This is a genomic window from Nitratireductor aestuarii, from assembly GCF_014641695.1.
GTDB classification, from domain to species: domain Bacteria; phylum Pseudomonadota; class Alphaproteobacteria; order Rhizobiales; family Rhizobiaceae; genus Chelativorans; species Chelativorans aestuarii.
This window is the reverse complement of the sequence record NZ_BMIF01000005.1, coordinates 115,344-171,458: the sequence shown is the minus strand read 5'-3', so window position 1 is coordinate 171,458 and position 56,115 is coordinate 115,344. Positions and strand designations below refer to the sequence as shown.

Here is a 56,115-nt window from a genome sequence, read left to right as displayed (position 1 = left end):
TCCTCGGCGGTGAGCGTACGGCCAATGTTGATCGTGTTCGTCGCCCATTCCGGCCACTCAATCCTTGGCACGGGCAGGAGGTAACGCGTCCCTTCGGAAGCCTGCCGGCCATCGGCCCAGACCTTCTCGATGCGGAAGGACTGCAGATCCGAAAGCAGCACGACGTCGGCGTAACGGCCCGGCGCAATGCTGCCCACCCATGGCGTCAGCCGCATGTGACGGGCGGGATTGATGGTGACGGCCTGGATGGCGATCTCTGGCGCAAGGCCATTCTCGATCGCAAGCCGCACGTTGTGGTCGGTCGCGCCAAGGCGCAGCGTGTCAGAGGCGCTGCGATCATCCGTGGCGAAGGCGATCTGCGACCAGTCCTGCAGGCCGCGCTCGAGCAGGCCCTTGATCACGTCCGGCATGGAGTGGACGCGCAGTTCCATGAAGAGACCGTGGGCCAGTTTCTCCCAGAACTCCTCGGGCGTCCAGGCCTCGTGGTCGGAGGCAAGGCCCGCTGCCGCAAAGGCGTTGATCGAGTCCATGTCGCGCAGGCCCGCCGCATGGCCTTCGACCACGCCGCGACGCTCGAAGGTGGCCTGGATCATGCCCCAAAGACGGTGGTAGGAAGGATTTTCCGGGTTCCAGACGGCAGGCCAATCCATGACCTCGTCCAGCCCCGGCACCATCAGCGTCTGCTTCAAGAACGCCGCTTGCTCGTCATAGCCATACCAGCCACCACCATGCTCATAGGCTGTGGGAGGAACGGCGGAGCCGGGCAGGGGGAAGATCTTCATCGGTGAGCCGCGACGGCGGGCTTCCAGCCAGAATTCGAGATTACGTGCACCATTGACGTTGGAAAACTCGTGGCTTGCTTCGCAGGTCCACGTGTTTCCGCGGGGAACCACGAGAGCGGCTTCCCATTCCGGCGTTATGTGCGAGCTTTCGATGTGCTTATGCACCTCGCCAAGGCCGGGGATGGCCATCAGGTCCGGTTCGTGAAAGCGCTCGCGAACTTCTCCGGGAAATGTCCCAGCCGGCCCGACCCATGCGATGCGGCGGCCGTGGATGACAATTTCCTGATCTTCGCGCCAGGTGCGGCTATGGACGTCGAGAAGGCGGCCCACACGGAGCGAGCGATCGGCCGGACGCTTGCCGAGCGCCACCAGCGTCAGCTCCTGACGAATGCGGATCTCGCGGTCCCCAGCGATCTCGATGTCGTCGCTGTCGTTCAGAGCTTCAGCCTTCATCCGTTTCTCCTGTCGTCTCCGCCTGTTCGGCATGGTCTGATCTGCTGCCGAGGCAGACCGATAGAATTTGTGCGGGGCCCTTGGCGAGCGAGCGGAAGCCGTGCTTGCAGGAGCCATCGAAATAAATGCTGTCGCCCGTCTCCAGCGCTATGGGGGCATAGGGTTCCATCAGGAACTCCACCGGTCCGCTCACGACGAATACGAATTCTTCGCCGCGATGCGCGCTGTAACTGCGCTCGGCAAAGGTCTTGCGCACCGGAATGTCGATGAGCATCGGTTCGAACACCTTGCCGACGAGGTCGGAAGCCAATGCACGATAGGCACCCATCTCTGTCTGGAAGCTCATGCCTTCTCCGGCGCGCGTAATGGAGCGCACGCCGTGCGGCATCTGGCTGGCATTGCCGCCGATCAAGTGCACGAAATCGACGCCGAGGCCGGTCGCAAGCCGCGTCATCACCGCATAGCTGGGCGAAGTCTGACCGTTCTCGATCTTGGAAAGCGTCGAGACCGACACACCAGTCTTTGAGGCGACTTCCACCAGCGTCCAGCCGTTTTCCGCGCGCAGCCGCGTCAGCACCTGGCCGGCGGGGGACGGCGATTGGGGGTTCCTGCTCACGTGATCAATCCAGCTCTCGCACGGGCAGGATCGGACCTGGCCCCTTGCGCTCCACGATCAGGCGATAGTGCTCGGGCTCCCGGTGGCGGGCAAGGTCGAAGATGGTCTTGCGATAGACCGTACCCATATTGAGGTCGCAGCCGGCCGCGATCACCTCGTCATCCGTGCTCGTGGCGTGCGCGATGATCTGGCCCGAAGGCGCCACGATCATGCTGTTGCCGATCAGGTTCGAGCCTTCCTCGAGGCCTGCCTTCGCCGTGGCAACAACCCACGTCGAGTTCTGGTAGGCACCCGCCTGCAGCGAAAGCTGGTTGTGGAAGGTGGTCAGGATATCGAAGTCGAAGACGTCGGTGTGGTCATCCGGCGTGTTGTAACCGACCATGACCATTTCCACGCCTAGCAGGGCCATGACGCGGTAGGTCTCCGGCCAGCGGCGGTCGTTGCAGATGCACATGCCGATCACGCCGCCGAATGCCTCATAGACCGGAAAGCCCATGTTGCCCGGCTCGAAATAGCGCTTTTCCAGATGCTGCGAGCGCAGATGCGGCTGGGGCTCACTCCAGCCCGGGAGATGAATCTTGCGGTACTTGCCGACGATCTCGCCCTTCTGGTTCACCAGGATCGAGGTGTTGAAGTAGCGGCGGCGCGGGCCTTCCACCAGCTCTGCGTAACCGAGGTAGAAGCCGATGCCGAGCTTTGCTGCTTCCTCGAACAGCGGACGGGTCTCCGGTCCCGGCATCTCCTTTTCGAAGAAACTATCGATCTCTTCCTGGGTCTCCAGCGCCCAGCGAGGGAAGAAGGTGGTGAGCGCCAGTTCGGGAAACACGATGACGTCGCTGCCGCGCGCCTTCGCCTCACGCATGAGCTCGATCAGGCGGCGGACGACCTGCGTGCGGGTCTCTGCGCGGGCGATCGGCCCAAGCTGGCCGCAGGCAACGTTGACGATACGCTTTTCCATCTTGTGCTCCTTCAGGATTTCGCTGCCGGGAGAATTGCGCACTGCTGTGGGGCGACGGAGAGAACCGCCTGAGTGCCCACGCCCGGATGTGCCTTATCCACCGCGCCATGGGCGATCAGCGGACCGGCATCGCTGTCGCATTGATACTGGTAAGCGCGTCCGAGATAGGTTCGCATGCCAAGGGTCACCGGGACACCGGCATTGCCGGGTGCGGCAAGGCGCAGTCCTTCCGGGCGGCAGGCAAGCAGGAAGTGGTCGGGAATGATGCCGAACTCCCCCTGATCGAGCTCGAGGGTCGCTCCACCGGCGAGTGCGGCGGTGACGATCTTGCCGCGTCGTTCAACGACCTGCATGGGCAGAATGTTCTCGAAGCCGACGAAACGGGCGACGAATTCGTTCACCGGTCGCCGATAGAGGACTTCCGGGGTATCGAGCTGCACGATGCGGCCTGCGTCCATGATGGCCACGCGGTCGGAGATGGCGAAGGCCTCCTCCTGGTCGTGGGTGACATAGATGGCGGTGCGCTCGTTGGCCTTCTGCAATGCGCGGATGTGGACGCGCATCTCGACGCGAAGCTTGGCATCGAGGTTGGACAGCGGTTCGTCGAACATCAGGAGGGGCGGGCGGATGACCAGAGCGCGGGCGAGCGCCACGCGCTGTTTCTGGCCGTTGGAAAGGGCGGAGGGCAGGCGATCGGCGAGGCCGGTCAAGCCCACCGTCTCCAGCATTTCCATAGCCTGACGGTCACGCTCGGTATTTCCCACGCCGCGTTGCTTCAGCCCGAAGGCGACGTTGTCGCGCACGGTCAGGTGCGGCAACAGCGCATAGTTCTGGAAGACGATGCCGATGTTGCGCTTGTGCACCGGAACGCGGCTCACGTCGCGCTCGCCGATGCGGATGCTGCCGCGGGTGGGCGTCAGGAAACCGGCGACAAGCCGCAGCGTCGTCGTCTTGCCGCAGCCGCTGGAGCCCAGCAGGGAGACAAGTTCGCCCGGTCGAACGTCGAGGCTCAAATCCTTCAGGATCTCCGTATTGCCATAGGAGGCGGAGACGCGGTCCAGTACGAGGGGTTCGCTCGGAGTCATCTTCATTTCACGACATTGGAGAGGCCGAAGCTGCGCTCAAGAACCACCATCACGACGAGTGTGATAGCCATGAGCAGCACCGAGACGGCGGCAACGGAAGGATCGAAATACTGTTCGACATAGGTGAGCACCTCCACCTGCAGCGTGCTGACGCCGGGTCCAGTTAGGAACAGTGACACCGAGACGTCGTTCAGCGAGGTGATGAAGGCGAGGATGAACGCGGCGAGAATGCCCGCCTTGATGTTGGGCAGCACCACCGCCAGCACCGTCTTCAGCGGATGCATGCCAAGGCTGACGGCGGCCTCCTCGGCGCTGAAGTCGAAGTTGCTGAGGCTCGCGCCAAGCACGCGCACCGCATAGGGCAGCACGAGGATGGTGTGCCCGGCGATCAGCGCCGTCATGACCGGCAGCTCCAGTGCCACGATGACGGTCTTCAGGAGCGAGAAGCCGAACACGATTTCCGGCACCAGAAGCGGCAGGAAGAAGACTGAGCTGAACCAGCTGGGGAAGCTGCCGCGATGCTTCACGATCGCGTAGCTCGTGGGAATGCCGACAAGGAGCGCGAGCGCGGTGGCCGAGATTGCAACTGTCAGGCTTACCAGAAAGGCGTCCATGAAGTTCTGCAGGCTCAAGACCCGCTCGAACCAGCGCAGCGACAGCGACTGCGGTGGGAAGGCGAGGTAAGTGGCATCGTTGAAGGCCGCGCCCAGTACGAGGACGAGCGGCGCGATCAGGAACAGGAAGACAAGGCCTGCGGAGATGCCCAGAAGCGGATGAACCTTACGTCCCATGTCAGCCTCCCGTCGCCGGATTGAAACGGCGGGCAAGCTTGCCCATGGCGAGGATCGCCACCAGCGTCACAAGTACCATGACCGTGGCGATGATGCCGGCGGTGTTCCAGTCGAAGGAGACCATGGCCTTTTCGTAGAGCTGCGTGGGCATGATCGCCTGCCTGTCGCCGCCGAGGAGACGCGCGGTGGCAAACGCCGCAAGGCTGCCGGTGAAGATCAGGACGCCACCGACAATGAGGCCGGGGACGGCAAGCGGCAGGATCACCTGCGTGAAGACGCCGAGCGGGTTTGCGCCGAGCGAAGAACTCGCGTCCAGCACATCCTTCTCGATGCCGTCGAGAACGCCGACGAGCGAGAGAATGGCGAGCGGCGTGAAAAGATAGACGAGGCCCGTGACCAGAGAGAAGCTGGTAAACAGCATTGGCACCGGCTGATCGACAATGCCGAGGTTCAGCAGAAGGTTGTTCAGAAGACCCTTGCGGCCGAGGATGATCATCCAGGCGAAGGCGCGCACCACCGCGCCCGTAAGCAGCGGGAAAACCGAAAGGATCAGCAGCGGTGTGCGGTATTTCGCAGGGCAGCGTGTGATGAAGAGTGCAGCGATGAACCCGAAGATCAGCGACAGAACCGTGGTAATGGTCGCGATCTTGATCGTCCGCAGGATGACGGTGCGATTGTAGGGTTCGCTGAAGAAGGCGACGTAGCGCTGCCAGCCCTGGTCCAGCGGCAGGAACGATTCCGCCAGCGTGTCCCCGACGGGATAGATCAGCAAAAACAGGATCAGCGCGAGGGCGGGAACCGTCAGCAACAGCGGAAGCCATTTTCGGTTCATGGTGGACGGTTCCCTATTCTTGTCGAGGTTACGGCGGCAGATCAGTTGCCGAAGATCTCGTTCCAGCGGCGCTCCCAGTCCGCCTTGGCGGCGTTCAGGGCCTGATAGTCCGGCTTGCGCAGGGCTCCAATCTGCTCGGCGCCATGTGCTGCGTACTTCACTTCCTCAGCATTGAGCTCGGTCTTGGCGTTGATCGCAGCATCGCCCGTGGTGATGTTCAGGTTGCGCTGAACTTCCGGGTCGAGGCGCCAGTTGATGAAGGCGTGAGCCAGATCCTGGTTTTCCGACTTGGCTGCAATGTTGGCCGTGCTGAAGATGCCCCAGTTGCCTTCTTCCAGCGGAACCCACTTGGCGGAGGGAACAGCTGCCTGGATGGCGGGGATCGCAAAGTCCTGCAACGCGCCGACGACCACTTCGCCGGTTGAGAAGAGGTTCACGAGCTCGGAGCCCGAGGTGTAGGTCTTTACGACGTTCGGCTTCATCTCTGCGAGGCTTGCGAAGGCTGCGTCCGCATCCCTGAAGGCGTCGGCGCCAACGCGCTCACCTGCGATGATGACCGTCAGCGGGCCGGAGCTGGTGTTGAAGCCCGGAATGGCAATGCGGCCGGCGAGGTCGGAACGCCACAGGTCCTTCCACGAGGTGATAGGCTCCTTCACGGCGTCGGCGTCATAGATGATGCCATAGCGACCGACGGTGAAGGCCGGGCCTGCATCCTCGCCCTGAGGCGCGCGGGCGATTTCGTAGACGTCTGAGAGGTTGGGGATCTTGGAACGGTCGATCTTCGCAAAAGCGCCGGCATCAAGGCCAACCTGTGAGAAGGCATCGGTGAGGAAGATCACGTCGACGCCACCGCGGATCTGCAGCTTGTTGAGGCGGTCCGGGTTATTGCCGGTTTCGCGAACGATCTTGACGCCGTGCTTTTCTTCAAACGGCTTGTAGAGATGTTCTTCGAGGGCTTCGTTGCTGAATCCCCATTCGGATACAACGAGGGTCTTTTCCTGCGCGAGGGCTGGCGAGCCGGCTGCGAGCAAGCTGGACGTAATGGTCAGGGCAGAGGCAAGGTAGGCGAGCTTCATCAGGAGGGCTCCGGTGGCGAATTTTCCAAAACGAAAATAATTTTCGTACTTGCAAATTTGTAGCCGGCTAGCAAGGCCCTTTGCCTTGGTTTGGAAGCAAAAAACAGGCCATGACGGAGGGAATTGGAGTCCCTGTGAAAGCGCGGAGGAGTTGCTGCCTATGAAATGATCAAAAGGATGATCGAGTGATGATCAATGAGGCAGTGGCTCGCGCCGCCATGGCGCTGGCAACTGGTAACCCGAATCGCCGCTCAGGAGCTCCCTTGCATCCTCTCCGCACAGGCTCCCTACTTTCTGCCTACTGCCAGCTCTGCTCTGATGGCGGGATCATCATCCAGAAAGTCGGTTTCGACGGTGGCGCCTATGGCATCGAAATAGCGGCTCATGAAATTGCGGAACGATGCGGCGAGGGCAATGTCCGCGATATTGAGATCCGTGAATCCCACGGCCCTCAGGCGCTCAATGTTGGCCTCGGTTATCTGCGAGGCGTCGCGGGTGATCTGCTCGGCATAGGCGAGCATCTCCACCTGCTGTTCCGTCAACCCGGCATCGCGGTAGTCCCGTCGCACGGCAAGCGCCTGATCCCGGCCGATCATCCCGCAAAGACGCGGAAATAGACATGCGAGCAATAGCTCGAGGGCACGTGCTGCGCGGCGATGAAGGTGATCAGCCTGAAATTCACGAGCCCGAGCGAAAACCCGTCGCGGATCTGGTGAAGCAGGCTTTCGACAGGCACGATGATGTCTGGCCGGGCGGACCAGCATTGTGTCGCCTGCATCACGCGGCCCATGGAAGCTTCCTCGGCGGCGTAGAGCGCGGCAACTTCGCCCGTCGCTTCCTCGGGTTCGATCGTCTTGATGAACATGCACGCCTCCCAGTCCGGGCGAGGATATGAGGAGCATCTTAGCCGAGTTTGGCTGCCGGGAGAACGGCTGGCGTGTTTCACAGTTCGAAATGGCCGGACCTGCCCCATTGAGGGCTGGCCATAGACCTGAATAATCTGGTTACCTGCAGCGTCGCAATGATCTGCAGCTGCGCGCAATGACATTGCTCGCGTGAGGGGAACCAGAACCGTGGCTGAACTTGCCTTTCCGTCCGGCGCTTCCAGCGCCCTCCTTTTCGGGTGCGGAGGTGGCTCGTGACGCTTGAGCTCTCGCGTGGCAGTTTTCGTCTCGTGGTAGACCCTGATCTCGGCGGGGCGATCCTGAGGGCCCATTGGCGCTATATGGACGGCCGGGACGTTGCGATCTTTGAGCCGAGCGAGCCAACATTCGATCCGTTTGGCAACGGCTGCTATGCCCTGGTGCCTTTTGCCAATCGCATCGCCGATGGCCGTTTCTCCTTCGAGGGGCGCGACTACGAGCTACCGATCAACCGACCGCAGGAGAATGTCGCCATCCATGGCTTCGCTTACGAGCGGCCCTGGGAAGTAGCGCGAGCTACCAGTAATAGCGTCAGCCTGTTCCAGCGTTTTGCCGAGAGCGACAACCCCTACGAATATGAGGCGTGGCAGGAGATCTCGCTCCTGGACGAGGGGCTGCAGATCGAGGTTTCCGTCCGCAACGCCGGTGACCGGGCGATGCCTTTCGGCCTCGGTATCCATCCGTGGTTTGCACGAAGCCCGGGCACAACGCTTGCCTTCCTCTCCCAAGGGACCTTTGAGCAGGACACGCGCAACCTGCCATTGCCGAAGCTCCGGCAGGTTGCCGCTTTCAATCCCGACCATCCGGTGCGTATGGAAGATGTCCCAGTGATCGACGGTTGCTTTGCCAATTGGACTCCGCTCCATGCGCGGATCGTGCGCCCGCAGGAAGGCGTCGTATTCGAGATCACGGCCGGCGGAGCGCTGCGGCATCTGCACGTCTTCGTGCCGGACAACCGCAACGTCTTCTGCGCCGAGCCCGTCAGCCATGTGCCCGATGTGGTGAACCGTCCCGAATTCGGGCCGGCCCATGCCATGGATGTGCTTCAACCCGGCGAGGTTCTTTCAGGCGCGATGACCTTGCGCGCGAAAATCCATTCTTCAGTGGGAGGCTGAGACGATGACTGCAAAGACCTATGAACAGCTGCGTTCCGTACGCTGGTTCGCTCACGACGACTGGCGTTCGTCGGCCCACCGTTCGCGCACGATGCAGATGGGCTACGATCCGGTCGATTGGGAAGGCAAGCCGATCATCGCGATCATCAATACATGGTCTGACGCACAGCCCTGCCACGCGCATTTCAAGGACCGGGTCCAGTTCGTCAAGCGTGGCGTCCTGCAGGCAGGCGGCTTCCCCGTCGAGCTTCCGGCGCTGTCGCTTTCGGAAAACTGGGTGAAGCCCAGCACCATGCTCTATCGCAACATGCTGGCCATGGAGACGGAGGAGCTGCTGCGCTCCCATCCGATCGATGGCGCGGTGCTGATGGGCGGTTGTGACAAGACAACACCCGCGCTTGTAATGGGCGCGATCTCCATGAACCTGCCGTTCATCTTCCTCCCTGCCGGGCCGATGCTGCGCGGCAACTATGCCGGTCAGTACCTTGGCTCCGGAACGGACATGTTCAAGTACTGGGACGAGCGGCGCGCGGGCAATATCACCAAGGAGCAGTGGCTGGACATGGAATCCGGCATCGCACGCTCCTACGGCCACTGCATGACCATGGGCACCGCAAGCACCATGACCGCGGTGGCGGAGGCAATGGGTCTGTCCCTGCCGGGTTCGTCATCCATACCGGCGGCAGACTCGGCCCACCAGCGCATGTCCACCCAGTGCGGAAGGCGCGTCGTGGAGATGGTCTGGGAGGACCTGACGCCGGAAAAGATCATCACGCCGGCAGCCGTGGACAATGCCCTCACGGTCGCCATGGCCACGGGGTGCTCCACCAACACGATCATCCACCTGATCGCCATGGCGCGCCGTGCGAAGATACCGCTGGAGCTCGACGATTTCGACCGGATCGGCCGCACAACGCCGGTTCTGGCGAACATTCGCCCGTCCGGCACGACCTACCTGATGGAAGACTTTTTCTATGCGGGCGGTATCCGCGCGCTGATGAAGCAGCTGGGCGACAAGCTCGATCCCTCGGCCATCACAGTGACGGGACGCCCGCTGGTGGAGGGGCTGGCCGAAACCCCGATTTACAATGAGGACGTCATCCGCCCGCTGTCCAATCCGGTCTATCACGAAGGGTCTCTCACTGTGCTCAAGGGGAACCTCTGCCCCGACGGCGCGGTGATCAAGCCTGCCGCCTGCGACCCGAAATTCTACCGGCACCGGGGGCCTGCGCTTGTGGCCGACAGCTATCCGGAACTGAAGAAGATTGTCGATGATCCGGATTATCCCATGACGCCGGACACCGTTCTGGTGCTGCGCAACGCCGGACCGCAGGGCGGTCCCGGCATGCCGGAATGGGGCATGCTGCCGGTGCCCAAGGCGCTCCTGAAGCTCGGGCTACGCGACATGGTGCGCATCTCCGACGCGCGCATGTCAGGCACCTCATACGGTGCATGCGTGCTGCACGTAGCGCCGGAGGCCTATGTCGGCGGTCCGCTTGCACTCCTGAAGACAGGAGACATCATTGAACTCGACGTTCCCGGACGACGGCTCGAGATGCTGGTGAGCGAGGAAGAGCTGGCGCGCAGGCGAGCCGAGTGGGTGCCGCCGGAGCCGCGCTACGAACGCGGCTATGGCTTCATGTACACGAAGCACATCGAGCAGGCGGACAAGGGCTGTGACTTCGACTTCCTGCGCACCGAGTTCGGCCGTCCCAACGATGAACCAGTCATCTATTGAGACTGTCTTTCGGGAGAAGCGTCAGGCTGCTGAGATGCCGGCGAGGCCGAGGCGGAGGACTTCCAGCCCCCGCGTCATCACGGCTTCGCGCCATTCCGGCTCTGCGGGATAGTAGGCATGCAGCAGCTTGGCTTTGACCGCGTCGGCCTTTGAACCGGCTGTGTCGCGGTTCAGATGCAGCCACCCGTCGAAACGCACGGCGTCGCGCACGGTTTTGGGATCGCGCGTACCGAATTCGAGCCCGATCGGCGTCCAGACCGGCCAGGGGGCAGCCCGCTTGTACCCGTCGAGGATAGAGGCGGCGCTGCCGGCATAATCCGTCTTGGGGCTCTTCGTATGGGCGACGTCGCCATACCATGCGGTGCAGCGCTTTCCCTCGTCGCTGTCGGGCGCCATGCCGCTCAGGCACTCACCGAAGCCGAAGGGTCCAAGACCCGTATGGACATCAATCAGCCCGCAGAACCTGGCATTGCGCAGGAAATCATTGGCGATGTTCTGGACGGTCTTCGCAGACCAGGATGGCGTAAGCCCGCCGTAGTAGAGGCCGTCGGGGTGCGAGTATTGGCCGAGCTTGATCGCTGAACGGAACGCCAGATCACCCTTCTCGGCGCGATAGGCTTCAAGCTTTGCGTCAGACTCCGCCAGCGCTTCCTCGGAAAAATCCGTCGGAATGACGAAATCCGCTATGTCGCGGTAGCCGGGATTGTCCAGTGTACCCGGTGCATCCCAGTCGATGAAGTGGCGGTTCAAATCGATGTTGTCTTCGTTGAAGCGGCGGTTCCAGGCAAAGCCCCATGGATTGATCGCATGGACCAACAGAAGCGCCACGTCGCCATCCTGCGGCAAGTCGATTTCCTCCAGCGCGCCAACCTGCAATGCCGAACCCGGATAGCCCTCGACACCATGCAGGCTCGATTCAAGGATCAGGATGCGGCTGGCACTCGCCGGGCCGATCAGCGCGACGTCAGTCGACAGGGCTTCGCCGGAGGGACCCGTGAGCGGATGCTCGTAGGATTTGACCGCAATATTGCGCTTTTGCGCCACCGTCAGAAAGCGCTCTTTCGCCTCGGCATATGTGTTAGAAAACCGACTCAAAGACATGGACAATCCCCTTTTTTCCATGTCATTTGGCACGCGAAGCAATAATGCAACAGACCCAAGTTGGGTGTGGGGAACAAAATGAAGATCTCGAATTCGCTTATCCGCAGGTACTGCGCAATCGTTCCACTGGTGCTCGCCGCTTCCGGCGCATTCGCGGACCAGTCCAACGATACGTTGCGTGTTGCCGTTGCGCGCGAAACCGACTTCATCGACTCCATCCACACCAGCAGCCTCGATGCCGACCTGTTCAGCACCATCATCTACGACACGCTGATCTATGCCGACCGTGCGACGGGTGAATACAAGCCGCTGCTCGCCACGTCCTGGACCTGGACTGACGACACGACGATCGAGTTCAAGCTGCGTGAAGGCATCAAGTTCCAGAACGGCGAGCCGTTCAATGCTGATGACGTCGTCTATACGTTCCAGCAGCTGATGAACATGGACAACAACTTCCGTCAGCAGAAGCAGGATTTCGGCAATATCGCCGGCGTCGAGAAGATCGACGACTATACCGTCAAGCTGACGCTGAAGACGCCTGAGCCGACCTTTGAGAATGTGCTGGTTGCCCGCGTCAACATCTGGCCCGATGAATATACGGAAGCCAATGGTCACATGATCCATGCGACCAAGCCCGTTGGCACTGGTCCCTATGCGCTGCAGGACATGCAGAAGGGCTCTTCCTATACGCTGGTCAAGAACCCTGATTATTTTGACGGTGCGCGGCCGCAGCCTTCTATCGGCACGATCGAGGTTCGCGTCATCCCTGAAATCCAGACCCAGATTGCCGAGCTGATGTCGGGCGGCCTCGACATGGCACTGTCGCTTTCGCCAAATGATGCAGCCGGGCTCGACGGTGTTCCCGGCATCACGGTCCAGACCGGCCAGTCGACCCGTATGTATTTCCTCAGCATGAATGTCGCTGCCAAGGAAAACAATCCGCTCAACAACGCCGATGTGCGCAAGGCAGTCTCCTACGCCATCAACAAGGAAGAGATGGTCCACAGCCTCATCAGCCCCGATGCGGCAGTGCTGGCCACCAACTGCAACCCGTCGCAGAATTTCTGCCTGACCGACATCGAGCCGACTTACTCCTTCGACGTCGCCAAGGCGAAGGAGCTGATGGCTTCCGCCGGCTTTGCCGAGGGTTTCGACGTCACGCTGATGGCGGAGGCTAACATCCGCCCGATCGGCGAAGCGCTGCAGGGCTATCTCTCGGCGATCGGCGTCCGCGTCAATCTTGAAACCATGCCGCTTCCGGCTTGGCGCGAACGCTACATCAAGGGCGAGTCGCAGATGAGCATTGTTGGCTGGGGCAGCGGTGTCTCGTCGATCGACATCTCCAACACGCTTGGCATCTTCTTCAACGGTTCCTCGACCGACTACGTTCAGGACAAGGAAATTCCCGATTGGAACGCTGCAGCGCTGAGCTCCATGGACAAGGCCGAGCGTGAAAGCCTCTACCGCAAGACGCTGACCCGTATCAACGAAGAGGCCTATGTCGTGCCGCTCTACGGCACCGTCGCCACCTACGTCACCTCCGAACAGGTGAACTACCAGGCGCCGGTAATCGACTTCCCGGACCTGTCGCTGGCAAGCTGGGCCAAGTGAAGCATTCTTCCCATGGGTCGGACAGGCGTTCGACCCTGAGGACGATGCATTGAACTGGTTGGAGCGTTCATTGACGAAGCGCTCCACGCACTGATTGGAAGTTCTTGATGGCAGCTTACGTACGCAGCAAAGTGATCGTTTCGCTGCTTGTGCTGTTTACGGTATCGCTGGTGGGCTTTGCCCTTCTGCATCTTTCCGGTGACCTCGCCGCGACACTGGCCGGAGAGAACGCCAGCGCGGAACAGATCGCCGAACTTCGCCACACCATGGGCCTCGACCGCCCGCTGCTCGCCCAATATGCCAGCTGGCTTGCGGACGCTGCGCGTGGCGATTTCGGCCTTTCCTTTTTCGCCCGCGAGTCCGTGCTGACCATGTTCCTCGCGCGCATCGGCACAACTGCGATCCTCGCCGTGTCGGCGCTGATCCTCGCCATTGCCGTGAGCCTGCCACTCGGCATGCTGGCTGCGGTCAGACCCAACTCATGGCTCGACTGGATGGTTAGTGGCGTTGCGCTCAGCGGTCAGGCGCTGCCCGGCTTCTTTCTTGCGCTGATGATGATCAGCTTTTTCGGTGTCACACTGCGCTGGCTCCCGATCTCCGGTTCGGCGACGCCTTTGCACTACGTGATGCCGGTCGTGGTGCTGGCGATCGGCGCTATCCCCGCGCTCATGCGGCTGACGCGATCGGGCATGATGGAAGTGCTGGAGCAGGACTATATCCGTACCGCGCGCTCCAAGGGCATATCGAGCCTGCGCGTGATGTGGAAGCACGCGATGCGCAACGCGATCCTGCCGATCATTTCGCTCTCGGCGGTACAGCTCGGCACTTTGCTGGGCGGATCGGTGATCGTGGAATCTGTATTTGCCATCGACGGAATCGGGCTCCTGACCTACCGCTCGATCCAGCGCGGTGATTTTCCGGTTGTGCAGGCGATGCTGATGTTCGTCTCAGCGAGCTACATCATCCTGACGCTGCTTGCAGATGTGATCAACGCGTGGCTCGATCCCAGATTGAGGCAGAAAAGCCAATGACGGGGCTCGATACGACCGTGACTGCGAACCGCTTCCTCCGTGTCCGCCGGGGGCTTCGCCATGCCGGTTTCGTTTTGGGAGCGGCCGTGCTGCTGCTGACCATCGCTGTTGCGCTGCTTGCGCCGCTTCTTGCTCCACATGATCCGCTCGCGCAGAACCTCAGCATCCGCCTCCTGCCGCCTGCATGGATGGAGGGCGGACGGCCCGATCACCTGCTCGGCACCGATCATCTCGGACGCGATTACTTGAGCCGTCTCATCTACGGTAGCCGCATCTCGTTGATCGTGGGCTTTTCGACAATGCTGATTTCCGGCGTAATCGGCTCCACGCTTGGCTTCATCGGCGGTTATTTCGGTGGCCGGGTCGACAGTTTTGTTACTTACATCATCAACTGCCGCCTCAGCATGCCGGGCCTTCTGGTGGCGCTGGCGGTGATCTCGCTAGTCGGCGGTTCGCTCTTCACTATGATCATGGTGCTAGGCCTTCTCTTCTGGGACCGCTACGCAGTCGTCGTCAGAACCGCGACGCAGCAGATCCGAAACGCCGATTTCGTTTCCGCCGCTCGAGTGGCGGGCGCCAGCGCGCCGTGGATCATCTGGAACGAGATCCGCCCGAACGTCCTCCACCACATCCTCGTCATTGCGACACTCGAAATGGCCATGGCGATCCTGAGCGAAGCAAGCCTCTCGTTCCTCGGGCTCGGCATTCCCGCGCCAACGCCATCCTGGGGCCTGATGATCGCAGAGGGGAGGCAGCATCTCTTCGCCAAGCCGTTCCTCGTCTGGATACCCGGCATTGCGATCTTCATTCTGGTGCTGGCGACCAATCTTCTGGGCGACGGCCTGCGTGACCTGTCGCAGCCGGAGGGTCGCCGATGACCGCGCTACTAGACATCTCTGGTCTCAAGGTGGACGTACCCGGACGCGCGGGGACTCTGCATGCGATCCGCGGCATCGACCTTTCGATCGGGGCTGGAGAGTGCTTCACCATCGTAGGCGAAAGCGGCTGCGGCAAGTCGCTGACGGCCATGTCCGTGCTGGGCCTCCTGCCGCGCGCGGCGATCCTCTCGGCTGAACGCATGTCATGGAAGGGCCAGGACATGCGCCGTTTCAGCCGCCGCCAATGGGCGAACCTGCATGGACCGGAGATCGCTGCGATCTTTCAGGAGCCGATGACGGCACTCAACCCGGTGCTCACCGTGGGCGAGCAGATAATCGAGTCCTTCGTTCATCATCGGCTTGGAAACCGCAAGGCAGCGCTGGCGCGGGCGGGTGAACTCCTGGAACGGGTAGGCGTCGTGCCGGTCGAGCGCCGGCTTGCCCAGTATCCGCACGAGATGTCCGGCGGCCTTCGTCAGCGCGTGATGATCGCCATGGCGCTCATGTGCCAGCCGAAGCTGATGATTGCCGACGAACCGACCACCGCGCTCGACGTGACGACGCAGGTCGAGATCCTGAAGCTTCTGAAGGAGCTTCAGGCAGAAATGGGCATGGCGCTGCTGCTCATCACCCATGACCTCGGCGTCGTCGCCCACATGGCCGACCGTGTAGCCGTGATGTACGCGGGTCAGATCGTGGAAACAGGGTCGGTCGCTTCGGTGCTGACGCGTTCCGCGCATCCCTATACCTCCGCGCTGCTCGATTGCCTGCCGACGCGTGACCAGCCCTTGACCCCTATTCCGGGCGTGGTGCCCGCGCTGTTCGGAGAGCTTGAAGGCTGCATGTTCCGCAATCGCTGCCGGTTTGCGAGGGAAGCCTGCGCCGATCCGGTGCCAGCCCGTTCCGTTGGCGAAGGCCATGTCTACCGCTGCCTGCTTGAGGCAAACGAGGTGGCGGCATGACGCGGCTTCTCGACATCCAGAATGTGAGCCTCGCGTTCAGGCAACGCACCGGCCTGTTCAGCCCGCCCAATCTCATTCCCGCCGTCCGCTCCGCCTCGCTCCATGTCGATGCAGGCGAGGTGGTGGCGGTGGTTGGCGAATCCGGCTCCGGCAAGTCGACGCTCGCCAAGATGGTGCTGCGGCTGCTGACGCCCGATACGGGGACGATTGCCATCGACGGCAAGCCCGCGCAGTCGCTTGGGCCTCGTGAATTCGCGCGGCTCGTGCAACCGGTGTTCCAAGATCCCTATTCCTCGATCAACCCGAAGCGCACGCTTGCGGAGATCATCCAGACGCCGCTGAAGATTGCAGGCGGGGTTTCCGCGCGCGAGTGCGAGGAGCGGGCGCGCGACCTGTTCGAGCGCGTTGGCCTGCCGATGCGCCTCTTTCACAGCTACCCGAACCAGATTTCCGGTGGTCAGCGCCAGCGCGTCGCCATCGCCCGTGCGCTGATCCTGCGCCCGAAGCTGCTCGTCTGCGACGAGCCGACCTCAGCGCTCGACGTTTCGGTGCAGGCGCAGATCCTCGAACTCTTCAACGAGCTGAAGCAGGATTTCGGCCTCACCTACCTGTTCATCAGCCACAACCTGGCTGTCGTGGAACGTATCGCGGACCGGATAGCCGTCATGTATCGTGGCGAGATCGTGGAGCAGGGCGCAACGGACGCCTTCTTCGCCGCGCCAACACATCCCTATTCGAAGATGCTGCTGTCGAGCGTGCTGCCGCCGATACCCGGCAGGCCATTGCCTACAGTCTCGCGCGTCTTCGAGCTGAATACCCCAAGAGGATCCCAACCATGAAGTCTTTCATCGCCGATCTGGCCGCCAGTGGTGAACTGGCCGTCGTCAAGCGTCCGGTCAATCCTCGCCATCAGCTCGCCGCGATCACCAAGGCCGTGCAGAAGGCGGGCGAGCAGGCCGTGCTGTTCGAGGCAGTGGAGGGCAGCGCGCTGCCGGTCGTCTCCAACCTCTATGGCAGCCATGAGCGACTTTGCCGGCTGATCGGTGCGGGCGAAAAGACGTTCTGCGAGCGCTGGATCGAACTCACCGATGCCTGCCTTGCTGCCAACAGCGCCGATCTGCTTGAACAGGCTGCGCCTGAAGTCGAGGCCGAGTTCGTTTCCGGCAAACTCTCCGACCTTCCGGCAATCACCTATCATGAGCGGGACGCCGGGCCTTATTTCACCTCCGCAATCTTCCTTGCGAAGGAGCCGGACAGCGGTGTGCCGAACCTCTCGTTTCACCGCGCGATGTATGTGGATGACAACGAGCTCAGGATTCGTCTCGGCTCCACCCACGACCTTGCGCGCTATCAGGCGAAGGCCGAAAGCCGCGACGAGCCGCTGGAAGCTGCACTTCTGTTGAGCTGTGGCCCGGAGATCTTCATGTCGGCCTGCGCATCGCTGCCTTACGACGCATCGGAGCTCAACATGGCCGCGCTCATCAAGGGCGGAAAGCTGGCGATGCGCCCGTGCAAGACGATCTCGCTCGATGTTCCCGCCTCGGTCGACATCGTCGTCGAGGGCCGCATCCTGCCCAACGTCAAGCGGCCGGAAGGACCCTTCGGCGAATTCATGGGCAACTATGTGGAAGTGGGCGACAACCACGTCTTCGAGGTAACGCACGTCAGCTACCGTAAGGATGCCGTTTTCCACGGTCTGCTGTGCGGATCGCCGGAAGACCTGCGGCCGCTCGAAGCCGTCACCGCCGCCCGCGTCTACCGCCACGTTTCCCAGCAGGTGCCGGGCGTCATCGACGTCTGCTGCCGCCCGAACGTGATGATCTCGATCATCAAAATAAAGAAGGCCTACGAAGGCCACGGCAAGCACGCCATCCTCGCAGCCCTCGGCTCCCATCTCGACTACAACAAGGTCGTCATCGTGGTGGACGAGGACGTCGACATCTACAATCTGGATGACGTGATGTGGGCCTATATGGTTCGCGGACGTGCGGACACGCGCGCGATGATCCTCAACGATATTCCGGGCTTCTACCGCGATCCGCAGAAGGATCACTGGGGTCGCCTCTGCATCGACGCGACCATGCCCTGGGGTCGCGAGAAGGAATTCGCCCGCAAGCGCGTTCCCGGCGAGGACGAGATCGACCTTGCGGAGTGGCTGTCACCAACTGAATAGGCTAGGGGCTGGGGATCACCCCCAGCCTGAAGTACCATTTCGCAAGGATATTCTCCGAGCGCGCCAAACCCTAGAATATTATTCCTGTTTCTTTTCTCCGCTCTGGGCCAAAGGTGCGGCTCCTTAAATCATTGATCCGGGCTCAAGCTGATGTTTCCGCGAATGCAGCGTTATGATTGTCATGGGAATTTGCCGCGTCGTCTGTAACGCGTTGCCATGTTATCTACCTGTTGAAATGACTGGAACTGCGAGCTCAAAATGACAATTCCCGATAGCGCGGCCGATGCGATCCGGCATAACCCCGCGCAAAATGATCCCATGGTCACGTTCGAACGTGTGACCAAGCGCTTCGGCAATGACGAAAAGTCCTTTGTCGCGCTGGACAACGTCGACCTGGTCGTCGGCCGCGGCGAGATCACGGGCATCATCGGCCGCTCCGGCGCCGGCAAGTCCACGCTGATCCGGCTGGTGAACGGGCTCGAGAAGGTGACCTCTGGCCGCGTGGTGGTCGATGGCACCGATGTGGGCGGGCTTGGCGAGACGGGTCTGCGCAGCCTGCGCCGCGAAATCGGCATGATCTTCCAGCACTTCAACCTGCTCTCCTCGCGCACGGCCTTCGACAATGTGGCGCTGCCGCTGGAGATCGCGGGGCTTGACCGCGCCGCCATCAAGGCCAAGGTGGGTCCGCTCCTTGAACTGGTGGGCCTCGCCGACCGCGCCTCGCATTATCCATCAGAGCTTTCGGGCGGACAGAAGCAACGCGTCGGCATCGCGCGTGCGTTGGCGACCTCGCCCAAGCTGCTGCTTTCCGATGAAGCGACCTCCGCGCTTGACCCCGAGACGACCCAGTCGATCCTGGCGCTGCTCAAGCGTATCAACGCCGAGCTTGGCCTCACCATCCTGCTGATCACGCACGAGATGGAAGTCGTGAAGACCATCGCCTCCCACGTGGCGGTCATGGACGTCGGGCGCATTGTCGAGCAGGGCCGCACCTTCGACATCTTCACCGCGCCGAAGCATGAGACGACGCGCATCATGCTTGCGGCCACCTCCGGCACGACCTTGCCGGAATGGCTGAAGACCGACCTGAGGCAGACGCCATCGGCCGGCGACCGCATTCTCGTCCGCCTGACCTTCCTTGGCGCAACAGCCTTCCAGCCGCTGACGGCCCGCCTGGTCACTGAGATTGGCGGCGACGTCAACATCCTTGCCGGAGCGATCGAGGAGATCGCCGGCGAACCATTCGGCACGCTGGTAGTGGCTTATCCGGCAACGCCGGATACCATCGCGCGCGCCAACCGCTTCTACGCCGAAACCGGCCTGTCCACGGAGGTGCTCGGCTATGTCGCCTGAGATGCTTTTCGACCTGCTCTGGAAGGCGCTGCTGCAGACGCTGCACATGGTGGCAGTCTCCGGCCTCATTGGCTCGCTGATCGGCCTGCCCATCGGCATCTTTCTCGCCACGAGCGGCAAGGGTGAGCTGTTCCCCGCGCCAACGCTGAACAAGGTGGTGGGCCTCATCGTCAATGCAGCGCGTTCCACGCCGTTCATCATTCTGGTCGTGGCGATCATCCCTTTCACGCGTCTGCTCGCGGGCACATCGATCGGCACCAAGGCAGCCATCGTGCCGCTCACGATCGCAACCGTTCCGTTTTTCGCCCGTCTGGTTGAGGCGGCGATCCGCGAAATCGACAAGGGTCTGATCGAGGCTGCCCGCGCCATGGGCGCGACGCCGATGCAGATCGTCACCAAGGTGCTTTTGGCCGAGGCGAAGCCCGCCATCGTGGCAGCCTTCACCATGACCATCGTCAGCCTGATCGGCTATTCGGCGATGGTGGGTGCGGTCGGTGGCGGCGGCCTCGGCGATCTCGGCATCCGCTACGGCTATCAGCGCTTCATGCCTGAAGTCATGCTCGCGGTGGTCGTGGTGCTGATTGTTCTCGTTCAACTGGTTCAGAGCGCGGGTGACGCGCTCGCCCGGCGCTTTGACAAGCGCAATCGTCAGGGCTGATCCCCCAAAGCCCTGTTCATCATAAGGAGAAACACAATGGTGAAATTCCTCGTTACGGCAGCTGTTGCCGCCCTGATCAGCGGCGCAGCACTCGCCGAAGACATCAAGGTTGGTGTCACGCCCGGCGAGCATGCGCAGATCATGGAGAAGGTTCGGGAAATCGCCGCCGAAAAGGGCCTCAATATCGAGATCCTGGAATTCTCCGACTATGTCGTGCCGAACCAGGCGCTGGCAGACGGCGACCTCAACGCCAACTCGTTCCAGCACAAGCCTTACCTCGACAACCAGATCGCTGATCGCGGCTTCGACCTCGTTCCGGTTGCCAAGACCATCACCACGCCAATGGGCGTTTACTCGAAGAAGGTGAAGAGCCTCAGCGAACTCGCTGATGGCGCGACCGTTGGCATCCCCAACGATCCTACCAATGGCGGCCGTGCGCTGCTGATCCTGGAGAAGGAAGGCCTGATCAAGGTGAACCCGGATGCCGGTCTCAAGGCCGGTCCGGCTGATGTCACCGAGAACCCGAAGAACCTGCAGTTCGCCGAGCTCGATGCAGCGCAGCTTCCCCGTTCGCTCGATGACGTTGATGCAGCCGTGATCAACACCAACTACGCGCTCGAGGCTGGTCTGCATCCGAACACAGATGCAATCGCGATCGAGGGAACCGAGTCGCCTTACGCCAACCTGATTGTCGTACGTTCCGAGGACAAGGATGCCGAGTGGGTGAAGACGCTGGTCGAGTCCTACAACAACGACACGATCAAGGACTTCATCAACGAAGAGTTCAAGGGTGCGCTGATCCCGTCCTGGTAAGCCAGTCAGACGGTTTGATCATGTAAACAAGACGCCCGCGGATCCCCTCCGCGGGCGTTTTGCATGTGCGACACATGTGCCCTTGTCTTCTTCATCAATAAAGAGGTATTTCTAATACCACTTTGATTCCAGGGCAGGTGACCTCATGCCAGAACACGATCAGCAGAACGCAACTCTTGCGCGTCGCATCAATCGTCCGGTTCCGGAGGTCGCGCTTGATCATCCGCAGGTGGACCGCGCGTTCATCGGGTCGCTGGTCCGTGCCTTCTACGGCAAGGTGCGTCGTGACGAGCGTCTCGGCTCCATCTTCGAAAGCGAGATCGGTGACCATTGGGAGCCGCATCTGGAAAAGATGACCGACTTCTGGTGCGCGGTGATCCTGAAGAACGGCGCCTATAACGGCCGCCCGGTCCCCGCCCACATGAAGCTCAAGCAGGTGGTGCCGGAAGATTTCCAGATCTGGCTTGGCCTGTTCCGTGAGACTGTCGGGGAACGCTGCGAGCCGGATGTCGCCGAGGTCTTCATCGAGCGGGCGGAGCGGATTGCGCAAAGCCTGCAGCTGGCGATGTTCTTCCGTCTTCCTGCCGCTGGCATTCGGCCGGAGTAGGGGGGCAGCGATGCGGGTCACCTACCAGACCGACTATGCGCTCAGGCTTCTGATGTATCTCGCGGTACAGCCCGACCGGGCCTGCAGGGTTGGCGATGTGGCGGAAGCCTACAACCTCTCCCGCAACCATCTTCTGAAGGTTGCGCTCAGGCTCGGCAAGCTCGGCTACGTCAAGACCTTGCGTGGACGCGCTGGCGGGATTGCGCTCGCCCGGTCGCCGGAAGAGATCAACCTCGGGCAGGTCATTCGCCAGATGGAGGACAGCTTTGCCCTGGTGGAATGCATGGGCGCCGGGGGCGGCGCTTGCGTCATTTCCCCCGCGTGTAAGCTTAAAGGCGTATTCCGCAAGGCGCTCAACGCTTTCCTCGCTGTTTTTGACGCTCACACCTTGGCAGATATTGTTGTAAACTCTGCTGACTTGTTTGAACTGCTGGCTGTGGTGGGGGAGACCAGTAGCCCGAAGCACTCGGCTGATGGCCCGGGAGGCCAACTGGCATGATCGACAAGCTCACCTATTCGGAACGCCAATCCGCTTCCTTTATCCTCGTGGCTGTTGCCGTGGTTGGCTTGCTGATGGCAGCCTTCGGCAATTCCAACCAACTGGGCGTCCACGGCGTGATCGTGATGATCTTCGCGGCCGCGCTGCTCTATCCCGTGCTTTCGGCCATTTACGCGCCGGAACCGGTGGAGGACCGTGAGGCCTCCTACTACGATGACCCGATCAAGGTGGGCATCGTGCTGGCCATGGCCTGGGCGATCTTCGGCATGTTCATGGGTGTCTGGGTGGCGGCGCAACTCGCCTGGCCCAATCTCGCCTTCGATGCAGCCTGGTCAACCTTTGGCCGCCTGCGGCCGACGCACACCAGCGGCATCATTTTCGGCTTCGGCGGCAATGCGCTGATAGCGACCTCCTTCCACGTGGTACAGCGCACCTCCCGTGCGCGGCTTGCGGGGCAGGTGAGCCCCTGGTTCGTGCTCTTTGGTTACAACCTTTTCTGCGTGCTGGCGGTCAGCGGCTATTTCATCGGCGTCACGCAGTCCAAGGAATATGCGGAAGCCGAGTGGTACGCCGACCTCTGGCTCGTCGTGGTGTGGGTCACCTATTTCATCCTCTATCTGCGCACGCTGGCGCGGCGCAAGGAACCGCACATCTACGTCGCCAACTGGTACTTCATGGCCTTCATCCTGGTTGTCGCGATGCTGCACATCGTCAACAACCTCGCCATCCCGATCGCCTGGAGCAGTGCCAAGAGCTACACGATCTGGCCCGGCGTGCAGGATGCGATGGTGCAATGGTGGTACGGGCATAATGCCGTGGCCTTTTTCCTCACCGCCGGCTTTCTCGGCATGCTCTATTACTACCTGCCGGTCCGCGCCCAACGACCGATCTTCTCCTACCGCCTGTCGATCCTGAGCTTCTGGGGCATTGTCTTCTTTTACATGTGGGCGGGTTCGCACCATCTGCATTACACGGCGTTGCCGCACTGGGTGCAGACGCTCGGCATGACGTTCTCGGTGATGCTGCTGGTGCCCTCATGGGCGTCGGCAGGCAACGCGCTGCTCACGCTGAATGGTGCCTGGGACCGGGTGCGCAGCGATGCGACCCTCCGCTTCATGATGGCAGCGGCCGTCTTCTACGGCCTCTCGACCTTCGAGGGTTCGTTCCTCGCGATCCGTCCGGTTAACGCGCTTTCGCACTACACAGACTGGACGGTGGGCCATGTTCACGCCGGTGCGCTTGGATGGGTGGCGCTCATCACCTTCGGCTCGATCTACACGCTCGTGCCCACGCTGTGGAAGCGGGAGCGCATGTACTCGGCGGCACTGATCGAGTGGCACTTCTGGCTCGCGATTGCCGGAACGCTGATCTACATCTTCGCCATGTGGAACTCGGGCATCATCCAGGGCCTGATGTGGCGCACCTATACGGGCGAAAACACCCTTGCCTATTCCTTCGTGGATTCGCTGGTCGCCATGTATCCCTACTACATCGCGCGCGCTTTCGGCGGGCTCCTGTTCCTGATTGGGGCAGCGATCGGCTGCTACAACATCTGGATGACGGTGAAGGCGGTCCCGTCCACGGTGCCGGCGACCCCGGATGCGCCTGAAACCGCTGCCGCTGTGCCGGGAGAATGACTGATGGCTGAACTCTTTCACCGCAAGATCGAACGTTCCTCCATCGGCTTTGCCATTGCCATCGTTGCTGCGGCAAGCGTTGGCGGCATTATCGAGATCGCGCCGCTCTTCACCATCGACGGCACCGTCGAGGAAGCGCCAGACATGCGCGTCTACACGCCGCTGGAACTCGCAGGCCGCAACATCTACGTGCGCGAAGGCTGCTACGCCTGTCACAGCCAGATGATCCGCACGTTGCAGGACGAAGTCGAGCGCTACGGCCCTTACTCGCTCGCGGTCGAGTCCAAGTACGACCGGCCCATGCAATGGGGCTCCAAGCGCACCGGACCAGATTTGGCGCGCATCGGCGGCAAGTATTCGGACTTCTGGCACGTGGCGCATCTGATGAACCCGCGCGACGTGGTGCCGGAGTCGAACATGCCGGCCTATGCCTATCTGGCGCGCACGCCGCTCAATCTCAACGATCTTTCGCAGCATCTTGCCGTGCAGCAGACGTTGGGCGTGCCCTATACGGACGAGATGGTGGAGAATGCAGCCCGTGACGCCTACGGGCAGGCGGTGCCGGACACCGATTTCGCCTCCGGCGTTTCCGAACGTTACGGCGAGGCAACGCAGGTGCGGGCCTTCGATGGCGTTGCCACGCAAGTCACCGAAATGGACGCGCTGGTGGCCTACCTGCAGGTGCTGGGACGGCTGACCACTGCGGCCTACCAGAACACCGCAGCGCCTGAACTTCCTCCGGAACCGGTGGAGTGAGGAGGGCGCGATGGAGATTGATCACAACACACTCGTCGCCTTCTCCAAGAGCTGGGGTCTCTTCTATCTGCTCGGATTTTTCATCTGCGTGCTGATCTACGCATTCTGGCCTTCCAACCGAAAGCGTTTCGATCGCGCCAAGAAGAGCATCCTCGATCAGGACGACAAGCCATGGAAGTGAAGGAACAGGATCCGGTCACCGGCCGGGAAACCACCGGTCACGAATGGAACGGCATCAAGGAGCTTGATACCCCGGTGCCGCGCGGCATCCTCCTGTTCCTGATCGTCACGCATATCTGGGCCGTCGCGTGGTGGTTCTTCGCACCTACCTGGCCACTGGGCACGACCTATACCAAAGGGCTGCTCGGTATCGACCAGCGCACGACGGTGGAGGAGCGCGTGGTTGAAGGCCAGCAGGCGCGGCAGGACTGGATGGCCCGGATCGAATCCGAACCGTACGACCAGATTCTTGCCGACGAGAATCTTATGCAGATCGTTCGATCCAGCGGCCGGCAGCTCTTTGGCGACAATTGCGCAGCCTGCCATGGCAGGGATGCCCGCGGTCGCGCCAATTATCCGGATCTGACGGATGGCGACTGGATCTGGGGCAGCGGTCCGGAAGCGATCGAACAAACCATGCGCGTCGGCGTCAACACGGAGCATCCGGAAAGCCGCATCGGGCAGATGCCAGCCTTCGGGCGTGACGGGATGCTGGAGCGCGATCAGGTGCGCGCCGTGGCGGCCTATGTCTATTCGCTCACCCATCCCGAATTCTCGACGCCTGAGAACGTCGAGCGCATCGAGGCGGGTCAGCAGGTTTTTGCCGAAACCTGTTCCGCCTGCCATGGCGAAACCGGCGAGGGCAGTGCCGAGGCTGGCGCACCCAACCTGACAGACAACTACTGGCTCTACGGCGGCGACCTGGACACTATCATCGCAACCGTTCACGGTGGCCGGCAGGGTCATATGCCGACGTGGGACGAACGGCTGACCAACGCGGAGATCCGCATGCTGTCGCTCTACGTCCATGATCTCGGGAACCGGCAGCCATGACGGGGCAGACGCGCAGACGCATCAACGGCCGCCTCATCGCCTGGCTATTGGTGCCAGCGGGGCTGCTGCTCTTCGTGGGCGCGAACGCGCATCTCGTCTATGTCGCTGTGCAGTCCCAGCCCGGCTGTGTGGCGCACGTCAAGGCACCGGGTGAAGGTGGAACCTATAGCGCGGCAAAGTCCGCGTGCTGAGGGAGAAAACGATGGCTGAGGCCAGCAAGTTCTTCAGTCTGCTTACCCAGACATCAACGGTGCGGGAAACACGCGACCCGCGTCTTGCGCGCGGTTATCCGGCCTCCGAAGGGTTCCGCTGGCTGAGCGCGGGCTGGCGCGACCTCTGGACCAATCCGGTACCGAGCATCATCTATGGACTGGGGGTGCTGGTCCTGTCGGCAGCCTTTGTCTGGACGCTCTTTGCGTTCGGCCGCGATTACATCCTTTTCCCCGCACTTGCCGGGTTCATGATCATAGCGCCCTTCCTGGCGCTCGGTCTTTATGAAAAGAGCCGGGCGCTGGAAGACGGGCGACGCGTTACCTTCGGCCAGATAATTTTCGCAAGGGCGAGGGCCGGCGCGCAGGTATTCTATGCAGGCCTGCTCCTCTGCATGCTCATGCTGTTGTGGATGCGCGCGGCGGTGCTCGTCTACGCGCTCTTCTTCGGCGTGACTGCGTTTCCCGGCCTCGACCACATCGCGCAGATGCTCTTCGGTACGCTCTCAGGCTGGACCATGCTGATCGTCGGAACGGCGATCGGCGGGCTCTTCGCCGCCTTCGCCTTTGCCATCAGCGTGTTCTCCATGCCGATGATGCTGGAGCGCCGCGTCGATGCACTGACGGCCATGGGCGAGAGCATGCGGCTCGTATGGAACAACCTTCCCGCGCTCATCGGCTGGGGCGCAATGGTGCTGGCGCTGTTCGCCCTGTCGGTGCTGACCGGGCTGATCGGCATGGTGATCATCTTCCCGCTCCTTGGTCACGCGACCTGGCACGCCTACCGTGCTATCGCGCGGCCGCAGGAATGATGGCAGATGAACGCGCTTTTCTGGCTGGTGCTGCTCGCGCTCGGCATGGGAACGGTGGGGCTCTTCGCCTTTCTGTGGAGCCTGAAGAGCGGACAGCTGGAAGATCTCGATGGGGCTGCGGTGCGGCTGCTTCTCGATGAAGAGGACAAGCCGCTGCCGCGTCATCCCGACGATGTGGCGGAGACGGAACGCAAACGTTCAGCGCAGCGTTCAACGGGTGAAGAGGCAGGTTATGGAAAGAACGGCTGACGAACGAAGCGAGTGGGTGGGCATAACGGCATTTCTGCTGGGTGCTGCGGTGATCGTGCCTAGCCTGATCGTCCTCGCGGTGACGGTGATTACCGTGCTCCTGCGGCTCGTTTGATCTGCCGCTCAGGCAAAGGCGCGGAACAGCAGGATCGCCGCTGACGCGGTGGAAACGGTCAGCACAATGGGCTTGATGCCGCCGCGATCGACGATCATCCGCCCCCATCTCGAAAGAAGAAGGCCTGCAAAGGCAAAGGGCGTCATCAGGCAGGCGAGTTTCACCTCCTGCCAACCGAAATGACCTGTCAGGAAGAGCGCGGTAAGCGAGATCAGGCCACCGACGACGAAATAGGCGTTCAGCGTAGCCCGCATCCGGGTGCCGCCCGTGTCCTGATAGACGATCGCCATGGGCGGCGCGCCGATGGAGGTGAGCGTCCCCATGAAGCCGGACAGCGTGCCTGCCGCAAAGAGCGTTGACGGGCGCGCGGCAATCCGCAGGCCGCCGAGGCTCAGAACAACTCCCATCAGTACGGCTGTTCCGAAGAGTGCGGCGAAGGCTTCCTGGCTCATTACGCCGATCAAGAGCGCGGCAAGCGTTGCCGAGAGAACGCGGCCCCCCAGGGCAAAGCCGAGGTCAGTGCGGTTGATGGCATTGAATTCGCTCACCACGCCGCCAGCCGATACCAGCGTTGCCACGGCAATCATCGGGCCAGGAACGAACGCGGGATCCAGCACGGCGAGCAGGGGTGCTGCGAGCATGTTGAACCCGAAGCCTGTGCTGCCTTGTATCGCTCCCGCAGCCACAAGAGCTATGGCTGCGGCGAGCCCTGGCCATGTCCAGAGCATGTCGATCATGCCGAAGGGGATGCTTCGGCAGGTGTGTCGTGCCGCACGCCTTCTGGCGCATTCAGGGGAAAGAGGCAGGCGCTCCGGTGGTCGCTCGCGCCATGCCGCTCAAGCGTCGGATAAATGGTGGCGCATTCGGCCCGCGCGACGGGACAACGCGGGTGGAAGACGCAGCCCGACGGGATGTCCATGGCATTCGGAAAATTGCCGCGCAGGCCCAGATCCGGTACGCCGTTTTCATCATCGGGCGTGAAGACTGCTTCCTTGAGGACAGCCGTGTACGGATGGCTTGGGGCCGCGAAGGTCTCCTTCGTCGAGCCGCTCTCGACCACCCGGCCGAGATACATGACCATCATCCGGTCTGTCATGTACTCGATCACCGAGAGGTTGTGCGAGATGAAGAGCATGGCGATGCGATGCTCGGCACGCAGGTCGAGCAGCAGGTTGAGGATCTGCGCCTGAACGGAGACGTCGAGCGCCGAGGTAGGCTCGTCGCAGATCACCAGCCGCGGGCCGGCAACCAGCGCCCTGGCGATCGCGACGCGCTGGCGCTGTCCGCCCGAAAGCTGGCTCGGGTTGGCCGCAAGCGCCCGGCGGGGAAGTCCCACCTGATCGGCTATGCGCGCCACCTTCTGCTGTCGTTCGTGCTTCGGCCCGATGCTGTGGATGTGGAGCGGCAGCGCGATCAGATCTTCTACCGACATGGAGGGGTTCAGCGAGCCGTAGGGATCCTGAAAGACGGGCTGCACGGCCAACGCCCGTTCACGGCGCGGATAGCTCGCGATCGGACGCCCTTCCAGCAAGACCTCGCCCGCAGTCGGGGTTTCCAATCCAAGCAGGATGCGCGCCAGCGTACTCTTGCCGCAGCCGGATTCGCCGACGACGCCAAGGATTTCGCCCTCGCCGATGGAAAGCGATACGTCGTGCAGCGCCCGCAACGGTCTCGCGCGACCGATAAGGCCGCTGCGCACCGAATAGATATGGGTCAGGCCACGGGCCTCGATGATGGGCGTGGTCATGCGGGCTGAACTTCCTGTTCTTCAAGCGGAAGGTGGCAGAACACGTGCTGATCCCAGTGTCTCGTGCGCTTCGGCGGAGCCTCACGGGTACACACTTCCATCCGCTTCGGGCAACGGGAGAGGAACGGGCAGCGCTGGTCCTCCCGATGGAAGGCCGGAACATTGCCGGGAATACTCGCGAGCCGTGCTCCTTCGGCGCTCTCATCCTTCGGACGCGGCACTGAGGCGATCAGCCCCCGGGTGTAAGGGTGCGCAGGGTTCTGCAGCACGGCGGCGCGCGGTCCGATCTCGACGATGCGGCCGGCATACATCACCGCCACGCGGTCTGCGATGCGCGCGACCACGCCGAGGTCATGGGTGATGAAGATCATTCCCATCTTTCGCTTATCTTGCGCGTCCTTCAGGATACGCAGGATCTGCGCCTGGGTCGTCACGTCGAGCGCGGTCGTCGGCTCGTCACAGATGATCATCTCGGGCTCGCACATCAGCGCCATGGCGATCAGCACGCGCTGGCGCAAACCACCGGAAAGCTGGTGCGGGAACTGCCCGAGCCGCACGGCGGCATTGGTGAGGCCGACGCTTTCCAGCACTTCGATGGCACGCGCCTGCGCCTCCTGCTTGTTCGCGCCGGTGTGCCGCCGATAGACGGAACGCAGCTGGTCGCCGATGGTGAAGACCGGGTTCAGCGCCGTCATCGGTTCCTGGAAGATCATCGAGATCTTGCGGCCGCGCAGCGCGGACATCTTCCGTTCCGACAGCTTGGTAAGCTCGGTCTCGCCCAGCCGTATCTTTTCGGCGGAAAGCTTTGCATTGCGCGGCAGAAGCTGCATCAGCGCAAGCGCTGTCATCGACTTGCCACAGCCGGATTCGCCCACGAGGCAGAGCGTTTCGCCTGCCGGCACTTCCAGATCGATGCCGCGGACGGCGCGGAGCTGTTGCCCCTGGTCCGGCAGCGTTACATGGAGATCTCTGACTTCCAGCAGCATCAGCCACGCCCTCCAGCGGTCAGGTCGCGCATGGCGTCACCCATCAGGTTGATGGCAAGGGCGAGGACGAACAGGCAGCTGCCCGGCAGAACGATCAGCCACGGGCTGAAGAACATGGACGTCTTGGCCTCCGACAGCATCAGGCCCCAGGAGGGCAGGGGCGCCTGAACGCCAAGACCCAGGAAGGAGAGGGCGGCTTCGAGCAGCACGGCCTGCGCCATTTCAACGGTCGCGACCACCATCAGGGGGGCGCGGATGTTGGGCAGGATCTCCTTGAAAAGGATGTGCGGCAGGGAGCTGCCGAGAACGCGGGCGGCGGTGACATAGTCGCGGGCGCAGACCTGCTGCGTGGCCACGCGTGTCACCACGGCAAACTGGTCCCAGAGAAGCAGGCCGAGCACGACGATGACCACCGTCAGGGACGGGCCGACGATCGCCACGACCGCGAGCGCGATCAGGATGATCGGCATGGAAAGGCGCGTCGTGATTACCGTAGAGATGGCCGTGTCGATCCACCCGCCGAAATAGCCGGCGACAAGCCCGAGCGTGATGCCGATGATGGCGGACATCAGGGTCGCCGCAACCGCTATCGCCATGGAAATGCGGGCGCCGTAGATAAGACGGCTAAGGTAGTCGCGGCCGAGCTGGTCCGTTCCGAGCAGGTGTTCCGCCACCGTGGTGTCATGCCAGAAGGGTGGCTTCAGGCGGCTGGCGATGTCCTGGAAATAGGGATCGAACGGCGCAATCAGGGGCGCAAAGATCGCCACCAGAGTGATGGCAAGCAGGATGATGCCGGAGAAGACAAAGGTGCGGTGCGCAAGCGCTTTCTGCCAGAAGCCCAACCGCTTGACGATGGGCTCCTCGGCTACTTCCACCGTGCTGACCGAAGCTTGTGAGGTCATTTGCGGCTCCCCCTCAGGCGAGGATCCATATAGGCGTTCAGCAGGTCGGCCAGCAGCGTCAGCACGATGTAGATCATGGAAATCATCAGCACGATCGCCTGGATGACGGGCATGTCGGAACGGGTCATTGATTGCCATGCGAGGTAACCCACGCCGTTGAGCGCGAAGATCGATTCAACCACGATCGAGCCGCCGAGCATGAAGCCGAGCTGCACGGCCGAAAGCGAAATGACGGGCAGGACCGCATTCTTCAGCGCATATTTGAACGTGAGCTGGAACGGGCGGATGCCCATGGCCCGTGCGGTGCGAATATAGTCGGACGCCAGCACCTCGATCATGCCGGCGCGCACGAGGCGCATCAGAGGCGGCATGGCGAAGGTGCCGAGCGTGATCGCGGGCATGACGAAATGCGCGTAGGTGGTGGACCCGGATATCGGCAGCCAGCGCAACTGCACGCCGAATACGACGATCAGCAGCAAGCCGGCCCAGAAATTGGGGATTGCCTGGCCGGCTACCGCAAGCAGTTGAACGAACCGGTCGATGATCGTGTTGGGCCACAGAGCGGCTGCACTGCCAAGCGGCAGAGCGATGAGTAGCGCAAGCGCCATCGACAGCACCGCGAGCAGCGCGGTCACCGGCAGGCGCTCAAGGATCATTTCGATCACGGGGCGTTTGGAAAGATAGGATGTTCCAAGGTCGCCGGTGGCGATGTTGCCCAGGTATTCAACGAAACGGACGACGAGCGGCCGGTCGAAACCGTATGTCTTGCGGATGAGGGCAACGTCTTCGTCAGTTGCCTGTGCGCCGGCGATACCCACGGCAGGGTCATAGGCAACATTGCTCAGGACGAAGCAGATGACGGATACGATCATCATCACCACCACCGCCATGGTGGCCCGCCGCACGAGATAGGTCAGCATCGGTCTGCGCTTCTTCTGGTATGACGGGCGGCTGATCCGCCGCCCGTCTGATTTTGACTCTTACTTCCAGCTTGCGTCGTAGAAGCGGGGCAGTTCGTCAAGAGTTGGTTCGAAATTAAGCGTGTTTGTGTAGGCGTATCCCATCACGATCGTATGCATCGGGACCCAGTAGGCCTGGTCCGTGATGATGTTGATCGCCTCGGCATACTTCTTTTTGCGCTCTTCCGGATCCATGACGGATGCGCCGCCCTTCACGAGCTCAAGCACGGTCTCGTTGCGCGAACCGTCGTTGCTGGAGCCGTCGAACATGGCGCCGATGGATGCGGAGCTGTCGGCGAGCGACTGCGAACCCCAGTCACCGTACCACATTCCGACCTTACCCTCGCGCCAGCCGGAGAACGAGGGGCTAGCCTGAAGCATCTCGAGTTCGGCCTTGATGCCGACGGCGGCGAGGTAGGACTGAACGGCTTCGGCGCGGGCGCGGTCGCGGTAGCTGCCGAGCTTAACGGTGAAGCCGTCAGCGTAGCCAGCTTCGGCGAGCAGAGCCTTTGCCTTCTCCGGATCGTAGTCATACACAACTGCAGCAGACTGGTCGCAGCCGAACTGGACCGGATGGCAGGGTGCATTGATGACCTCGCCGTCACCGCCAACGAGGTTGGCAACGATGGTGTCGCGGTCGATGGCGTGGTTGACGGCGCGGCGTACGCGAACATCGGTCAGCGGGTTGTCGCCGGTACGGCCGGCAGCATCGAGCGCAACCATTGCGATGCGCAGCGTCGAGGAGAGCGCCACTTCTAGCGTCGGAACGGCCTTCAGCTGCTCAACCTGGTCGGAAGGAACGTTCCAGACCCAGTCTAGGCCGCCGCCGATCACCTCGGCAATACGCGTCGCGGTGTCCGGAATGATGCGCCAGTTCACGGTCTTGATGGACGGCGTGCGCTTTGCGCCGCCCTCGTAGTAGCCCTCGTAGGCCACCAGCTTTACGAGGCCATCGCCGAAGGATTCAACCTTGTAGGGGCCTGCGCCGATCGGCTTCTTGCCGAATTCCTCAGGACCAACCTGCTGGAAGTAGTCGGAAGGATAGACCGGAAGCGAGCCGGCGATGAATTCCATGGCAGCCGGTGCCGGTGCCTTCGAGATCACGCGCACCGTGTAGTCGTCGACGGCTTCTGCCTTCTCGATCCAGGAGACGGAACCCTGGACGCGTGCGCCATTGGCCGGATCGGCCCAGTAGTTGAACGTGAACACCACGTCTTCTGCCGTTAGCGGCGAGCCGTCGTGGAAGGTCACACCTTCACGCAGCTTGAACTCGATCGTGCGGTCGTCGATCCGGTCCCAGGAAGTGGCCAGCAGAGGCTCGTACTCGAAGGTCTTCGGATTGCGGTAGATCAGGTTGTCATAGACCTGCATGGTCATCACAACACCGTCGCGTGCGGTGTTGATGTAGCCGTCGAGCGTGGGGAAGTCTTCGCCCATGCCGATCGTGATGGACTGGTCTTCCGGGCCGGCAAGAGCGGTCGAGCTCAGTGCCGTGCCGGCCGCCAGCGCGGCGCAAAGGCCAATGATGCGGGAGTACTGCCGAATTTTCATGGGTTCTAGACCTCCAGACTATGAGAGAACTGAGCGAGCCGGCTTACGCTTCGCGTGCCGATAGGGGAGCCGGGACAAGTCGGCTTCGACTGCCCCCGGCGCGAGCGCGGGGATGATGGCGCGGGCCATCGCCTGGTACGCACCACGGAAGTGAACGGAGCTTTTTACCACCAGGATCGGCAGTTCCTCAGGGCTGAGCCCGAGGTGCAGCAGAAGTCCGGGTTCGGAAGCCTGCATCTTGCGCGGCGCAATGATCACCCTGACGCCGTCGCGCTCCAGAAGCGCAACCGGTCCAAGTGCGATCGGATTGCCGCGATACATGGGGCCAACACCCGTGAACTCTCCGGAGCCAAGTCGGATGACCTTCCACGGTCCCTCGACGGGGGAGCCGTATTGTGGAGAAGAACTGCCGCCAATCGCGATGTCGATAGTGGCGCCTTCACCGGCTTCGTGAGCTGCATCGCAGGCGTCTGCATCCGCGATATGGACCATCACCGCGCCCTTGGCGCTGCCATCGATCAGCGCGCGCAGCATGCCCGTCGTGTTACCGGTGCCGCCGCCACCCGGATTGTCCTGGGTATCGGCGATGACCACTGGGCCTGTGCCATCGGCTGCAGCCAGGCGGATTGCTTCAGCGACGGCCTCCTCGGCGGATAGCAGGCGGGTGGCGAACTGCGGTTCAGCTTCCAGCCATTTCGCCAGCATGAGGTCGGCCACGTCATCGACGGCCTTCTGGTCGCGTCCCTGCACGATGATCGAAGGGCCGGAGTCCGGGACGTCCGCGAGGGGAAAGCCGAAGAACTGGCTGACGCAGTCGATCGCGGGGTCCTGTTCCAGCTCAGCTCCTGCGGCCAGCAGTCCGCGCGTGGGTTCAACGAAGGTGCACTGGTCGTTGATGGACGCGAGATAGGGAACCGCCCGGTAGGCGAGGAGCGGCTGCGCTGCGCCTTTCAGCAGGCCGATCAGCCGTTGCATGACCCGAGCGCCTGTGTCCTTCAGGTCGGTGTGCGGATAGGTCCGGTAGCAGTCGAGCAGCGTGCAGTCGCGCACCATCGGCTCTGAAATATTGCCGTGCAGGTCGAACGACGCCACGATCGGGAAGGGGTGCGGGGTGATTTCGCGCAGCCTTCTAAGCAACTCACCCTCGGCATCCGGCCAGGAGGGCGTAACCATGGCGCCGTGAAGATCGAGGTACAGCGCTTCGGCCCCTTGGGCTAGCGCGTCGCGGAAGCGCTGGCAGATGTCATCAGCGATGTCGTTGAAGGCATCATCTTCCACTGGCCCCGAAGGAAGCCCGATGCACCAGAGGAGCGGGATAATCTCGACGGAGGCCTCACGCGCAGCGGCGATGGCTCCTGCCGCCGGCGTTCCAGATTTAGCGATGATGGCAAGCATCTCGTCGCCGGTGCAGAACGGTGGCCAGCCGCCCGGCCGGTCGAAGTCTGACCGCCGCGCGATCGTGCCCGCAAAGCTGTTCGTCTCGTGCTGGAACCCGGCGATGGCTATCTTCATCGCAGTCTTTCGCCAATCATCTCAATAGGTCCCCGGATACTCGCCGCCGTCGATCAGCAGGTTCTGGCCGGTGATGAACCCGCCGTGCTCGCTGACCAGGAAGGCGAAATAGGCGCCGATCTCTGAAGGCCTGCCATAACGACCGGCTGGGTTCTTGGACGCGCGCTGCGCCCAGATCTCGTCGAACGGGCGGCCCGTGCTCTCGCTCAGCTTGGCCACGTGCTCGCGCTGACCGTCGCTGTCGAAGATGCCGGGAAGCAGGTTGTTGATCGTGACGTTGCGACCAACGGTCTGACGGGCGAGACCTGCCGTGAAGCCAACGAGGCCGGACCGAGCGCCATTGGAAAGGCCAAGCTCCGCATGGGCGATCTTCACGCTGCGCGAAGCGATGTTGACGATGCGGCCGAAGCCACGCTCCATCATGCCATCGACAGTTGCCTGCATCATGAAGATCGGCGGCAGCATCATCAGGTCAACGGCCTTGATCCAGTCGTCGCGCGTCCAATCGCGGAAATCGCCGGGCGGCATGCCGCCTGCGTTGTTGAGCAGGATGTCCGGCTCAGGACAGGCCGAAAGAGCAGCCGCCCTTCCTTCCTCGGTGGTGATGTCTGCCACGACGGTGGTGACCTTCGCGCCGGTCTCTTCCCGGATCTCGGCAGCTGCCGCGAGCAGGGTCGCCTCGTTGCGGGCAACCAGTGTCAGTTCCGCGCCGGCACGCGCTATCTCAAGGGCGCAGGCCTTGCCCATGCCCTTGCTGGCGCCGCTCAACAGCGCCTTGCGGCCGCGAATACCTAGTTCCATAATGTTGACTTCTCCGAACCCTGGTAGACCGCGAATGTCATACGCGCTCTGCTTACTCGGCGGCGAGCGCCGGACGGATGTTGAGGCCGTACTTGCGGTCGAGTTCCAGCTCCTGATAGGCCTTGAGGCCAACTTCCAGGGCGCTCGGCGAAAGCGGCTGCAGCGGCTTGCGCAGCGGACCTGAGGGCAGGCCAAGCGCACGCATGATCGTCTTCGTGGCGACCGGATTGATCGCGGAATAGACGAAGTGCAGGATCGGCAGGTTGCGCAGGTACGCATCGCGGAACGCAGTGGCAGCACCTTCCTTGACCCAAGGCGTGGAAATGACGGCCATTTCCTCTGGGATGATGTTGCCGGTCATGTTCGCGGTGCCATGGCCGCCAAGCGACATGGTCGGCACAACCAGACCCAGGTTCGGCGAGCAGCAGCACATGATCGACATGTCGGGCTTGGCCGCACAGACCTGCGCCACCTGGCCGACGCGCGTGGTGGATTCCTTAAGCACGACCATATTGTCGTGGCGTGCGAGCTTCAGGAGATCCGTCCAGTGAAGGTCGGTCTTCACGCGGGGCGGGTTGTTGTAGAAGCCCATCGCGAGGTCGGTGCTGTCGAGAACCTCGAACATGAAGTCCGTGATCGCGTCGTTGTCCGCGCCGATATAGGCGGGAGCGGCGACAATCGCGCCGTCAGCGCCTGACTGCTTGGCATGCTGCACATAAGCGATCGTCGTGGCCGTGTTGTTGCCGGTGCAGCCATAATACATCTGCATCTGGCCCGGGCGCATCTTCACGGTCTTCTCGACGATCTCGCGGCGCTCATCGGGCGACAGCATCGAGACTTCGCCCGTCGAGCCCATGATCAGCACAGCCGACGTTCCGTGCTCATGATGCCAGTTGAGAAGGGTGCGGAAGCCTTCATAGTCGATGCTGCCGTCGTTGTTCATTGGCGTGACCAGGGCGACGAAGGAACCTTCAGGTTTCTTATGGGTCATAACAGAACTCCTATACGGCTAGCATCTGGCGCAAAAACATCGGTCGGACTCTGGCCACGGGGTGCCCACCCGTCAAATAGAATATCTGAAAAAGGTCATACCGAATCCTTATAGGCATGCCGTGCACGCTGAAATGAACGCCCGATCTCCGCCTCGATTTCGAACAATAATACTTCAGAGGCCCGCGATAATGGCATATCTTTCGGTTTCATGACCTGAATTTCGAAAGGTATTTCTGGCGCGAAGGGGACCATTGCCACCTTGTCGCTCATGGCCAGAGCCGTCAGTTCATCCACAATTGCTATGCCGCATCCTTTCGCGGCCATGGATGCAGCGGCGAATGAGGGCTGGCTTTCCGCAACAATCCGGGGCTGGATGCCATGGTCGGCGAAGGCATTGGTGATGTAGCTCGCCGAAACCGTGTGACGAGCCAGGACAATGAGCGGTTCGTCACGCAGTTCGACCGGCGTCAGCCGGCTGGCATTTGCCAGGGGATGCCCGGGCCCCATCACGCATACGCAGCGCGCATGGTGGGAAATCAGCACTTCGATGTCCTCGCGGCGCGTCTGTGTCTGTGCGACACCGAGGTCCAACTGCCGGGAGGCAACGAGCTCCACCACCCGCGCAGAGCTGAACACGTCCTGCCTTACCCGCGCCTGAGGGAACCGCTGGCGAAAGCGGTTCACGGCAAGCGGGATGACCTCGAAGCTCAGCATCGGCAGCGTGGCGAAGCGTACGGTCGCGCGCGAGAGCGTGCGGATTTCCTCGCCCACCTGCTTCAGGCGGTCGATGCCGTAGAACATCATGTCGACTTCCCGGAAGAACTCCAGCGCTTCCGGGGTCGGCACAAGGCGTCCCGTCTGTCTTACGAACAGCCGGAAGCCGAGGCTGGATTCAAGATCGGAAACGAGCCGGCTGACCGCCGGCTGCGAAACGTTCAGTTCTTTCGCAGCCGCGGTGATCGAGCCCAGAACTACGGTCGCCCTGAACGCGAGCAGCTGGCGCTGGTTCACACCGGAAGCTCTTCCTGCGCGATCGTCACCCAATAGCGGATACCGTCCGCAATCAGGTTGTCGTTGAAGTCATATTGCGTCGAATGGAGTGCCGGACCGTCGCCTGCACCGATGAAGAAGAAGCAGCCGGTGGATTGCTCGAGCATATAGGCGAAGTCTTCGGCGCCCGTAACCGGCACCATCTTGTCGTCCACGCGGTCGTGCCCGAAGCGCTTGCGCAATGCCTCGACGATCCTGGAGGTCGATTCTTCAGGGTTGTGCAGCGACGGGAACAGCCGGTCGTAGGTGACTTCCAGTGTGGTGCTGAACGCGTCGGCTGCCGCGCGGGCTACCTCGTTCAGGCGCCGTTCGAGCAGGTCGCGCGTCTTCGGCGAGAAGCTGCGCACCGTTCCACGGATCACGACGCGGGAAGGGATGACGTTCGGCGCGTCGAAACTGCCGCCATTTATGTGGCCAACGCTGATCACGCCCTGGTCGAAGGGAGAGATGTTGCGACCGATGATGGCCTGGAGGTTGGTGACGAACTGTGCCGCGGCCATGGTGGGATCGACGGACATATAGGCGCCCGAACCGCCGTGGCCGCCCTGTCCGCCGAACACCACCGTGAACATGTCGGCAGCGGCAAGCATCGCGCCGATCGTCACGTTGAACGTGTTTGCGGGCAGGTTCGGCTTGTTGTGCAGGCCGTAGACGGCATCGACCGGGAAGCGCTCGAACAGACCGTCGCGCATCATGGCCGGTGCGCCGCCCAGCCCTTCCTCGGCAGGCTGGAAGATGAAGTGGATTGTGCCCGAAAAGCACGGGTTCTTCGCCAGCACCTCGGCCGCGCCAAGCAGCATGGTCGTATGGCCGTCATGGCCGCAGCCGTGCATCATGCCTTCGATCTGGGAGGCATGCGGCAGGCCGGTCGCCTCGTTCATGGCAAGCGCGTCCATGTCTGCACGGAAACCGATGGCGCGGTTGCTGTTACCAGCACGCAGTGTGCCGACGACCCCGGTTATACCGATGCCTTCCGTTACCTCGAGCCCCAGCTCACGCAGGCGCCGGGCGACCATTTCGGCCGTGCGAACTTCCTTGAACCCGATTTCCGGGTGACGGTGGATGTCGCGACGCGTTTCAATGAGGGAGGGCAGTATCTCGGCGATATGCGCTTCGATCTCCGGAGGGAAGGAGGATGACATGATCAGGCTTTCGATAGGCATGCAGAAATGCGTTTGTGGGGGCGGACTATAAGCTGACGTCTATCAGCCAGCAAGCCGCCGCACTCGCATGGGGCCTATGCTCCTCAGTCAAACAAGTAGTTGTACGACGCATCACCATCGAGGAAGAGGCCGTCGCCGAACACGTAGCTCGCGCCAACCCTGGCTTAGGAGCTCATAAACGAGGATCCTGAAGCTACCTTACGTGCGGCTCGGCAGCTGCTCGATCTCTTCAGCGGAGAGGTGTTTTACGTCGTTCCAGTGGCGGGACTTTCCGGAGTTGAGCAGTCCCTTCGGGTCGAGCCGCTTCTTCCACGCGAGGTGGCGGTAGTCCGGCTTCATCGATCCGCCTTCCACGAAGGGTACATGCGGGTTGGAGGTCGGGCAGCCATGCGCATCATAAATGCGCATCAGCTCGAAGATCCGCTCGTCCGTCGTGTAGCGGACCACGGGCAGGTCGAACGCGACCAGTTCACCGCGCAGGAGCGCGAACTCGTGGTGCATCAGCACCTCGTCGCCGAAAACGCCCTGCAGGGTTTCGATCTTCGCACCGTCGAGCGGCGGCCGTACGGTCACCTGAAGATAAGTGACGCTGCGATCGTTCTTCAGCACCTGCAAGGTCGTGTGGTTGTAGGAAAATTCCGTCAGCGGCTTCAGGTCGGCTGCGGCTACACCTGCAGCATCGGCGGCAAAAACAACCTCGCCACCCTGAGCCTCGACCAACGCCTTGAGCGTCTCCGCACCCGCGTCATCCACCATCGCGAGCAGGAGGGAGCGGCCGTTGAGGTTGAGCCCATCGAGATCACGGATGAGCGAGGCAATCCTGCCGTCGACGGTCGTCAGCAGCTTCAGTTCGTAGTCACGATTGCTGCCGACGGCAACGCCAGCCTCAAAGGCTCCCCGATAGGTCGTGAAGGCGGCGATGACGCTGATCCAGTTGCGCGCAGGGATGGTGCGCAGAACGAGATCCGTGATGACGCCGTTCAGCCCCCACGCATGGTGGATGGAGCTGATATCTTCGCCCGTGAAGACGTGGCGTTTCGGCGGGTTTTCCATCGACAGCACGCCAATGGAATCGATGTTCTTGCGATCGCGCAGCATGCCGTGAGTGATCGAGCCGATGCCGCCCGAGCCGCCCGCGATGAAGCCACCGATCGTCGCCAGCGCCTCGGTGGACGGGTAGATCGGCAGCTCGCGGCCATGTTCGGCCAGCGCTTCATTGATCGCCTTGATCTTGCAGCCAGCCTCCACGTGGACCGTGTCCGCGCCGATCTCGAGGATGCCGTTGACGCCGGTGATTTCGATGATGAGCCCGCCGTCGAGCGGCACAGCCTGTCCATAATTCCCCGTGCCACCGCCGCGAAGGACGGTCGGCACGTTCTGCTCATAGGCTACGGAGATGCACTTTTCGAGTTCAGCAATGCTGCGCGGCGCGGCAACCAGATCGCCGAAGGACTTGCCCAGCTCCCGATTGAGAATGGGGCTGTACCAGAAGAAGTCGCGCGAACGCTTCTTCACGATCGACGGCGTGTCGAAAGTCTCGACGGGAGCGAGCGCCTCGCTGAAAGCCTGCCAGTCGATGGTCGTCTTGCCGGAAATGGACGTCATTGCAAACTCTCTCCGCTCTGCCAATCTGCGCTACTGGTAGGATGCGCCGGGGATGAACGGATATTTGGTGATAAGGCTTTCATTGATCTCGACGCCGAGGCCCGGTGTCTCAGGAGCAGTGATGGTGCCGTCGACAATCTCGAACGGCGCGCCAAGGTCGTCGCGGAAGGCGTTTATGGCGGAAACGTCGGCTTCGTAGATGAAGGCGTTTGGCGCCACCGACAGTACATGGACGGAGGCCGCGGTAGAAAGCACCGAAGCGCTCGTATGCGGCGCAAACTGAAGGTGCCACGCGTCGGCCATGGCCGCGATCTTCAGGATCTCGGTAATGCCGCCGGTCTTGCAGCAGTCGGCCTGCACGAACTGGATCATTTGACGGGAGATGAGCTCGCGCAGTTCGCGACGGGTGAAGTGGTTTTCGCCAGCAGCAAGCGGCGTTGCGGTCAGCTCCTTCAGGCGCTCGTAGGCCGGCAGATTCTCCGGCGTAAACGGCTCTTCGAGCCATGCAAGCTTGCCCGCTTCGCAGACTTCAACGATCCGGTGCAGGTCAGAGGTCTTGTAGCGCGTGCCCGCGTCGGCGGCGAGCGTCAGATGCGGGAAGGCGTCACGGATGGCGCTGACGCGCTCCAGGTCCTTCTCCATCGTGTCGCCAACCCGGAGCTTCATGAAGGTGTAGCCGCGCTCCGCGAAGGCTTCAACTTCGCGCTTCAGGTCTTCGACCGGCTGGAAGCCGAGGCTGATGCCGCCGGCGTAAGCCTTGATCGGACGACGCTTGCCGCCGAGAAGCCGCCAGACCGGCTGGCCCAGGTCCTTGCCCTTGATGTCCCAGAGCGCCAGATCCACGCCGGAAAGGCCGATCACGGCTGCCGCACCAGGTCCGTGCGTGGCGATGAAATGATGGTAGGCCTTGTGCCAGATCGCTTCCGTCTCATGGGCATCCATGCCGATCAGCGAGGGCCCGAGCGCATCATTGATGAAGGCCGCTATGGTGCTTGGCGTCTGCGCGTGATGCGCCTCGCCATAGCCGACAATGCCGTCTTCCGTCTCGATACGCACCAGCACCATGTCGCGCTTGGCTGAACGGCCAACGGCGAAGACTGCGCCGCCCGGCGTCGGGCAGGAGAGGGCGAAAGCTTGAATACGCTTGATACGGGTCATGACTTAACCTTTGACTGCGCCGCCGCCGATGCCGGAGACCAGCTGCTTTTGCAGGATGAAGAAGACGAGCAGGATTGGTGCGGCGGTCAACACGCCGCCAGCCATCAGCACACCCCAGTCCGTCGTGTACTGGCCGATGAGGCCGCTGAGGCCCAAGGGCAGCGTCCGCTTCGTATCGCTCAGGATGAAGGTGCTGGCGTAGAGGAACTCGTTCCAGGTGTGGATCATCACCCAGGTTGCGACCGCCACGATACCGGGACGCGCCATTGGCAGGATGACTTTCCAGAACGCCTGCCAGCGGGTGCAGCCATCCATGCGGGCGGCGTCCTCAAGCGAGAAGGGAACCTGCGAGAAGAACCCGCGCATCAGCCAGACGCAGAGCGGCAGCATGTAGCTCAGGTACACCGGGATCAGGCCCCAAAGGCTGTCCAGCCAGCCGAGGAAGCGCAGCTGCACGTAGAACGGGATCAGCAGCAGCACCGGCGGAAACATCTGCCCATAGAGCATGAAGAGCGGCAGCGTTACCGAGCCCTTGAAGCGGTGGCGGGCCATGGCATAGCCGGCTGTCACCGAGATCAGCACGCTGATGATCGTGACGGAGACGGTCAGCAGCAGGCTGTTCATGGCAAAGCGCCAGAACTGAGCACCCACCAGCAGGTCGATGTAGTTCTGCAGCGTCGCGCCGTTCAGGATGAGGCTCGGCGGGCGCTGGAAGATCTCGTCCTTGGGGCGGATCGACGTGGCGATCATCCAGTAGAACGGGAAGACGGCCCATATGAAGGCGATCCAGAGCGTGATGTAGACGAGCGCCGTGCGCACGGGCTTGGGCAGCTGGAACGAGCGCTTCACGACCCTTGGAGCGGAACGCTCACGTTGCCGGGGATGGATGGCAGCGGTGTCCATGATCAATCGCCCTCCTTTGCCTGGATGAGCTTCAGATACACGGTCGTGGCGATCACGAGCCCGACGAACAGCATGGTTGCGACGGCCGAGGCCTTGCCGAGGTCGAAGCGCTGGAAGCCGTACTTGTAAGCCAGCGTGAACAGGATTTCCGAAGAGTTCAGGGGTCCGCCCTCGGTCATCAGCCAGATGGCGTTGAAATTGTTGACGGTGAGAATGAAGGTGAGAACCGCCGCGATGGCGAAGGAAACGCGGATCTGGGGCAGGATCACGTACCAGAGCTTGCGCCAGCCCGACGCCCCGTCCATGGACGCCGCTTCGAGGATCGAGCGCGGAACCATCTGGAGTGCGGCGAGCAGCAGCAGCATGACGAAGGGCGTACCCTTCCAGATACTCTCCACCGTCACGGCGTAGAGTGATGTGGCCGTGTCACCCAGCCAGGGATGATAGCGGTCGAGGATGCCAAGCTTCAGCAGGATTTCGTTCGCAATGCCGACGCTCGGGTCATACATCCAGCGCCAGGTCAGCACCGCAACCACGCTCGGCACCACCCACGGCACCAGGATGCCGGAGCGGAAGAAGCCGATCCCGGGCATGGCGCGGTGAAGAAGCAAGGCAAGCGCAAGGCCGAGGCCAAGCTGTGCCACAACGTTCAGCACCACCCAGATGAGCGTGTTGGTAGACGCCTGCACGAAGACCGGATCGGCGAAGACGCGCTCGAAATTGCGGAAGCCAACGAACTGAGCGGTGCCGGTATTCAGCGTGCGTAGCGTCACGTCATAGAAGGCCGTCATGATGCCGGAAATGACCGGATAAACCACCACGCCCACCACTACGAGAACGGCGGGCAACACCATGAGATAAGGGTAGACACGCGCTCCCATCCCGGTCTCGAAGATCTGAGACCAGGTGTTCCTGAGCTTTGGTCCGGCGGGTGCGCGTGTCTTTGTCATTGTCTTACTGGCCCATGATGCTCTTGGTCTGGGCGTCAGCCTTGCTCATCACATCAGCAACCGGCTGGCCGCGAAGCACGGAATCCCACACGGTGCCGAAGACTTCCGAGTGGATCTGGCTCCATTCGGCGACAACCGGACGGGCGCGGCCCGCATCCGCCTGCTCCATGAACGGCTTGATCTCTTCCGGCAGGGCGGCGATCGCTTCCGGTGCTGCTGCGCCAGCAGCGGCCGACAGACGGTTGTACTTGCCCATCAGCTCGACGCTGCGCGGACCTGTAAGCCATTCAACAAGCTGCCAGCTGGCATCGCCAACCGAGGTGTTCGCGTTGACGGCGAGATTGTAGCCACCGATGACGGTAGCGGCCTGCTTGCCAACCGGCAGCGGGTGCACCGACCAGTCGAGGTTCGGATTGCCGTTCTTCAGTGCTGCAATCGCCCAGTCGCCGCTCACCAGCATGCCGGCGCGTTCCTGGATGAAGGGTGCGTTGACCTCATCCCAGGAATTGGCGGTCAGAACCGAATCCGGCATTGCCTTGTGCTCGGTGTAGAGGCTGGAGAGGAACTCCACGGCCTCAACCGATTCCGGCTCGCCAACGCGGACCTTGCCTTCATCATCAATGACTTCGCCGCCGTTCTGCCAGATGAAGCTGTAGAGCTGGAACGCACCGGTACGGCTACCGCCGAAGGTGAGACCATAGGTGCCCTTCTCGGCGTTCGTCATGGCGATGGCTGCTTCGCGGAACTCTTCCCAGTTGGTCGGCGCCTTGTCGATACCGGCGTCAGCCAGCATCTTGTTGTTCACGAAGAGCGCGACGTTGTTGGTGTAGAGCGGCAGCGCGTATTGCCTTTGCTCGAAGCGACCGCTGGCGAGCGGACCCTTCTGGTAGCCTTCGGCAAGCGGAGCAGTCTGCTCCGTCAGGTCCATGAGCAGGCCTGCGTTGGCCAAACCCGCAACCCAGGCGATGTCGAGCGCCATGACGTCCGGACCGGCGCCGCCGGACATGGCGACGGTGAGGTTGCGCTCCATTTCCATGTGCGCGACCGGCTGCAGCTCAACCGTGTGACCGGTCTCAGCCTCGAATGCCTTCAGCTCCGCATAGATCGGCGCGTCCGGGCTCGAGGCGAGCGGCGAGTTGATCCAGAAGACGATGTTATCGGCGAGTGCCGGCGAAAAACCGACGCCAAGGCCGAGCGCCAGGGCTGCTGCCCCGGTCATAAGTTTGCGATGTATGTTCATTCACGACTCCTCCGTTACTCAGCTTGAACAGACGTCAGGGACTAAGCCTGCCGCCACTATCCACTGCGGACCACACGATTTCCGGTCCGAACCAGTCCTCCGCCGGAATGCCCGGCCTTGAACCGCCCCCAGCTTCGTTATCTGCATTTTTCGAGCGCCCGCCCGACCCCACGAGACCTGCCCAACGGACGGCCCACCCGTCTTCGTCTGTTGAGACAAGGGCGCTGAAATCCTCCTGGTTCTTTGCAAACACCAGAACGGCCGCCTCACGGCTCTCCGCGTCCGCCGCCAGAGTGATCCTGCCGCCTTCTCGCACGAAGAGCGGAATGTTCTCGATCGGCATGTCATGGACGCGCCATGCCGGCCCCGTTACCCATTCGCCGGCAAAGACGTCGTACCATTCGCCTGCCGGCAGATAGACCGCGCGGGTATTGCCGTAGAAGGCAGCCGGGGCGACCAGCAGGTCGTCACCCAGCATGTACTGCTGGTCCCAATCGTTGATGCCGCGCCATTGGATTTCAGGGAAGGCGAGCGGCATCATGCGCATCAGCGGCAGTCCGCCTTCGGCTGCCACCTTGCCGAACTTCTGGAAGGTCGGCAGCAGCGCCAGATGAAGAGCGGCATAGCGCTTGTAGATCGCGAGCGATCCTTCATCCATGTCCCACGGTTCGCGGCATCCGAGGCCATGCAGCATCATCAGCGGCGTGAAGCAGGCGAATTGCGTCCAGCGGGCGAAGACCTGCGGCGTCGGCGTGCCGAAATAGCCGCCAAGGTCGCTGCCGATGAAGGACCAGCCGGAAAGGGCGGCACTTTGCACGGCGCGGATGGCCGATGGCAGGCCGGTCTTCGGGCAGAAGTCAGAGGTCTGGTCACCGCTCCAAATCGGGGCGCGCACGCGTGGCGAACCCGAACGGCTGATGATCGCGGGCGTCTTGCCGTCGAATGCGTCGATTGTCGCTTCGAGATAATACCGCACGAAAGCGTTGTGCGCCCGCCCTCCGGTTTCGCCGGATTTCAGCACTGCATGTTCAGGCAGCTGCTCGCCGAAATCCGCCTTGAAACCCTTGATGCCCTGGCGTAGCAGGCCGCGCAGGCTCTCGGTCCACCAGGCCCGCGCTTCCGGGTTGGAGAAGTCGATGAGGGCCGCGATGATGTTGGGGTTTGCGCCCGGCCGGCGAGTGATAAGCTCGCCATTCTTGTCGACGATCACATAGCCGCGTTCCTTGGCGAAGGCGAAAGAGCGCGTGCCCACCACCACCCAGGGGCAAAGCCAGAGATAGATGTCGGTGCCTTGCGCGGCGAGGTCGGACACCATCTTCGCTGCCTGCGGATATTTCTTCTCGTCGAAGGCGAAGGAATGCACTTCGTCTGACCAGTAGGCGTCGATGAGCTTTACCGCCATCGGCAGGCCCATCTGTTCAAACCCGCGAACGTCCGCGTCGACGGTTTTTGCATTCTCGATGCGCCAGTCGCCCGCCTTCCAGAGGCCGAAGAAACTGTCTTCGGGCATCAGCGGCGCACCGATACGCTCGATCAGCTGAGCGTAAAGTTCGCCCAGGTTGCCGAGATGGATTTCAAGCTCCAGCCGGTCTCCCTCGACCTGGATGCGCAGCATGCCTGGATCGAAGGATGGCGCGATGTGGAACACCGCAGGCGCTTCGTCAGGCAGGAACACGCCATAGCCCAGCGTTGTCGCGAGCCATGGGCTTGGCAGGTAGGTGCCGTTTCCAAGCCCGAAGTTTTCCAGATAGTAGCGCACCGACTGGCCGCGCAGGTCGAGCGTCTCGAACCTTTCGCCGCCGCCGAAGACCTGAAAATCGCCGGAAACCGGAATGGCGATCTCGATCGCCGCTGCATCCCTGCGAACTGCACTGATACGGACACTGCGCCCGTTCTCCAGTGCAGTCACCTGCACGTCGACGTCGGTCTGTTCGCCAAAGGAGGCAGTCGTCCATGAGCCGCCATTCGCGCGCCAGCCGACAAGGGCAGGGCGGTAGGCGGCTTTCAGAGGCAGCAGATCAGTAAAGCCAGATTGGTTAGGCACGGTCCACCTCCGCGCCGATCTGGCGTGCGAGATGAAGGGCGGCGTCTGCCCAATGGCCGTAGACGGCGGTCACGTGATGCTCATAGCCCGCTTCGACAAAGCCACGCACGAGTGCTTCGGCGCCCGATTTCGCCGCACGGAAGAAACCCGCCGCGCGGTTTGCCTTCGGGTGCTCCGCCTCAACCTCGCCCTCGGCAACAAACAGGCGCAGCTTCCCGTCTTCACGGATCGAAAGTCGCAGCAGCGTCAGCGGACCGGCTTTCAGCGGGAACGTTTCCTGTTTCAGCACCGGATCGAGCGACCGCGGACCATCGGCGAGGCGGGGGCTCACACCATAGTGCCAGAGCACGAGGCGATTGTTCGCCCTGTCGAGGCCGGAAATATCGGTCAGGAAGGGCAGGGAAGCCGCGTCGAAACCACGGATGGCAAGCGCCGTCAGCGCCCCCATGACGTCGCCTTCGGGCGCGATTGGCACGGCGCGGTCGGACAGCTCTCCGAGTGCGGCCCATGTGCCCTTGAAATCCGGCGCATAGAGGATTTCCGGCCAGTCGCGGATGGCGACGGCGTCGGCCTGAATGCTGTTGAACCCGGCTTCCAGCCGCGCGCAGGTGCGCCCGAGGATAAGTCGGCTGTTCTCGGCGTCACCGCCGTCGAAGCTTGCTTCCGCCCAGCGTTCGGCTGCCTTCCTCTCCGCAACTTCGTCCGCCTTGCAGGTGGCGATGAAGCGCGGGAGTGAAATCTGCTCTACCGTCACGTTCAGGAGCCGCTTCAGCACCCATGGATCGACGGCGAGATTTGTGAACCAGTCCGCATGCGCGCCCACCAGCGCCATGCGCGATCCATCGATCTTCTGGAAAGCGCGGGCTGCAGCAGCAAAGGCCGCGAGATCCCTGGCAACTTCGCCATTTTCCGGATTGCCGATCAGGAGCGAGGAGCGAATGCCGTAACGCAAGAGCGTGGAGGCCCAGAGTTGCGCGCCGCAAAGCGAGTTGGTGACGATCTCGTTGTCTTCTTCCAGCGCCCAGATGGCGATCGGCAGCCTGCGGTGTCCGATTGCTGACAACACCTCGCTCAAGAGTTCGGCCGGGCAGAAGGTCGAGGTCTGCACGACGAGCCCGTCGAGCGTGTCGATGTCGAGCGACTGCAGGGCGGCAGCGCAGCTTGCCCGGTCACGGCCCAGCCGGTCGGCAAGCTTCAGCTGGCCCTTGAGACCACCATCGGTCAGTGCGCGTGTGCGGGCCACCAGTTCGTTCGCCGCATCTTCCGGGAAGAGCGGCGATCCCACGAACAGGACACCTGTCCGCCGCTCAGCCGCTTGTATCTTGCTGGCCACCTGTGGTGCATTCATTCAGGCATTCTCCTCCACGTGGCGCTCTTCGGCTCTTGTGTCGAGCCCTCCCGCGCGCACAAAACAATAGGCGGCATAGTTCAGCGCCGCCTGCGGATCGGTACCGATGGACGGGGCGATGAACGACACCTGCATGCGCTTCGCATCGAACCCGCCGAGCAGGCTCTCGTTCATGCCTTCGATGATCGCCTGCCGGTCTTCCGGCGCCAGAAGCGATGGCCAGCCACTGATCACGACCGAAGGCAGCGGGTGCAGGTTGAGCGCATTGCCGGTTCCAAGCCCCAAAAGGAACAGGCGTTCACGCAGCTGCTCGCGCGTCTCGGCCTTAAGCTCAAGCTGGTCCAGAAAGCGGTCGCCGCGCTGCAGGATTTCGGTCTCTGATACGCCGACGATTTTCGAAATGGCGCGCAGCGATGTGTAGGCTTCGAGGCATCCATGATGGCCGCAGCGGCAGGCGAGCCCGTTGCGCTCCAGAACCATGTGGCCAAGCTCGAAAGGCGAGAATGCCTCGATCGTCGCGGATTCGTTGACGATCACGCCGGCGACGCCATGGCCCACGAAGAGAAAGAGGTGGTCGCCCGTCGCCGGATAGGACGAGTTGCCCGAATAGCGGTGGAAGGCTGCCTGCGCGATCACTGAATTGGTGATGGAAAGCGGCACGCCCTGCATCGTGTCCGACAGGAAACTGCGCAGCCGCTCCATGTCCCAGGGGAAGATCGGGTTGGTGTTTGCATTGCTGTAGCCCGGCAGCGAGAAGGCAGCCTGTCGGACAGATACGCCGCGCTTGGCCGTCCACTTGCCCATGGTGGCAAGGCAGCCTGTGAAGATCCGTTCGAATTCCGCCTGGTCGAGCTGCGGCGAAACGGGCACCCGCTCCACGTAATCGATCGTGCCGCTCACGTCGCCGATGCTGAAGGACAGGCGATTGTTGGAGAGCTCGATACCGGCAACATAGATGTTGTTACTTAATGTAATAAGAGCTGTCGGACCGCCTGCATAGGGCGCGGGTTGGCGAATCTCGTCGACGATCTCTTCCTTACGCAATTCTGCAAGAATGCGGGAAACGCTGGCTTCCGTCAGCTGCGCGTCGCGCGCAATATGCGGACGAAAAGCCCCGCCACGGCGCAAAAGCGTCTCGAGCACGACAGCCCGTGTCTCTCGTCTGCTTCTTGGTGCCGGCCGTCCGCTCATCGACTTCCCTTGATATTTACACTGTGTAATTAGTGTGCTTTAGTTTGGCTGGAAGTCAATACGGGAGTGAGGAAAAGTGGCACGTCTTACACTGCGCGCTGTCGAGAAGAGATTCGGAACGGTTGCTGCCGTGAAAGCCGTCGATCTTGAGGTTGCCGATGGCGAGTTCATCGTGCTTGTGGGCCCTTCGGGTTGCGGAAAAAGCACGCTCCTGCGCATGATCGCAGGGCTTGAGGAGATCACATCGGGCGAGATCCTGCTCGACGGGCGCAGCCTCAATGGCACTGCTCCGCGTGACCGTGACATGGCGATGGTCTTCCAGGACTACGCGCTCTATCCACACATGTCGGTCGCCGAGAATCTGGGTTTTGCCTTGAAGATGCGCGACATGCCGGCCGACGAGATCGCGCGCCGTGTCAGGGAAGTTGCGGGAATGCTGGAGCTCGACAACTATCTCGAGCGCAAGCCCCGCGCGCTGTCGGGCGGTCAGCGCCAGCGTGTGGCGCTCGGCCGTGCGCTTATCCGTGATCCCGCCGTGTTCCTCTTCGACGAGCCGCTCTCCAACCTCGACGCGAAGCTGCGCGTCGGCATGCGCATCGAGATCCGCAAGCTGCAGATGGCGCTCGGCACCACCAGCGTTTACGTCACTCACGACCAGATAGAAGCCATGACCATGGCCGACCGCATCGTCGTGCTGCGCCACGGCGAGGTGCAGCAGATCGGTACGCCGATGGAAATCTACGAGCGTCCGGCGAACAGTTTTGTGGGAACGTTCATCGGCTCGCCGCCCATGAGCCTGCTCCCGGCAAGTCTCAGCCAGGAAGGCGAAAGGGTGAGCCTCGTCTTTGGGCCCGAGCAACAGATCGTGCTGCCGCCTGAACGCGCCGCCGCTTTGCGCAACACAAACGTTGACAGGGTGGAGATCGGCCTGCGTCCGGAGCACATTTCGCTCGCGGAAGGTGCAGACGCTTCGCGGGAGGCTGGCTTTGCCTCGGACATCGTGCTGGTCGAGGATCACGGCGCGGATTCCATGGCTATGGTGAACCTCGGCAGCCAGACGATCATGGCGCGGACGAAGCCCGGCGCGGTTCAAGTCGGCGATCGCCAGCGGACTTTCCAGGTCGATGCCGACCGCCTGCACCTCTTCCATCCCGAAACGGGTGCGGCCCTTGTCTGAAGCGGTTCCTGCACAAGTGGCGGGCGAGGTCCTCTGCGTCGGCCTCACTATTCAGGACATCATTTTGCGCGTGCCGGAGATCCCGACGCGCCCCGTCAAAATCTACGCCAGCGAGCGCATGGCAGTGGGCGGCGGACCGGCTGCAACCGCAAGTGTTGCGATCGCCCGGCTTGGCGGCAAGGTATCTTTCGCGGGTCGCCTTGGAGAGGACGCGACAGGGCGCGCCTTGCGTGACGAACTCAGGGGCGAGGGCGTTGAAACCCAGCACCTTAGGCTCATCCCCGGTCATCATTCTCCGTCGTCGGTGATCCTTGTAGACCAGCATGGTGAACGTCTGATCGTCGCCTATGCCGATCCGGATCTGCCGCGCGACGCGTCGTGGTTCGATCCGGCTGGCAGTCACGGCGCGGTGCTCTGCGACCTCTCGTGGCCCGACGGCGCTCTCAAGGCCTATGCCGAAGCAGCGCAACGAGGCATTCCCCGCGTGCTCGATGCCGATATCTCGCGCCATCCGCGTGAAGACGTCGAAGCCATCGTCTCAGCCGCCGATCACGTCGTCTTCTCCCGCCCGGGCCTTGCCACTTTCTCCGGCACGGAAGAGATCGCGGAAGGGCTGAAGCGCGCTGAGCGTCCGGGCCACAAGCTCATTGGTGTAACGGATGGCGAAGCGGGCATTTTCTGGCTTGCCGACGGCGAGGTACGGAACATGGTCCCGCCTGCGATCCGCGCCGTGGATACGGTGGGTGCGGGCGATGCATTTCATGGTGCGCTTGCGCTTGCGCTCGCGCGCTCATGGCCGATCGAGCGGGCGCTTGCCTTTTCCAACGCTGTCGCGGCGCTGAAATGCAGCAAGCCCGGCGGACGCGCAGGCCTGCCAACCGCCGAGGCGCTGAAGGAATTCAATCCGTCCTTTACGCTTGTCTGACCTACCGAAGCACGGCGGTTTTCTTTTCCTCCTCCAGTGGCAACTTAGCCACTGGCGCAAGGTCTTCAGGTTTCGCGCGGGTCTGCTTCAAAAGCCAATCGAACAGTTTCGGTTCGGAGAAGGCGAGGCGCTCGGTCTCGGTGTGGCCCGCGTCCTCATAGACGGTGAAACGGATTTCCCGCCCGCCGCCAAGGTCCTTCAGCCGCTGCACCATGGCAACGGACTCGATCAGCTTGATCGTGCTGTCGTCCGTGCCGTGGAAAACCCAGACCGGCATGTCGGGCCGCACGCGATCCAGATATTGCGGAATGCCGCCTCCCGACACGGCCACGAGTGCCGCATAGGTGCCTGGATAGTTTTGTACGATCTGGAAGGCTGCGAACGCGCCGCGGCTATAGCCGATCAGGTAGAGGCGGTCGCGGTCCACGCGGTGGGTTGCAGCGATCTCCTCGACCAGCGTCTGCACCCATTCCTGCGGGAAGAACTCGCGCTTGCGCGGGTTGCGCGGTGCGAGCATGATGAAGGGAAACTCCTCGCCCCGATCAACCCGGCTCGGCAGAAAATTGCGCCGCACGCCGCCAAGATCCGATGCGCCGCCGCCATGGAGATAGACCACCAGCGGAAATTTTTCCCCCGCCTTGCCGTCGTAGTCCTTCGGCAAGTAGAGGAGATAGTCCATCTCGACCGGTACCGCCTTCGCCATCTTTGCGTCGGCGAACTTCTGCGCGTGAGCGTGACCACCAAGGGCCAGACCCAGAAACAATGCCGCCACGAGGGCCTTGCCGGCCAAAGCCAGCGTGAAGATCCTGCCCATCGTATCCCCCTTCCAGGTTCTTGTTTTCGCAGTTTTCCTCAAAACTGCTCCAGAGGGGCGATGCTATGCCTATCGTTGGCGCGCGCTAGTGGAGTTAGGCAACAGTGGTAAGGAATCGTCATTCAGCCTTGACGACCGCGGTTGACCACTAGCCTGCAGCGTTGATCATGTTCGCACCGGGCCAGCCACCGCTCTGCGCGACCTCGATCATGGTGGTGCGCAGGAGACCGTGGATGGCCGACTGGCAGCGCGTCATAGGTCTTGTTGACTGGTAGGCGAGGAGAATGTTGCGCTGGAACGGCTTTTCGCGCACAGGCAGCGCCTCCATCTGGCCGTTTGAGAGCTCGTCTGCCACCGCATGCATTGGCAGTAGCGAAGCGCCGTGACCGCGCGCAACCAGCGCCTTGATGCTGGAAAAGGAGTCGATTTCCATCGCGATCCTGGGCACGGTCCCGTGCTCGGCGAAATAGTCGTCGATCAGCATCCGCAGCCCGTGTCCATGACTGGGAACAATGAGGGGAAGTTCGGCCAGGGTCGCGATGTCCACGTGCTCGCCCGGCAGCTTTCCGGGCTGCGAGATAGCGAAGACTTCCTCGTTCAGGATGACCTCGGAACGCAGCAACTTTTCGTTCGGCTCCGTATAGACAATTGCAAGATCGATCTGGCCCTCGCTCAGCCAGTTGATCACAAAGCCACTCATCCCTTCCGACACGGTCACCCGGATCTTTGGATATAGCCGCTGGGCAGCCTCGATCAGAGGTACAGTGATGAGCGGCCCGATCGTACCAGGCACGCCGATCCGAACCTGTCCCATAGGCTCGGAGCCAAGGTTGCGGATTTCATCCAGCACATTCTCCTGCTCGGAGAGCACGCGACGCGCATGGGCGAGCAGGATCTGTCCGGCTTCAGTCACGGTGAGGCCGTTGCGCGAGCGGACGAGAAGCGCGGTGCCAAGCTCCGCTTCCATGTTTTTCAGATGAATGGAAAGGGCTGGCTGGGCAATGTTCAGCCGCTCCGCCGCGCGCGTCAGCGATGCGCGTTCCACGATTTCGACAAAGTAGCGAAGCTGCCGGAGGTCCATGCGTCCATATAAAAATGTTATTGCTCTTAGCACAAAGATATATTTGCATTATCGGCGGCGCTAGCCTTCTCTTGCTTTAATCGAGTTTCCTGAAGGCCTGCTCATGAAAACCTCATTCGACAATTTCCCTGACATCCGCGATGGCGTACGCGCGCTCTGTGCGCAGTTTCCTGATGAGTATCACCGCAAGGTTGATGAGCAGCGCGCCTACCCGGAGGAATTCGTTGAAGCCTTGACGAGGGAAGGCTGGTTGGCCGCGCTGATCCCGGAGGAATACGGCGGTGCCGGGCTAGGACTGACAGAGGCCTCGGTGATCATGGAAGAGATCAACCGTTCGGGCGGCAATTCCGGCGCCTGCCACGGTCAGATGTACAACATGAACACGCTGATCCGGCACGGTTCGGAGGAGCAGAAGCGGAAATATCTGCCGAAGATCGCTTCGGGCGACCTCAGGCTGCAGTCCATGGGTGTGACGGAGCCGACCACCGGAACCGACACCACCAAGCTCAAGACAACGGCCGTGAAGAAGGGCGACCGCTATGTCGTCAACGGCCAGAAGGTCTGGATCAGCCGGGTGCAGCATTCGGACCTGATGATCCTGCTCGCGCGCACCACGCCGCTCGCCGAGGTGAAGAAGAAGTCGGAAGGCCTCTCCATCTTCCTGGTCGATATCAAGGAAGCCATGACCAAGGGAATGAGCGTCCAGCCGATCCCCAACATGGTCAACCACGAAACGAACGAGCTCTTTTTCGAGGATCTCGAGATCCCGGAAGAAAACCTTATCGGCGAGGAGGGCAAGGGCTTCAAATATATTCTGACCGGCCTCAATGCCGAGCGCGCGCTGATCGCGGCCGAGTGCATCGGCGACGGCTACTGGTTTACCGAGCGCGTCTCGAAATACGTCTCCGAGCGCAACGTGTTCGGCCGTCCGATCGGCCAGAACCAGGGCGTTCAGTTCCCTATCGCCGAAGCCTTCATCGAGGTCGAGGCTGCAAACCTGATGCGCTTTGAGGCTTGCCGCCGCTATGATGCCGGCGAGGACTGCGGTGCACAAGCCAATATGGCCAAGTACCTTGCCGCAAAGGCGAGCTGGGAAGCGGCCAACGCCTGCCTGCAGTTCCACGGCGGTTTCGGCTTTGCCTGCGAGTATGACGTGGAGCGCAAGTTCCGCGAGACGCGGCTCTACCAGGTGGCGCCGATCTCGACCAACCTGATCCTCTCCTATGTGGCCGAGCACATTCTCGGCCTGCCACGGAGCTTCTGATGGCGGGACGTCTTCCACTGGAAGGGCTGACCGTCGTCGCAATCGAGCAAGCGGTGGCAGCCCCCTTCGCAACCTCGCGGCTGGCCGATGCCGGCGCGCGCGTTATCAAGATCGAGCGGCCGGAGGGCGATTTCGCCCGCGGCTATGACGATGTGGCCAAGGGCCAGTCGAGCTATTTCGTCTGGCTCAACCGCGGCAAGGAAAGCCTCGTCGCTGACCTGTCGAAGCCGGAAGACAAGGCGATGCTCGCGGAGTTGCTGGGCACGGCGGACGTTCTGGTGCAGAACCTCAAACCAGGCGCACTGGCGCGTCTGGGATTTGGGCCGGAGCGGCTGCAGCAGGAGTTCCCGCGCCTCATCACCTGCTCCATCACAGGCTATGGCGAGGATGGCCCGATGCGCGAGCGCAAGGCCTATGACCTCCTGATCCAGGCAGAGTCGGGGCTTTGCTCCATCACGGGCGGTCCGGAAAGCGCAGCCCGCGTCGGCATCTCGATCGTCGATATCGCAACGGGCGCCACGGCGCATGCGGCCATTCTGGAAGCGCTGATCCAGCGCGGCATTACGGGCAAGGGCACGCAGATAACCATCTCCATGTTCGACGTCATGGCCGACTGGCTGACGGTGCCACTCCTCAACCACGAAGGCGGCAAGACCCCGAAGCGTGTTGGTCTCGCCCATCCCTCGATCGCTCCTTACGGCGTGTTCACCTGCGCGGATGGAGCTCAGGTGCTGATCTCCGTGCAGAGCGACCGCGAATGGGCCAATCTGGCCAAACATTTTCTGGAGCAACCGGAGCTTGCTACCGATCCGCGTTTCGCCCGCAACCTGAACCGGGTCCAGAACCGCACGGAGACGGATGCACTGGTGGGAGAAGCTTTCGCGCGCCGCAGTCTGGCACAGGCGACCGAAGCGATCCTGCGCGCGGATGTGGCCTTCGCCAGCGTCAATGACATGCAGGGTCTTTCCACGCACCCGCACCTGCGCCGGATCACCGTAGACACGCCGAACGGCGCGGTCACCATGCCTGCGCCAGGCGCCATTTTCGCCGGTGAGATGCGCCACTATGGTGCGGTGCCGGGTTTGCCCAGAAATACGGAAGGAGAAGGCAATGCAGCTTGATCTTGAGCATCTGCGTCAGTGGATCGGCCGCGAGGAGGTCTGCGAGGAAGAGGCGAGCGCCGGGCTGGTCACCCGCTTCAACGCCATGCTCAATCGTCCGGGCGCGGTGAATGCGGGCGATGTCGCGCCGCAGCTCGTCCACTTCTGCATTGCGCCTGCTGCGGCTCAAACCTCGGAACTTGGCGAGGATGGCCATCCGGCGCGCGGCGGTTTCCTGCCGCCGGTGCCGCTGCCGCGTCGCATGTGGGCGGGCGGAGCACTTGAGTTCGTCAGCCCGATCCATGTCGGCGCCAAGGCGAGCCGCCGCTCCACCGTTCGCGATGTGGTGGTGAAGGAAGGCCGCTCCGGAACGCTCTGCTTTGTTACGGTCGACCACTGCATCGAGAGCGACGGCAAGCTTGCCATCAACGAACGGCAGGACATTGTCTACCGCGACTTCGACAAGACGGAGCCGGGGCAGCAGCCGAAGAAGCCTGCGACGCCAGCGCCGGAAGGCCAGTGGAGCGAGACGATCGTGCCCACAACGCCGCTCCTCTTCCGCTATTCGGCACTCACCTACAACGGTCACCGCATCCACTATGATCTGCCCTATACGCGTGACGTCGAGGGCTATCCGGGGCTGGTCGTGCATGGGCCCATGCAGGCGACGTTCCTCATTCATTTTGCCGAGCGGCTGAAGGGCAGGGCACCAGCCAGGTTCGAGTTCCGCAGCCTGTCGCCGCTGTTCGACAATGAGCCGCTTAC

General features: G+C 62.2%; 57 protein-coding genes (2 of these 57 running past the window's edge). 26 read left to right on the top strand and 31 right to left on the bottom strand.

Annotated elements, in window-relative coordinates; genetic code table 11:
• The 9 genes from IEX27_RS10160 to IEX27_RS21360 all read right to left on the bottom strand — a co-directional run.
• Positions 1 to 1,235, bottom strand: partial view of an adenine deaminase gene (locus tag IEX27_RS10160; protein WP_188720934.1) — the 5' portion only. The gene continues 643 nt to the left of window position 1, outside the view; 1,235 of the gene's 1,878 nt are visible here — the first part of the coding sequence; its start codon is at positions 1,233 to 1,235; the stop codon falls past the left edge of the window.
• Complete coding sequence (locus IEX27_RS10155) at positions 1,225 to 1,851, bottom strand: helix-turn-helix domain-containing protein (RefSeq protein WP_188720933.1); 627 nt, start codon at positions 1,849 to 1,851, stop codon at positions 1,225 to 1,227. Before IEX27_RS10155 ends, IEX27_RS10160 begins: the two co-directional genes overlap by 11 nt.
• 4 nt (positions 1,852 to 1,855) lie before the next feature.
• A complete protein-coding gene (locus IEX27_RS10150) occupies positions 1,856 to 2,809 on the bottom strand; it encodes an N-carbamoyl-D-amino-acid hydrolase (RefSeq protein WP_188720932.1) in 954 nt (317 codons plus the stop codon).
• A gap of 11 nt (positions 2,810 to 2,820) precedes the next feature.
• Positions 2,821 to 3,894 carry an ABC transporter ATP-binding protein gene (locus tag IEX27_RS10145; RefSeq protein ID WP_188720931.1) on the bottom strand — a complete coding sequence of 358 codons (1,074 nt, stop codon included), beginning with the start codon at positions 3,892 to 3,894 and terminating at the stop codon, positions 2,821 to 2,823.
• Positions 3,895 to 3,896: 2 nt separating this feature from the next.
• A complete protein-coding gene (locus IEX27_RS10140; protein ID WP_188720930.1) occupies positions 3,897 to 4,685 on the bottom strand; it encodes an ABC transporter permease in 789 nt (262 codons plus the stop codon).
• 1 nt (position 4,686) lies between these two features.
• The gene (locus tag IEX27_RS10135) at positions 4,687 to 5,517 is read right to left on the bottom strand and encodes an ABC transporter permease (protein ID WP_188720929.1); all 831 of its coding nucleotides are present in this window, start codon (positions 5,515 to 5,517) and stop codon (positions 4,687 to 4,689) included.
• Between the two features lie 41 nt (positions 5,518 to 5,558).
• A complete protein-coding gene (locus IEX27_RS10130) occupies positions 5,559 to 6,593 on the bottom strand; it encodes an ABC transporter substrate-binding protein (RefSeq protein WP_188720928.1) in 1,035 nt (344 codons plus the stop codon).
• A gap of 287 nt (positions 6,594 to 6,880) precedes the next feature.
• On the bottom strand, positions 6,881 to 7,189 hold the full coding sequence (locus IEX27_RS21365) for a carboxymuconolactone decarboxylase family protein (RefSeq protein WP_244630319.1): 309 nt from the start codon (positions 7,187 to 7,189) through the stop codon (positions 6,881 to 6,883).
• Positions 7,186 to 7,458 carry a hypothetical protein gene (locus tag IEX27_RS21360; protein ID WP_244630318.1) on the bottom strand — a complete coding sequence of 91 codons (273 nt, stop codon included), beginning with the start codon at positions 7,456 to 7,458 and terminating at the stop codon, positions 7,186 to 7,188. Before IEX27_RS21360 ends, IEX27_RS21365 begins: the two co-directional genes overlap by 4 nt.
• A 273-nt stretch (positions 7,459 to 7,731) precedes the next feature.
• Between IEX27_RS21360 and IEX27_RS10120 the strand changes: the two genes are divergently transcribed.
• Positions 7,732 to 8,631 (top strand): aldose 1-epimerase, encoded by a 900-nt coding sequence (locus IEX27_RS10120; RefSeq protein WP_188720927.1) that lies wholly within the window; start codon positions 7,732 to 7,734, stop codon positions 8,629 to 8,631.
• A gap of 4 nt (positions 8,632 to 8,635) precedes the next feature.
• Positions 8,636 to 10,369 (top strand): L-arabinonate dehydratase, encoded by a 1,734-nt coding sequence (araD, locus tag IEX27_RS10115; RefSeq protein ID WP_188720926.1) that lies wholly within the window; start codon positions 8,636 to 8,638, stop codon positions 10,367 to 10,369.
• Between the two features lie 21 nt (positions 10,370 to 10,390).
• Here the strand turns inward: araD and IEX27_RS10110 are convergent, their stop codons facing one another.
• The gene (locus IEX27_RS10110) at positions 10,391 to 11,470 is read right to left on the bottom strand and encodes a DUF2817 domain-containing protein (RefSeq protein ID WP_188720925.1); all 1,080 of its coding nucleotides are present in this window, start codon (positions 11,468 to 11,470) and stop codon (positions 10,391 to 10,393) included.
• A 78-nt stretch (positions 11,471 to 11,548) separates the two neighbouring features.
• Here IEX27_RS10110 and IEX27_RS10105 point away from each other — a divergent pair, with 78 nt between their 5' ends.
• The 19 genes from IEX27_RS10105 to IEX27_RS21565 all read left to right on the top strand — a co-directional run bounded on the left by IEX27_RS10105 (position 11,549) and on the right by IEX27_RS21565 (position 26,886).
• Complete coding sequence (locus tag IEX27_RS10105; protein ID WP_188720924.1) at positions 11,549 to 13,081, top strand: ABC transporter substrate-binding protein; 1,533 nt, start codon at positions 11,549 to 11,551, stop codon at positions 13,079 to 13,081.
• A gap of 107 nt (positions 13,082 to 13,188) precedes the next feature.
• A complete protein-coding gene (locus IEX27_RS10100) occupies positions 13,189 to 14,112 on the top strand; it encodes an ABC transporter permease (RefSeq protein ID WP_188720923.1) in 924 nt (307 codons plus the stop codon).
• A complete protein-coding gene (locus IEX27_RS10095; RefSeq protein WP_188720922.1) occupies positions 14,109 to 14,990 on the top strand; it encodes an ABC transporter permease in 882 nt (293 codons plus the stop codon). Before IEX27_RS10100 ends, IEX27_RS10095 begins: the two co-directional genes overlap by 4 nt.
• Positions 14,987 to 15,952, top strand: coding sequence for an ABC transporter ATP-binding protein (locus IEX27_RS10090; protein ID WP_188720921.1), 966 nt, complete (start codon positions 14,987 to 14,989; stop codon positions 15,950 to 15,952). Before IEX27_RS10095 ends, IEX27_RS10090 begins: the two co-directional genes overlap by 4 nt.
• Entirely contained in the window at positions 15,949 to 16,791 is an 843-nt protein-coding gene (locus tag IEX27_RS10085; RefSeq protein ID WP_188720920.1) for an ABC transporter ATP-binding protein, read from the top strand. The genes IEX27_RS10090 and IEX27_RS10085 overlap by 4 nt, the downstream gene beginning before the upstream one ends.
• Entirely contained in the window at positions 16,788 to 18,125 is a 1,338-nt protein-coding gene (locus tag IEX27_RS10080) for a UbiD family decarboxylase (RefSeq protein ID WP_188720919.1), read from the top strand. Before IEX27_RS10085 ends, IEX27_RS10080 begins: the two co-directional genes overlap by 4 nt.
• A gap of 258 nt (positions 18,126 to 18,383) precedes the next feature.
• The gene (locus IEX27_RS10075; protein ID WP_373869876.1) at positions 18,384 to 19,478 is read left to right on the top strand and encodes a methionine ABC transporter ATP-binding protein; all 1,095 of its coding nucleotides are present in this window, start codon (positions 18,384 to 18,386) and stop codon (positions 19,476 to 19,478) included.
• On the top strand, positions 19,468 to 20,136 hold the full coding sequence (locus tag IEX27_RS10070) for a methionine ABC transporter permease (protein WP_188720918.1): 669 nt from the start codon (positions 19,468 to 19,470) through the stop codon (positions 20,134 to 20,136). The genes IEX27_RS10075 and IEX27_RS10070 overlap by 11 nt, the downstream gene beginning before the upstream one ends.
• Positions 20,137 to 20,172: 36 nt before the next feature.
• Positions 20,173 to 20,949 (top strand): MetQ/NlpA family ABC transporter substrate-binding protein, encoded by a 777-nt coding sequence (locus tag IEX27_RS10065; protein WP_188720917.1) that lies wholly within the window; start codon positions 20,173 to 20,175, stop codon positions 20,947 to 20,949.
• 145 nt (positions 20,950 to 21,094) lie between these two features.
• A complete protein-coding gene (locus IEX27_RS10060; RefSeq protein WP_188720916.1) occupies positions 21,095 to 21,556 on the top strand; it encodes a group III truncated hemoglobin in 462 nt (153 codons plus the stop codon).
• Between the two features lie 10 nt (positions 21,557 to 21,566).
• Positions 21,567 to 22,055 (top strand): RrF2 family transcriptional regulator, encoded by a 489-nt coding sequence (locus IEX27_RS10055; protein WP_188720915.1) that lies wholly within the window; start codon positions 21,567 to 21,569, stop codon positions 22,053 to 22,055.
• Positions 22,052 to 23,692 carry a cytochrome-c oxidase, cbb3-type subunit I gene (ccoN, locus tag IEX27_RS10050; RefSeq protein ID WP_373869875.1) on the top strand — a complete coding sequence of 547 codons (1,641 nt, stop codon included), beginning with the start codon at positions 22,052 to 22,054 and terminating at the stop codon, positions 23,690 to 23,692. Before IEX27_RS10055 ends, ccoN begins: the two co-directional genes overlap by 4 nt.
• 3 nt (positions 23,693 to 23,695) lie before the next feature.
• Positions 23,696 to 24,448 (top strand): cytochrome-c oxidase, cbb3-type subunit II, encoded by a 753-nt coding sequence (gene ccoO / locus IEX27_RS10045; RefSeq protein WP_188720914.1) that lies wholly within the window; start codon positions 23,696 to 23,698, stop codon positions 24,446 to 24,448.
• Positions 24,449 to 24,458: 10 nt separating this feature from the next.
• A complete protein-coding gene (locus IEX27_RS10040; RefSeq protein WP_188720913.1) occupies positions 24,459 to 24,629 on the top strand; it encodes a cbb3-type cytochrome c oxidase subunit 3 in 171 nt (56 codons plus the stop codon).
• Entirely contained in the window at positions 24,620 to 25,501 is an 882-nt protein-coding gene (gene ccoP, locus IEX27_RS10035) for a cytochrome-c oxidase, cbb3-type subunit III (protein WP_188720912.1), read from the top strand. The genes IEX27_RS10040 and ccoP overlap by 10 nt, the downstream gene beginning before the upstream one ends.
• Positions 25,498 to 25,692 carry a hypothetical protein gene (locus tag IEX27_RS10030; protein WP_188720911.1) on the top strand — a complete coding sequence of 65 codons (195 nt, stop codon included), beginning with the start codon at positions 25,498 to 25,500 and terminating at the stop codon, positions 25,690 to 25,692. Before ccoP ends, IEX27_RS10030 begins: the two co-directional genes overlap by 4 nt.
• Positions 25,693 to 25,703: 11 nt before the next feature.
• The gene (locus tag IEX27_RS10025; RefSeq protein WP_188720910.1) at positions 25,704 to 26,522 is read left to right on the top strand and encodes a DUF2189 domain-containing protein; all 819 of its coding nucleotides are present in this window, start codon (positions 25,704 to 25,706) and stop codon (positions 26,520 to 26,522) included.
• Between the two features lie 6 nt (positions 26,523 to 26,528).
• Positions 26,529 to 26,771, top strand: coding sequence for a cbb3-type cytochrome oxidase assembly protein CcoS (ccoS, locus tag IEX27_RS21665; RefSeq protein WP_188720909.1), 243 nt, complete (start codon positions 26,529 to 26,531; stop codon positions 26,769 to 26,771).
• Positions 26,755 to 26,886 carry a hypothetical protein gene (locus IEX27_RS21565; RefSeq protein ID WP_280516484.1) on the top strand — a complete coding sequence of 44 codons (132 nt, stop codon included), beginning with the start codon at positions 26,755 to 26,757 and terminating at the stop codon, positions 26,884 to 26,886. Before ccoS ends, IEX27_RS21565 begins: the two co-directional genes overlap by 17 nt.
• Before the next feature lie 8 nt (positions 26,887 to 26,894).
• On the opposite strand, the gene IEX27_RS10015 is transcribed toward IEX27_RS21565, so the two are convergent.
• The 19 genes from IEX27_RS10015 to IEX27_RS09925 form a co-directional block, all read right to left on the bottom strand.
• Positions 26,895 to 27,623 carry a sulfite exporter TauE/SafE family protein gene (locus tag IEX27_RS10015; RefSeq protein ID WP_188720908.1) on the bottom strand — a complete coding sequence of 243 codons (729 nt, stop codon included), beginning with the start codon at positions 27,621 to 27,623 and terminating at the stop codon, positions 26,895 to 26,897.
• A complete protein-coding gene (locus IEX27_RS10010) occupies positions 27,620 to 28,633 on the bottom strand; it encodes an oligopeptide/dipeptide ABC transporter ATP-binding protein (protein ID WP_188720907.1) in 1,014 nt (337 codons plus the stop codon). The genes IEX27_RS10015 and IEX27_RS10010 overlap by 4 nt, the downstream gene beginning before the upstream one ends.
• A complete protein-coding gene (locus IEX27_RS10005) occupies positions 28,630 to 29,619 on the bottom strand; it encodes an ABC transporter ATP-binding protein (RefSeq protein ID WP_188720906.1) in 990 nt (329 codons plus the stop codon). The genes IEX27_RS10010 and IEX27_RS10005 overlap by 4 nt, the downstream gene beginning before the upstream one ends.
• Positions 29,619 to 30,521, bottom strand: coding sequence for an ABC transporter permease (locus IEX27_RS10000; protein WP_188720905.1), 903 nt, complete (start codon positions 30,519 to 30,521; stop codon positions 29,619 to 29,621). Before IEX27_RS10000 ends, IEX27_RS10005 begins: the two co-directional genes overlap by 1 nt.
• Positions 30,518 to 31,441: an ABC transporter permease gene (locus IEX27_RS09995; protein WP_188720904.1), complete on the bottom strand. Its 924-nt coding sequence runs from the start codon at positions 31,439 to 31,441 to the stop codon at positions 30,518 to 30,520. Before IEX27_RS09995 ends, IEX27_RS10000 begins: the two co-directional genes overlap by 4 nt.
• A 60-nt stretch (positions 31,442 to 31,501) precedes the next feature.
• Entirely contained in the window at positions 31,502 to 33,031 is a 1,530-nt protein-coding gene (locus tag IEX27_RS09990; RefSeq protein ID WP_188720903.1) for an ABC transporter substrate-binding protein, read from the bottom strand.
• Between the two features lie 18 nt (positions 33,032 to 33,049).
• Positions 33,050 to 34,543, bottom strand: a complete 1,494-nt coding sequence (locus IEX27_RS09985; protein WP_188720902.1) for a M81 family metallopeptidase — start codon at positions 34,541 to 34,543, stop codon at positions 33,050 to 33,052.
• Between the two features lie 21 nt (positions 34,544 to 34,564).
• Positions 34,565 to 35,344: an SDR family oxidoreductase gene (locus IEX27_RS09980; protein ID WP_188720901.1), complete on the bottom strand. Its 780-nt coding sequence runs from the start codon at positions 35,342 to 35,344 to the stop codon at positions 34,565 to 34,567.
• Between the two features lie 52 nt (positions 35,345 to 35,396).
• Positions 35,397 to 36,335 carry a dihydrodipicolinate synthase family protein gene (locus tag IEX27_RS09975; protein WP_188720900.1) on the bottom strand — a complete coding sequence of 313 codons (939 nt, stop codon included), beginning with the start codon at positions 36,333 to 36,335 and terminating at the stop codon, positions 35,397 to 35,399.
• A 95-nt stretch (positions 36,336 to 36,430) separates the two neighbouring features.
• Positions 36,431 to 37,348, bottom strand: coding sequence for a LysR substrate-binding domain-containing protein (locus IEX27_RS09970; RefSeq protein ID WP_188720899.1), 918 nt, complete (start codon positions 37,346 to 37,348; stop codon positions 36,431 to 36,433).
• Entirely contained in the window at positions 37,345 to 38,550 is a 1,206-nt protein-coding gene (locus tag IEX27_RS09965; protein WP_210315518.1) for an amidohydrolase, read from the bottom strand. Before IEX27_RS09965 ends, IEX27_RS09970 begins: the two co-directional genes overlap by 4 nt.
• A 198-nt stretch (positions 38,551 to 38,748) precedes the next feature.
• A complete protein-coding gene (locus tag IEX27_RS09960; RefSeq protein ID WP_188720898.1) occupies positions 38,749 to 40,155 on the bottom strand; it encodes an FAD-binding oxidoreductase in 1,407 nt (468 codons plus the stop codon).
• 30 nt (positions 40,156 to 40,185) lie between these two features.
• Positions 40,186 to 41,313, bottom strand: coding sequence for a mandelate racemase/muconate lactonizing enzyme family protein (locus IEX27_RS09955; RefSeq protein ID WP_188720897.1), 1,128 nt, complete (start codon positions 41,311 to 41,313; stop codon positions 40,186 to 40,188).
• Positions 41,314 to 41,316: 3 nt separating this feature from the next.
• On the bottom strand, positions 41,317 to 42,216 hold the full coding sequence (locus tag IEX27_RS09950) for a carbohydrate ABC transporter permease (protein WP_188720896.1): 900 nt from the start codon (positions 42,214 to 42,216) through the stop codon (positions 41,317 to 41,319).
• Between the two features lie 2 nt (positions 42,217 to 42,218).
• Complete coding sequence (locus tag IEX27_RS09945) at positions 42,219 to 43,166, bottom strand: carbohydrate ABC transporter permease (protein WP_188720895.1); 948 nt, start codon at positions 43,164 to 43,166, stop codon at positions 42,219 to 42,221.
• Positions 43,167 to 43,170: 4 nt separating this feature from the next.
• The gene (locus tag IEX27_RS09940) at positions 43,171 to 44,406 is read right to left on the bottom strand and encodes an ABC transporter substrate-binding protein (RefSeq protein ID WP_188720894.1); all 1,236 of its coding nucleotides are present in this window, start codon (positions 44,404 to 44,406) and stop codon (positions 43,171 to 43,173) included.
• 34 nt (positions 44,407 to 44,440) lie between these two features.
• Complete coding sequence (locus IEX27_RS09935; protein WP_188720893.1) at positions 44,441 to 46,450, bottom strand: TIM-barrel domain-containing protein; 2,010 nt, start codon at positions 46,448 to 46,450, stop codon at positions 44,441 to 44,443.
• On the bottom strand, positions 46,443 to 47,798 hold the full coding sequence (locus IEX27_RS09930) for a hypothetical protein (RefSeq protein ID WP_188720892.1): 1,356 nt from the start codon (positions 47,796 to 47,798) through the stop codon (positions 46,443 to 46,445). Before IEX27_RS09930 ends, IEX27_RS09935 begins: the two co-directional genes overlap by 8 nt.
• Entirely contained in the window at positions 47,799 to 48,989 is a 1,191-nt protein-coding gene (locus IEX27_RS09925) for an ROK family transcriptional regulator (protein WP_188720891.1), read from the bottom strand.
• Positions 48,990 to 49,065: 76 nt separating this feature from the next.
• Between IEX27_RS09925 and IEX27_RS09920 the strand changes: the two genes are divergently transcribed.
• Together IEX27_RS09920 and IEX27_RS09915 are read left to right on the top strand one after the other, a co-directional pair.
• Positions 49,066 to 50,166, top strand: a complete 1,101-nt coding sequence (locus IEX27_RS09920; RefSeq protein WP_188720890.1) for an ABC transporter ATP-binding protein — start codon at positions 49,066 to 49,068, stop codon at positions 50,164 to 50,166.
• Positions 50,159 to 51,091, top strand: a complete 933-nt coding sequence (locus IEX27_RS09915; RefSeq protein WP_188720889.1) for a PfkB family carbohydrate kinase — start codon at positions 50,159 to 50,161, stop codon at positions 51,089 to 51,091. The genes IEX27_RS09920 and IEX27_RS09915 overlap by 8 nt, the downstream gene beginning before the upstream one ends.
• 1 nt (position 51,092) lies before the next feature.
• On the opposite strand, the gene IEX27_RS09910 is transcribed toward IEX27_RS09915, so the two are convergent.
• Entirely contained in the window at positions 51,093 to 51,905 is an 813-nt protein-coding gene (locus IEX27_RS09910) for a carboxylesterase family protein (protein ID WP_188720888.1), read from the bottom strand.
• A gap of 148 nt (positions 51,906 to 52,053) precedes the next feature.
• Positions 52,054 to 52,986, bottom strand: coding sequence for a LysR family transcriptional regulator (locus IEX27_RS09905; RefSeq protein ID WP_188720887.1), 933 nt, complete (start codon positions 52,984 to 52,986; stop codon positions 52,054 to 52,056).
• Between the two features lie 103 nt (positions 52,987 to 53,089).
• Here IEX27_RS09905 and IEX27_RS09900 point away from each other — a divergent pair, with 103 nt between their 5' ends.
• The 3 genes in view from IEX27_RS09900 to IEX27_RS09890 are tightly spaced (each overlapping or abutting the next) and all read left to right on the top strand, a layout consistent with a single transcriptional unit that may run on beyond the window.
• A complete protein-coding gene (locus tag IEX27_RS09900; protein ID WP_188720886.1) occupies positions 53,090 to 54,250 on the top strand; it encodes an acyl-CoA dehydrogenase family protein in 1,161 nt (386 codons plus the stop codon).
• Positions 54,250 to 55,371, top strand: a complete 1,122-nt coding sequence (locus tag IEX27_RS09895; RefSeq protein ID WP_188720885.1) for a CaiB/BaiF CoA transferase family protein — start codon at positions 54,250 to 54,252, stop codon at positions 55,369 to 55,371. Before IEX27_RS09900 ends, IEX27_RS09895 begins: the two co-directional genes overlap by 1 nt.
• Positions 55,361 to 56,115: the 5' portion of an HTD2 family dehydratase gene (locus IEX27_RS09890; protein ID WP_188720884.1), read on the top strand. It continues 91 nt past the right edge of the window; only the first 755 of its 846 coding nucleotides appear in the window; its start codon is at positions 55,361 to 55,363; the stop codon falls past the right edge of the window. The genes IEX27_RS09895 and IEX27_RS09890 overlap by 11 nt, the downstream gene beginning before the upstream one ends.

Bases quoted from the DNA above. Each gene is read 5' to 3' on its own strand.
- IEX27_RS10150 (WP_188720932.1), bottom strand. From the start codon at position 2,809: ATGGAAAAGCGTATCGTCAACGTTGCCTGCGGCCAGCTTGGGCCGATC.
- IEX27_RS10145 (WP_188720931.1), bottom strand. From the start codon at position 3,894: ATGACTCCGAGCGAACCCCTCGTACTGGACCGCGTCTCCGCCTCCTAT.
- IEX27_RS10140 (WP_188720930.1), bottom strand. From the start codon at position 4,685: ATGGGACGTAAGGTTCATCCGCTTCTGGGCATCTCCGCAGGCCTTGTC.
- IEX27_RS10135 (WP_188720929.1), bottom strand. From the start codon at position 5,517: ATGAACCGAAAATGGCTTCCGCTGTTGCTGACGGTTCCCGCCCTCGCG.
- IEX27_RS10130 (WP_188720928.1), bottom strand. From the start codon at position 6,593: ATGAAGCTCGCCTACCTTGCCTCTGCCCTGACCATTACGTCCAGCTTG.
- IEX27_RS21365 (WP_244630319.1), bottom strand. From the start codon at position 7,189: ATGATCGGCCGGGATCAGGCGCTTGCCGTGCGACGGGACTACCGCGAT.
- IEX27_RS21360 (WP_244630318.1), bottom strand. From the start codon at position 7,458: ATGTTCATCAAGACGATCGAACCCGAGGAAGCGACGGGCGAAGTTGCC.
- araD (WP_188720926.1), top strand. From the start codon at position 8,636: ATGACTGCAAAGACCTATGAACAGCTGCGTTCCGTACGCTGGTTCGCT.
- IEX27_RS10110 (WP_188720925.1), bottom strand. From the start codon at position 11,470: ATGTCTTTGAGTCGGTTTTCTAACACATATGCCGAGGCGAAAGAGCGC.
- IEX27_RS10105 (WP_188720924.1), top strand. From the start codon at position 11,549: ATGAAGATCTCGAATTCGCTTATCCGCAGGTACTGCGCAATCGTTCCA.
- IEX27_RS10100 (WP_188720923.1), top strand. From the start codon at position 13,189: ATGGCAGCTTACGTACGCAGCAAAGTGATCGTTTCGCTGCTTGTGCTG.
- IEX27_RS10095 (WP_188720922.1), top strand. From the start codon at position 14,109: ATGACGGGGCTCGATACGACCGTGACTGCGAACCGCTTCCTCCGTGTC.
- IEX27_RS10090 (WP_188720921.1), top strand. From the start codon at position 14,987: ATGACCGCGCTACTAGACATCTCTGGTCTCAAGGTGGACGTACCCGGA.
- IEX27_RS10085 (WP_188720920.1), top strand. From the start codon at position 15,949: ATGACGCGGCTTCTCGACATCCAGAATGTGAGCCTCGCGTTCAGGCAA.
- IEX27_RS10080 (WP_188720919.1), top strand. From the start codon at position 16,788: ATGAAGTCTTTCATCGCCGATCTGGCCGCCAGTGGTGAACTGGCCGTC.
- IEX27_RS10075 (WP_373869876.1), top strand. From the start codon at position 18,384: ATGACAATTCCCGATAGCGCGGCCGATGCGATCCGGCATAACCCCGCG.
- IEX27_RS10070 (WP_188720918.1), top strand. From the start codon at position 19,468: ATGTCGCCTGAGATGCTTTTCGACCTGCTCTGGAAGGCGCTGCTGCAG.
- IEX27_RS10065 (WP_188720917.1), top strand. From the start codon at position 20,173: ATGGTGAAATTCCTCGTTACGGCAGCTGTTGCCGCCCTGATCAGCGGC.
- IEX27_RS10060 (WP_188720916.1), top strand. From the start codon at position 21,095: ATGCCAGAACACGATCAGCAGAACGCAACTCTTGCGCGTCGCATCAAT.
- IEX27_RS10055 (WP_188720915.1), top strand. From the start codon at position 21,567: ATGCGGGTCACCTACCAGACCGACTATGCGCTCAGGCTTCTGATGTAT.
- ccoN (WP_373869875.1), top strand. From the start codon at position 22,052: ATGATCGACAAGCTCACCTATTCGGAACGCCAATCCGCTTCCTTTATC.
- ccoO (WP_188720914.1), top strand. From the start codon at position 23,696: ATGGCTGAACTCTTTCACCGCAAGATCGAACGTTCCTCCATCGGCTTT.
- IEX27_RS10040 (WP_188720913.1), top strand. From the start codon at position 24,459: ATGGAGATTGATCACAACACACTCGTCGCCTTCTCCAAGAGCTGGGGT.
- ccoP (WP_188720912.1), top strand. From the start codon at position 24,620: ATGGAAGTGAAGGAACAGGATCCGGTCACCGGCCGGGAAACCACCGGT.
- IEX27_RS10030 (WP_188720911.1), top strand. From the start codon at position 25,498: ATGACGGGGCAGACGCGCAGACGCATCAACGGCCGCCTCATCGCCTGG.
- IEX27_RS10025 (WP_188720910.1), top strand. From the start codon at position 25,704: ATGGCTGAGGCCAGCAAGTTCTTCAGTCTGCTTACCCAGACATCAACG.
- ccoS (WP_188720909.1), top strand. From the start codon at position 26,529: ATGAACGCGCTTTTCTGGCTGGTGCTGCTCGCGCTCGGCATGGGAACG.
- IEX27_RS21565 (WP_280516484.1), top strand. From the start codon at position 26,755: ATGGAAAGAACGGCTGACGAACGAAGCGAGTGGGTGGGCATAACGGCA.
- IEX27_RS10015 (WP_188720908.1), bottom strand. From the start codon at position 27,623: ATGATCGACATGCTCTGGACATGGCCAGGGCTCGCCGCAGCCATAGCT.
- IEX27_RS10010 (WP_188720907.1), bottom strand. From the start codon at position 28,633: ATGACCACGCCCATCATCGAGGCCCGTGGCCTGACCCATATCTATTCG.
- IEX27_RS10005 (WP_188720906.1), bottom strand. From the start codon at position 29,619: ATGCTGCTGGAAGTCAGAGATCTCCATGTAACGCTGCCGGACCAGGGG.
- IEX27_RS10000 (WP_188720905.1), bottom strand. From the start codon at position 30,521: ATGACCTCACAAGCTTCGGTCAGCACGGTGGAAGTAGCCGAGGAGCCC.
- IEX27_RS09995 (WP_188720904.1), bottom strand. From the start codon at position 31,441: ATGCTGACCTATCTCGTGCGGCGGGCCACCATGGCGGTGGTGGTGATG.
- IEX27_RS09990 (WP_188720903.1), bottom strand. From the start codon at position 33,031: ATGAAAATTCGGCAGTACTCCCGCATCATTGGCCTTTGCGCCGCGCTG.
- IEX27_RS09985 (WP_188720902.1), bottom strand. From the start codon at position 34,543: ATGAAGATAGCCATCGCCGGGTTCCAGCACGAGACGAACAGCTTTGCG.
- IEX27_RS09980 (WP_188720901.1), bottom strand. From the start codon at position 35,344: ATGGAACTAGGTATTCGCGGCCGCAAGGCGCTGTTGAGCGGCGCCAGC.
- IEX27_RS09975 (WP_188720900.1), bottom strand. From the start codon at position 36,335: ATGACCCATAAGAAACCTGAAGGTTCCTTCGTCGCCCTGGTCACGCCA.
- IEX27_RS09965 (WP_210315518.1), bottom strand. From the start codon at position 38,550: ATGCCTATCGAAAGCCTGATCATGTCATCCTCCTTCCCTCCGGAGATC.
- IEX27_RS09960 (WP_188720898.1), bottom strand. From the start codon at position 40,155: ATGACGTCCATTTCCGGCAAGACGACCATCGACTGGCAGGCTTTCAGC.
- IEX27_RS09955 (WP_188720897.1), bottom strand. From the start codon at position 41,313: ATGACCCGTATCAAGCGTATTCAAGCTTTCGCCCTCTCCTGCCCGACG.
- IEX27_RS09950 (WP_188720896.1), bottom strand. From the start codon at position 42,216: ATGGACACCGCTGCCATCCATCCCCGGCAACGTGAGCGTTCCGCTCCA.
- IEX27_RS09945 (WP_188720895.1), bottom strand. From the start codon at position 43,166: ATGACAAAGACACGCGCACCCGCCGGACCAAAGCTCAGGAACACCTGG.
- IEX27_RS09940 (WP_188720894.1), bottom strand. From the start codon at position 44,406: ATGAACATACATCGCAAACTTATGACCGGGGCAGCAGCCCTGGCGCTC.
- IEX27_RS09930 (WP_188720892.1), bottom strand. From the start codon at position 47,798: ATGAATGCACCACAGGTGGCCAGCAAGATACAAGCGGCTGAGCGGCGG.
- IEX27_RS09925 (WP_188720891.1), bottom strand. From the start codon at position 48,989: ATGAGCGGACGGCCGGCACCAAGAAGCAGACGAGAGACACGGGCTGTC.
- IEX27_RS09910 (WP_188720888.1), bottom strand. From the start codon at position 51,905: ATGGGCAGGATCTTCACGCTGGCTTTGGCCGGCAAGGCCCTCGTGGCG.
- IEX27_RS09905 (WP_188720887.1), bottom strand. From the start codon at position 52,986: ATGGACCTCCGGCAGCTTCGCTACTTTGTCGAAATCGTGGAACGCGCA.
- IEX27_RS09900 (WP_188720886.1), top strand. From the start codon at position 53,090: ATGAAAACCTCATTCGACAATTTCCCTGACATCCGCGATGGCGTACGC.
- IEX27_RS09895 (WP_188720885.1), top strand. From the start codon at position 54,250: ATGGCGGGACGTCTTCCACTGGAAGGGCTGACCGTCGTCGCAATCGAG.